The sequence below is a fragment of the Streptomyces sp. NPDC044002 genome, assembly GCF_056434525.1.
Genome location: NZ_JBWKEZ010000003.1, coordinates 55,693 through 112,027 on the forward strand (window position 1 = coordinate 55,693; position 56,335 = coordinate 112,027).

At 71.2% G+C, this 56,335-nt stretch carries 51 protein-coding genes and 1 pseudogene (2 of these 52 running past the window's edge); 35 read left to right on the forward strand and 17 right to left on the reverse strand.

Going from position 1 to position 56,335, the window contains the following annotated elements; translation table 11 throughout:
• From AC07A6_RS03340 to AC07A6_RS03365, 6 genes and pseudogenes are all read left to right on the forward strand, one after another.
• Positions 1–57, forward strand: the 3' portion of a protein-coding gene (locus AC07A6_RS03340) for an LLM class flavin-dependent oxidoreductase (RefSeq protein ID WP_478775880.1). Its footprint begins 1,116 nt before the window's first position; the window shows 57 of its 1,173 coding nt (coding positions 1,117–1,173); the start codon falls outside the window, past its left edge; its stop codon occupies positions 55–57.
• Entirely contained in the window at positions 54–1,124 is a 1,071-nt protein-coding gene (locus AC07A6_RS03345) for a zinc-binding dehydrogenase (protein ID WP_478775881.1), read from the forward strand. The genes AC07A6_RS03340 and AC07A6_RS03345 overlap by 4 nt, the downstream gene beginning before the upstream one ends.
• Before the next feature lie 394 nt (positions 1,125–1,518).
• Positions 1,519–2,598: a hypothetical protein gene (locus AC07A6_RS03350; RefSeq protein ID WP_478775882.1), complete on the forward strand. Its 1,080-nt coding sequence runs from the start codon at positions 1,519–1,521 to the stop codon at positions 2,596–2,598.
• A gap of 167 nt (positions 2,599–2,765) precedes the next feature.
• The gene (locus AC07A6_RS03355) at positions 2,766–4,490 is read left to right on the forward strand and encodes an Ig-like domain-containing protein (protein ID WP_478775883.1); all 1,725 of its coding nucleotides are present in this window, start codon (positions 2,766–2,768) and stop codon (positions 4,488–4,490) included.
• A gap of 129 nt (positions 4,491–4,619) precedes the next feature.
• Complete coding sequence (locus AC07A6_RS03360; RefSeq protein WP_478775884.1) at positions 4,620–5,810, forward strand: acyl-CoA dehydrogenase family protein; 1,191 nt, start codon at positions 4,620–4,622, stop codon at positions 5,808–5,810.
• Between the two features lie 503 nt (positions 5,811–6,313).
• Positions 6,314–7,826, forward strand: a pseudogene (locus AC07A6_RS03365) (DUF6119 family protein).
• 88 nt (positions 7,827–7,914) lie between these two features.
• On the opposite strand, the gene AC07A6_RS03370 reads toward AC07A6_RS03365, so the two are convergent.
• The 3 genes from AC07A6_RS03370 to AC07A6_RS03380 form a co-directional block, all read right to left on the reverse strand.
• Entirely contained in the window at positions 7,915–8,568 is a 654-nt protein-coding gene (locus AC07A6_RS03370; protein WP_478775885.1) for a CBS domain-containing protein, read from the reverse strand.
• A 10-nt stretch (positions 8,569–8,578) separates the two neighbouring features.
• Entirely contained in the window at positions 8,579–9,049 is a 471-nt protein-coding gene (locus AC07A6_RS03375) for a cyclic nucleotide-binding domain-containing protein (RefSeq protein ID WP_478775886.1), read from the reverse strand.
• A gap of 95 nt (positions 9,050–9,144) precedes the next feature.
• A complete protein-coding gene (locus tag AC07A6_RS03380) occupies positions 9,145–10,566 on the reverse strand; it encodes an MBL fold metallo-hydrolase RNA specificity domain-containing protein (RefSeq protein ID WP_478775887.1) in 1,422 nt (473 codons plus the stop codon).
• A 174-nt stretch (positions 10,567–10,740) separates the two neighbouring features.
• On the opposite strand from AC07A6_RS03380, the gene AC07A6_RS03385 reads away from it, so the two are divergent.
• From AC07A6_RS03385 to AC07A6_RS03445, 13 genes are all read left to right on the forward strand, one after another.
• Entirely contained in the window at positions 10,741–11,817 is a 1,077-nt protein-coding gene (locus AC07A6_RS03385; protein WP_405982141.1) for a zinc-dependent alcohol dehydrogenase family protein, read from the forward strand.
• A 14-nt stretch (positions 11,818–11,831) separates the two neighbouring features.
• On the forward strand, positions 11,832–12,506 hold the full coding sequence (locus AC07A6_RS03390; RefSeq protein WP_478776012.1) for a helix-turn-helix domain-containing protein: 675 nt from the start codon (positions 11,832–11,834) through the stop codon (positions 12,504–12,506).
• Positions 12,506–13,264, forward strand: coding sequence for an HAD family hydrolase (locus tag AC07A6_RS03395; RefSeq protein ID WP_478775888.1), 759 nt, complete (start codon positions 12,506–12,508; stop codon positions 13,262–13,264). Before AC07A6_RS03390 ends, AC07A6_RS03395 begins: the two co-directional genes overlap by 1 nt.
• Positions 13,255–15,660, forward strand: coding sequence for a glycoside hydrolase family 65 protein (locus AC07A6_RS03400; RefSeq protein ID WP_478775889.1), 2,406 nt, complete (start codon positions 13,255–13,257; stop codon positions 15,658–15,660). Before AC07A6_RS03395 ends, AC07A6_RS03400 begins: the two co-directional genes overlap by 10 nt.
• An 85-nt stretch (positions 15,661–15,745) precedes the next feature.
• Positions 15,746–16,195: a universal stress protein gene (locus AC07A6_RS03405; RefSeq protein WP_478775890.1), complete on the forward strand. Its 450-nt coding sequence runs from the start codon at positions 15,746–15,748 to the stop codon at positions 16,193–16,195.
• Positions 16,196–16,256: 61 nt separating this feature from the next.
• Positions 16,257–16,622: an iron chaperone gene (locus tag AC07A6_RS03410; RefSeq protein WP_478775891.1), complete on the forward strand. Its 366-nt coding sequence runs from the start codon at positions 16,257–16,259 to the stop codon at positions 16,620–16,622.
• 396 nt (positions 16,623–17,018) lie between these two features.
• Complete coding sequence (ppsA, locus tag AC07A6_RS03415) at positions 17,019–19,460, forward strand: phosphoenolpyruvate synthase (RefSeq protein WP_478775892.1); 2,442 nt, start codon at positions 17,019–17,021, stop codon at positions 19,458–19,460.
• Between the two features lie 43 nt (positions 19,461–19,503).
• Positions 19,504–20,001: a flavodoxin domain-containing protein gene (locus AC07A6_RS03420; RefSeq protein ID WP_478775893.1), complete on the forward strand. Its 498-nt coding sequence runs from the start codon at positions 19,504–19,506 to the stop codon at positions 19,999–20,001.
• A gap of 63 nt (positions 20,002–20,064) precedes the next feature.
• Entirely contained in the window at positions 20,065–20,640 is a 576-nt protein-coding gene (locus tag AC07A6_RS03425) for an Rv1733c family protein (RefSeq protein ID WP_478776013.1), read from the forward strand.
• Entirely contained in the window at positions 20,633–23,311 is a 2,679-nt protein-coding gene (locus AC07A6_RS03430; protein WP_478775894.1) for a cation-translocating P-type ATPase, read from the forward strand. Before AC07A6_RS03425 ends, AC07A6_RS03430 begins: the two co-directional genes overlap by 8 nt.
• An 18-nt stretch (positions 23,312–23,329) precedes the next feature.
• On the forward strand, positions 23,330–23,614 hold the full coding sequence (locus AC07A6_RS03435) for a dsRBD fold-containing protein (protein ID WP_478775895.1): 285 nt from the start codon (positions 23,330–23,332) through the stop codon (positions 23,612–23,614).
• A gap of 37 nt (positions 23,615–23,651) precedes the next feature.
• On the forward strand, positions 23,652–24,569 hold the full coding sequence (locus AC07A6_RS03440) for an ABC transporter ATP-binding protein (protein ID WP_478775896.1): 918 nt from the start codon (positions 23,652–23,654) through the stop codon (positions 24,567–24,569).
• Entirely contained in the window at positions 24,566–25,387 is an 822-nt protein-coding gene (locus tag AC07A6_RS03445) for a hypothetical protein (RefSeq protein ID WP_478775897.1), read from the forward strand. The genes AC07A6_RS03440 and AC07A6_RS03445 overlap by 4 nt, the downstream gene beginning before the upstream one ends.
• 18 nt (positions 25,388–25,405) lie before the next feature.
• On the opposite strand, the gene AC07A6_RS03450 is transcribed toward AC07A6_RS03445, so the two are convergent.
• Entirely contained in the window at positions 25,406–27,775 is a 2,370-nt protein-coding gene (locus AC07A6_RS03450) for a phosphoketolase family protein (RefSeq protein ID WP_478775898.1), read from the reverse strand.
• A 239-nt stretch (positions 27,776–28,014) separates the two neighbouring features.
• Here AC07A6_RS03450 and AC07A6_RS03455 point away from each other — a divergent pair, with 239 nt between their 5' ends.
• Positions 28,015–28,890, forward strand: a complete 876-nt coding sequence (locus tag AC07A6_RS03455; protein ID WP_478775899.1) for a universal stress protein — start codon at positions 28,015–28,017, stop codon at positions 28,888–28,890.
• A gap of 78 nt (positions 28,891–28,968) precedes the next feature.
• On the opposite strand, the gene AC07A6_RS03460 is transcribed toward AC07A6_RS03455, so the two are convergent.
• Entirely contained in the window at positions 28,969–29,676 is a 708-nt protein-coding gene (locus AC07A6_RS03460; RefSeq protein WP_478775900.1) for a response regulator, read from the reverse strand.
• Between the two features lie 254 nt (positions 29,677–29,930).
• Between AC07A6_RS03460 and AC07A6_RS03465 the strand changes: the two genes are divergently transcribed.
• Positions 29,931–30,257: an STAS domain-containing protein gene (locus AC07A6_RS03465; protein ID WP_478775901.1), complete on the forward strand. Its 327-nt coding sequence runs from the start codon at positions 29,931–29,933 to the stop codon at positions 30,255–30,257.
• Positions 30,258–30,264: 7 nt separating this feature from the next.
• Positions 30,265–30,723: a pyridoxamine 5'-phosphate oxidase family protein gene (locus tag AC07A6_RS03470; RefSeq protein ID WP_478775902.1), complete on the forward strand. Its 459-nt coding sequence runs from the start codon at positions 30,265–30,267 to the stop codon at positions 30,721–30,723.
• Between the two features lie 6 nt (positions 30,724–30,729).
• Here AC07A6_RS03470 and AC07A6_RS03475 read toward each other — a convergent pair whose 3' ends face one another.
• Positions 30,730–32,412: a sensor histidine kinase gene (locus AC07A6_RS03475; protein ID WP_478775903.1), complete on the reverse strand. Its 1,683-nt coding sequence runs from the start codon at positions 32,410–32,412 to the stop codon at positions 30,730–30,732.
• A gap of 196 nt (positions 32,413–32,608) precedes the next feature.
• On the opposite strand from AC07A6_RS03475, the gene ppk2 reads away from it, so the two are divergent.
• Positions 32,609–33,403, forward strand: coding sequence for a polyphosphate kinase 2 (ppk2, locus tag AC07A6_RS03480; RefSeq protein WP_470845760.1), 795 nt, complete (start codon positions 32,609–32,611; stop codon positions 33,401–33,403).
• Positions 33,404–33,425: 22 nt separating this feature from the next.
• On the opposite strand, the gene AC07A6_RS03485 is transcribed toward ppk2, so the two are convergent.
• The 6 genes from AC07A6_RS03485 to AC07A6_RS03510 form a co-directional block, all read right to left on the reverse strand.
• Entirely contained in the window at positions 33,426–34,418 is a 993-nt protein-coding gene (locus AC07A6_RS03485; protein ID WP_478775904.1) for an Acg family FMN-binding oxidoreductase, read from the reverse strand.
• Positions 34,419–34,442: 24 nt separating this feature from the next.
• Positions 34,443–35,321 (reverse strand): universal stress protein, encoded by an 879-nt coding sequence (locus AC07A6_RS03490; RefSeq protein ID WP_478775905.1) that lies wholly within the window; start codon positions 35,319–35,321, stop codon positions 34,443–34,445.
• Positions 35,322–35,431: 110 nt separating this feature from the next.
• Positions 35,432–36,028: a CBS domain-containing protein gene (locus tag AC07A6_RS03495; RefSeq protein WP_478775906.1), complete on the reverse strand. Its 597-nt coding sequence runs from the start codon at positions 36,026–36,028 to the stop codon at positions 35,432–35,434.
• 13 nt (positions 36,029–36,041) lie between these two features.
• Positions 36,042–36,644 carry a CBS domain-containing protein gene (locus AC07A6_RS03500; protein ID WP_478775907.1) on the reverse strand — a complete coding sequence of 201 codons (603 nt, stop codon included), beginning with the start codon at positions 36,642–36,644 and terminating at the stop codon, positions 36,042–36,044.
• 271 nt (positions 36,645–36,915) lie between these two features.
• A complete protein-coding gene (locus tag AC07A6_RS03505) occupies positions 36,916–37,785 on the reverse strand; it encodes a universal stress protein (protein WP_478775908.1) in 870 nt (289 codons plus the stop codon).
• A gap of 34 nt (positions 37,786–37,819) precedes the next feature.
• Positions 37,820–38,488, reverse strand: coding sequence for a CBS domain-containing protein (locus AC07A6_RS03510; RefSeq protein ID WP_478775909.1), 669 nt, complete (start codon positions 38,486–38,488; stop codon positions 37,820–37,822).
• A 250-nt stretch (positions 38,489–38,738) separates the two neighbouring features.
• Here AC07A6_RS03510 and AC07A6_RS03515 point away from each other — a divergent pair, with 250 nt between their 5' ends.
• The 5 genes from AC07A6_RS03515 (at position 38,739) to AC07A6_RS03535 (ending at position 45,178) form a co-directional block, all read left to right on the forward strand.
• Entirely contained in the window at positions 38,739–39,647 is a 909-nt protein-coding gene (locus tag AC07A6_RS03515) for a universal stress protein (RefSeq protein ID WP_478775910.1), read from the forward strand.
• Positions 39,644–40,507: a universal stress protein gene (locus tag AC07A6_RS03520; protein WP_478775911.1), complete on the forward strand. Its 864-nt coding sequence runs from the start codon at positions 39,644–39,646 to the stop codon at positions 40,505–40,507. Before AC07A6_RS03515 ends, AC07A6_RS03520 begins: the two co-directional genes overlap by 4 nt.
• Before the next feature lie 7 nt (positions 40,508–40,514).
• Complete coding sequence (locus AC07A6_RS03525; protein ID WP_478775912.1) at positions 40,515–43,091, forward strand: cation-translocating P-type ATPase; 2,577 nt, start codon at positions 40,515–40,517, stop codon at positions 43,089–43,091.
• Positions 43,092–43,093: 2 nt separating this feature from the next.
• Positions 43,094–43,372, forward strand: coding sequence for a DUF1918 domain-containing protein (locus AC07A6_RS03530; protein WP_478775913.1), 279 nt, complete (start codon positions 43,094–43,096; stop codon positions 43,370–43,372).
• A gap of 75 nt (positions 43,373–43,447) precedes the next feature.
• On the forward strand, positions 43,448–45,178 hold the full coding sequence (locus tag AC07A6_RS03535; RefSeq protein ID WP_478775914.1) for a sensor histidine kinase: 1,731 nt from the start codon (positions 43,448–43,450) through the stop codon (positions 45,176–45,178).
• Between the two features lie 15 nt (positions 45,179–45,193).
• On the opposite strand, the gene AC07A6_RS03540 is transcribed toward AC07A6_RS03535, so the two are convergent.
• The 3 genes from AC07A6_RS03540 to AC07A6_RS03550 all read right to left on the reverse strand — a co-directional run bounded on the left by AC07A6_RS03540 (position 45,194) and on the right by AC07A6_RS03550 (position 47,112).
• Entirely contained in the window at positions 45,194–45,892 is a 699-nt protein-coding gene (locus tag AC07A6_RS03540) for a response regulator (protein WP_478775915.1), read from the reverse strand.
• Positions 45,893–45,982: 90 nt separating this feature from the next.
• Positions 45,983–46,621 carry a CBS domain-containing protein gene (locus tag AC07A6_RS03545; protein ID WP_478775916.1) on the reverse strand — a complete coding sequence of 213 codons (639 nt, stop codon included), beginning with the start codon at positions 46,619–46,621 and terminating at the stop codon, positions 45,983–45,985.
• A 26-nt stretch (positions 46,622–46,647) separates the two neighbouring features.
• Entirely contained in the window at positions 46,648–47,112 is a 465-nt protein-coding gene (locus AC07A6_RS03550; RefSeq protein WP_478775917.1) for a Crp/Fnr family transcriptional regulator, read from the reverse strand.
• Positions 47,113–47,334: 222 nt separating this feature from the next.
• Here AC07A6_RS03550 and AC07A6_RS03555 point away from each other — a divergent pair, with 222 nt between their 5' ends.
• The 3 genes from AC07A6_RS03555 (at position 47,335) to AC07A6_RS03565 (ending at position 49,897) form a co-directional block, all read left to right on the forward strand.
• On the forward strand, positions 47,335–47,574 hold the full coding sequence (locus tag AC07A6_RS03555) for an SHOCT domain-containing protein (protein ID WP_362464569.1): 240 nt from the start codon (positions 47,335–47,337) through the stop codon (positions 47,572–47,574).
• 58 nt (positions 47,575–47,632) lie between these two features.
• Positions 47,633–48,103, forward strand: a complete 471-nt coding sequence (locus tag AC07A6_RS03560) for a pyridoxamine 5'-phosphate oxidase family protein (protein ID WP_362464567.1) — start codon at positions 47,633–47,635, stop codon at positions 48,101–48,103.
• A 90-nt stretch (positions 48,104–48,193) separates the two neighbouring features.
• Entirely contained in the window at positions 48,194–49,897 is a 1,704-nt protein-coding gene (locus AC07A6_RS03565; RefSeq protein ID WP_478775918.1) for a SulP family inorganic anion transporter, read from the forward strand.
• Between the two features lie 428 nt (positions 49,898–50,325).
• Here AC07A6_RS03565 and AC07A6_RS03570 read toward each other — a convergent pair whose 3' ends face one another.
• Positions 50,326–51,522 carry a methyltransferase domain-containing protein gene (locus AC07A6_RS03570; protein WP_478775919.1) on the reverse strand — a complete coding sequence of 399 codons (1,197 nt, stop codon included), beginning with the start codon at positions 51,520–51,522 and terminating at the stop codon, positions 50,326–50,328.
• A 278-nt stretch (positions 51,523–51,800) separates the two neighbouring features.
• On the opposite strand from AC07A6_RS03570, the gene AC07A6_RS03575 reads away from it, so the two are divergent.
• Positions 51,801–52,220: a TOBE domain-containing protein gene (locus AC07A6_RS03575; protein ID WP_386270945.1), complete on the forward strand. Its 420-nt coding sequence runs from the start codon at positions 51,801–51,803 to the stop codon at positions 52,218–52,220.
• A gap of 27 nt (positions 52,221–52,247) precedes the next feature.
• On the opposite strand, the gene AC07A6_RS03580 is transcribed toward AC07A6_RS03575, so the two are convergent.
• Positions 52,248–53,609, reverse strand: a complete 1,362-nt coding sequence (locus tag AC07A6_RS03580; RefSeq protein ID WP_478775920.1) for a phosphatase PAP2 family protein — start codon at positions 53,607–53,609, stop codon at positions 52,248–52,250.
• A gap of 131 nt (positions 53,610–53,740) precedes the next feature.
• Here AC07A6_RS03580 and AC07A6_RS03585 point away from each other — a divergent pair, with 131 nt between their 5' ends.
• The 3 genes from AC07A6_RS03585 to AC07A6_RS03595 all read left to right on the forward strand — a co-directional run.
• Positions 53,741–54,598 carry a DUF2182 domain-containing protein gene (locus AC07A6_RS03585; RefSeq protein ID WP_478775921.1) on the forward strand — a complete coding sequence of 286 codons (858 nt, stop codon included), beginning with the start codon at positions 53,741–53,743 and terminating at the stop codon, positions 54,596–54,598.
• A gap of 153 nt (positions 54,599–54,751) precedes the next feature.
• The gene (locus AC07A6_RS03590; RefSeq protein ID WP_362464555.1) at positions 54,752–55,417 is read left to right on the forward strand and encodes a DUF1326 domain-containing protein; all 666 of its coding nucleotides are present in this window, start codon (positions 54,752–54,754) and stop codon (positions 55,415–55,417) included.
• Positions 55,418–55,798: 381 nt separating this feature from the next.
• Positions 55,799–56,335, forward strand: partial view of a class II aldolase/adducin family protein gene (locus AC07A6_RS03595; protein WP_478775922.1) — the 5' portion only. The gene runs 321 nt beyond the window's last position; 537 of the gene's 858 nt are visible here — the first part of the coding sequence; it begins with the start codon at positions 55,799–55,801; its stop codon lies beyond the right edge, outside the window.

Consider the following 56,335-nt stretch of genomic DNA (forward strand, 5'->3'; position numbering starts at 1 on the left):
GCGGCACTGCGGCAGGCCACCGCGCAGGCCATCGCCTGCAAGGGAGAGGTCCGTTGAGGGCGGCGGTGTGGGCGGACGGCCGTTTCGCCGTGGCCGAGCACCCCGACCCGGTGCCCGGACCGGGACAGGCCCTGGTCGAGACCGCGGCCTGCGGCATCTGCGGCTCCGACCTCAGCGCCGTCGCGCACACCGCCGACTTCCTGCGCGCCTCCCGCGACAGCGGCACCACCAGCTTCCTCTTCGACCCGGCCCGCCCGCTGGTGATGGGCCACGAGTTCGCCGGCCGGGTCCTCGGCTACGGCCCCGGCGCGAGCGGGCCCGAACCCGGCACCGGAGTGGTCGGCCTGCCCTGGGCCGTCGACCCCGCCGGCGTGGTGCGCACCGTCGGCTACAGCAACGCCTTCCCCGGCGGATTCGGCGAGCGGATCGTCGTACAGGCGCAGGCCCTGCTGCCCGTCCCGGAGTCGCTGGACCTGGCCCTGGCGGCCCTGACCGAGCCGCTGGCCGTCGGCTTCGGCAACATCGCCCGCAGCGCGGCCGGCCCGGGCACCCCCGCCGTGGTCGCCGGCTGCGGGCCCGTCGGCCTCGGCGCGGTCGCCGCCCTGCTGGAACGCGGAGCCGGCCCGGTCGTCGCCTCCGACCCCTCGGCGCTGCGCCGCGCCGCCGCCGCCCGGCTCGGAGCGCACGCGGTGGTGGACCCCGCCGGGGGAGAGGACCCCGTACGGCGCTGCGCCGAACTGGCCGGGCCCCGCCCGCGCCCCATGGTGGTGGTCAACTGCGTGGGCGTGCCCGGCATGCTGGACCGGCTGCTGCACACCGTGCCGCGCGGAACGGAGATCCTGCAGATCGGCGGGGTGATGACCGAGGACGTGATCCGGCCGGTGGTCGGCATCTACAAGGACGTCACCATCCGCATGTGCCTGACCTACCCGCCGCGGGAGTTCGGCGCCACCCTGGCCCGGCTGGCCGACGGCCGCCTCGACCCGGGCGCCCTCGTCACCGGCGAGGCCGGGTTCGGCGCCCTGGAGGCGGCCTTCGCCTCCCTGCGGCGGCCCGAGGAACACATCAAGGTCCTGATCCGGCCGGGCCTGGACGGTGCGCAGGTGCGGGGGAGCGGCCGCTGAACGGCGCCCCCGCCCCACCCTCCTGAGCTACTTGCGAGTACCGCATTTGCCAGGAGAAGGCAGCGTTCCCCGCTTACATGCTGGCTTATCTGACTGCTACATTCCGCAGGTGCCATCTGCGTACCGGACGGCCGGGCGGCCCATGACCTGGGTCGCACCGGCCGTCACGTACGCGGCGCCGCGCTCTCCCCGCAAGGCCAGTCCGTCCGCTGATCCAGCGAGCAGCCCGCTGCGGCACCGGTCCACGCCGCTCCGGCGCCGTGCCGACCACGACCCGACCAGAGCGGAACCCTTCCCGACGCGACAGCGCCGGCCCCGGAGCCCCCTCCGGTGCCCCGGCGCGCCCGCGTGCGGTTCCGCCTGCCCGCATCCACCTCCGAACAGGGAGAACTCGATGGACCGCTTCCTCCTGCGGCGCCCCTTCGCCGGAAGGGCCCTGATCCTGGGCGCCCTCCTGGCCCTCGCCGTACCGGGAACCGCCCACGCCAACACCGTCGGTGTGACGGTGAAGACCCCCGGGGCCACCTCCGGCCCCGGCTCCGCCTTCTCCGAGATCTCGACCAACGCCCAGTGCAGCAGCGGCCTCATCTCCGGCGGCGGCATCAACCAGGCCATCGGCACCGGCACCTCGTCGAACGGCAACAAGATCAACGGCACCTCGCCCAGCCCCGACGGCAGCACCGAGTACACCGGCTCCACCGGGGTCGTCGGCACCGACGTCGCGTACTGGCTCGGCATCGGCGGCAGCGGCGGCGCAGTCAATGCCTCCTTCTCCAGCACCCCGTACGCGATGTGCTTCACCAGCAACCTGATCAACCACACCCAGGTGGTGATGAACAAGGTCGCCGGACCCACCACCGCCTCGACGGTCGGCCTCGTCACCGCGACCTGTCCCTCGGGCACCCGGCTCCTCGGCGGAGGGGCGCGCATCACCCCGGCCTCCGTCGGCAGCCTCAAGCCGATCGCCAGCTTCCCCACCTTCAACGACTCCGCCCACGCCTACGGCCAGAAGGCCGCGGCCGACGGCGAGACCAACCCCGACTCCTGGAGCGCCGTGGGCTGGAACGGCGGCGGCGGCGACAGCGGCAACACCACCTACGCGTACGCCATCTGCAGCGGCAACAACATCGACATCAGCGGGACGACCGTGAAGGTCCGCTTCTCCGAGGTCAGCGGCCCCACCGCCGGCACCACCGGGGCCACCGTGACCGTGGGCTGCGGCCAGAACGACGGCAAGCTCGTCAGCGGCGGAGCCGCGATCAGCGGGGGCAGCGTCACCACCACGAACTTCACCGGTCCCGGCTCCCCGGGCGACCACCTCAACGGCAGCTACCCCAGCGACTCCGGCGGCAGCCCGGTCTCGGACGGGACCACGACCGCCGTGTACTGGTCGGCCTTCACCCACACCGGGGCCCCCAGCTCCCCGAACACCTACTCCGACGTCTGGGCGCTCTGCGCCGACGACGGAGTCTGAGCCGCCCGTAGCACGGTCGCGGGGGGGGGGGGGGGGGGGGGGGGGGGGGGGGGCTGCCCCCCCCCCCCCCCCCCCCCCCCCCCCCCCCCCCCCCCCCCCCCCCCCCCCCCCGGCCCGCACGCGCACGCCCCACCCCGCACCAACCGTCGTTTGGAACCCCCTTGAACATGCACCGATCGAAGATCCTGAAGGCGGCCGGCGCGGCCGGCCTCGTGGCCGCCGCGATGACGCCCCTTCCCGCGACGGCCGACCCGGCCACCGTCAACCCCTGCGGCACGGGCGGCGTCTTCACCGCCTCCACCCCCACCTGCACCTACACCGACGTCGGCACGGACACCTTCACCGTCCCGGCCGGGGTGACCGCGGTGACGGTCGATCTCTTCGGCGCCGAGGGCGGCAGCGCGGCCGGCTTCGTCCTCCCCAGCCCCCCGAACGACGGCGCGCCCGGCGGTCTGGGCGGCGAGACCCGCGCGGACCTGGCCGTCACGCCGGGCCAGACCCTCCAGCTCACCGTCGGCGGAGCCGGCAGCCCGGGAACCTCCCGCAAGGGCGAGTACGCCCGGCCCGGCGGCCGCGGCCACGGCTCCGGAGGTGGCGGCGCCCACGGCGGCGGCGGTTCCGGCGGCGGCGCCAGCGACCTGCGTACGGGCGCCTTCGGCGGGACCGACCGGGTCCTCGTCGCAGGCGGCGGCGGTGGCGCGGGCAACGGCGGACCGCTGCTGCGCGGCGGCCACGGCGGTGGCCCCGAAGCCGATGCCGGGGGCCAGGGCGCCGGACCGGAGGGGTCGGGCCTCGCGGGCGGCGGCGGCACCCAGTCCGCCCACGGCGCGGGCGGCCCCCGCAACAACACCGTCGGAGCCCCCGGCGGCGCGGGCAGCGACATCGACCAGTACGGCAGCCGGCCCAACCCCGGAAGCGGCGGTTCCGGTGGCAACGGCGGTGCCGGCGGCTCCGGCGGCGGTGGCGGTGGCGGCGGGTACTTCGCCGGCGGCGGCGGTTCCGGTGGCGGCCGTCCCGCGCCCGGCGCCCCCGCCAACCTTCCCGCGGCCGGCGGCGGCGGTGGCAGCAGCCACGCGGCCCCGACGGCCACCGGCGTCTCCCTCCTCAAGGGCGTCAACCGGGGCAACGGCAAGGCCGTGGTGTCGTTCCGGTACGGCACCACCGTCACCGTCACCGCCGACACCACCACCCCGCTGTTCGGGCAGGCCGTGACCCTGACCGCCGCGGTCGCCCCGGCCGGCCCCGACGCCGGCACCCCGACCGGCGAGGTCACCTTCTTCGACGGGGCCCTCCCGCTGGCCACCGTTCCGCTCCGGGACGGCCGCGCCACCACCCGCACCGGCGTCCTCCAGCCCACCACGGGCCACCCCGTCACCGCGCGCTACAGCGGTGACACCGCCTTCACCCCGGGCGCGACGGCCGAACCCGCCGGCATCACCGTCGCCTTCACCGAACCCTGCCTGACCGGGCCGCACACCGGCCCGCTGACCGTGGCCCCCGGCGAGGCCCGGTGCATCGCCGCGGGCGGCAGCCAGGCCGGCCCGGTCACCGTCCGGCCCGGCGGGGCGCTGGCCGTCACGGACGCCACCGTCACCGGCCCGTTCTCCGCGGACGGCGCGCTCGCCCTCACCGTCTGCCGCTCCTCCCTCACCGGCCCGTTCGCCGTCGAGCGGAGCACCGGCCCGGTCCTCCTCGGCTCCGGCCGCGCCGAGGCGTCCTGCTCCGGCAACACGGCCCAGGGCCCGGTGACGCTGGGCGCCAACACCGGCGGCGTCGAAGCGTCCGCCAACACGGTCAACGGCCCGCTGCGCTGCGAGGGGAACAGCCCCGACCCCCTGGTGTCCGGCACCGCCGGCACCGGCCCCCGCACCGGACAGTGCCGCAAGAGCTGACCCGAAGGGCACCGCAAGGGCCGGGAGTTCCGCACGGAACTCCCGGCCCTTCCCAATTCCTGTAACGGGTTCTACTCTGACCGCCGCCACCACAGCGACCGGCAGTGCCGCCAGACCTCCGGAGGGGCCGTGCACCTCGAATACACGCCTGAGCAGCAGCAGTTGCGCGCCGAACTGCGGGCCTACTTCGCCGAGCTCGTGCCCGAGGACGTCTACGCCCGCTACGAGGACCCCGCCGCGCAGAAGCGCTTCTACCGGGAGACCATCCGCCGCCTCGGCGCGGACGGCTGGCTCGGCGTGGGCTGGCCGAAGGAGTACGGCGGCCGCGGCATGTCGGCCATGGACCAGTTCATCTTCTTCGACGAGGCCGCGCAGGCCGTCGTCCCGCTGCCGCTGATGGCGCTGAACACGGTCGGCCCGACCATCATGCAGTTCGGCACCGACGAGCAGAAGGCGTACTTCCTCCCCAGGATCCTCTCCGGGGAGATCGACTTCGCCATCGGCTACAGCGAGCCCGACGCCGGCACCGACCTGGCCGCCCTCAAGTGCAAGGCCGTCCGCGAGGGCGACGAGGAGACCGGTACCTACGTGGTCAACGGCCAGAAGATCTGGACCACCAACGGCGACACCGCCGACTGGGTCTGGCTCGCCGTCCGCACCGACCCCGAGGCCCCCGCCCACAAGGGCATCACCATGCTCCTGGTCCCCACCTCCGACCCCGGCTACAGCTGCACCCTGATCAACACCCTCGCCTCGCACGACACCACCGCCAGCTACTACGAGGACATCCGCGTCCCCGCGAGCCGCCGCGTGGGCCAGGAGAACAAGGGCTGGCGCCTGATCACCAACCAGCTCAACCACGAGCGCGTCACCCTCGCGGCCCACGGCACCATGGCCATCCGCGCCCTGCACGACGTGCAGCGCTGGGCCGCCGCGACGAAGCTCGCCGACGGGCGCCGCGTGATCGACCTGTCCTGGGTCCGCGGCCGCCTCGCCCGCACCCACGCCCGCCTCGACGCGATGAAGCTGCTCAACTGGCGGATGGTGAACGCCGTCCAGTCGGGCACCCTCACCCCGCAGGACGCCTCCGCCGTCAAGGTGTACGGCTCGGAGGCGCGCAGGGACGCGTACGCCTGGCTGATGGAGGTGGCCGGCGCGGCCGGCCCCCTCAAGGACGGCTCGGCGGGCGCGGTCCTGCACGGCGAGCTGGAGCGCGGCTACCGCAGCGCCGTGATCTTCACCTTCGGCGGCGGCAACAACGAGATCCAGCGCGAGATCATCTCCTGGATCGGCCTGGGCATGCCGAGGGTCCGCCGCTGACGGCCTGTGACTCACAACGATAGTCGGCACATAACGACCGTTGTTGTCACCGGACGTGCGTGCGAACCTCTCGTCGAGCCGGATAGCTGGCGTGCGTTCGGTGCCGGGCGCGCGTCAGAACGGTCGCCGGCCGGGGAAGGGGTCCGTGCGGGTGGTGCCCGGCGTCGGACAGGGGGTGTTGGATCTGGGGCGGCAGCTTGGGCGGACCTGCTGCCTCCACCGGCGCCCTTGTGTATCTGGCATCCGAGCGAAACTCACGTGGTCAGTTCAGTAGCGGGGACACCTCCTGTCTGCTTTCTTGGTAGGTCCTGCGTTGCAAGTGCGTGGAGGTCACCTTGGGCAATACCCGCAGACCCCGACCCGCCACCCGTAAGTCCACGCTCCACCGGTTGAAGACCGAAGGTCATCCCGTGGAGCTGAGCGGGTTCGTGCGTGACAGGTACCTTGGCGGCGCCGACTATGAGGTCCGGAACTTCACCCGTGAAGGCATCGAGGGATTGCTGATGACGGGAGGAGTCCCTCGCGAGCGCGCGGACTGGTGCGACACCGTCGAGTCCATCACCGGACTCGACGTCAACGAACGGAATCGCGCTGCAGCCGGCCTGGTCATCATGCGTACGGCTCGTGGGGTCTATGCCTTGAGCTACGGAGTGGGGCACCACATGCTGGACCCCTACTACCGCGACGACGAGTTCGGGCTGGAATTCGCAACCCGCTGCCTCGACGACGCCGGAGTCATCAAGGTCCGCAACCAGATCATGGACGGCCGGGGCAGGGTCGACGAGTACTCGGTCTCGCGCGGCGAACGCATCGACGATTTCGGCTTGGATCGCTTTGGCGCCGTCGTCCGCCGCATATGCGGCACCGTGAGTGGGCTGGCGCTGACCTCGCTGGAATCGGGCCGGATACGTCGCGTGCGCGTCGAATGCTCCCAGGCCACCATCAAACTCCCCCTTGCCACCAGCCTAGAGGATTTCCTCAGCGACCTGCGGACGATCGAGGACGTCTGTGCAAGGCCCGATCCACTACCCCAACTGAAGTTCGTCAGCAGGGTGCATACCCTCAACAACGGCAGCCGCAAGGCTGTCGAAGCCCAGAAGATCCTCGAGGGCCTCCTCGCGGACCCGGACAGTCCCCGCCTGACCACCGGAGTTCCCGACGCTTGTCAGGAAAGCCACAGCTCGGCCCAGGCATTCCGCATCCGACGCGGAGCCCAAGTGATCGAGGCGAGCGAGCTCGAATTGAGGCACCTGCTTGCCTTCGTGAAGGACAAGCCGCAAGGCGAACGCCTCAAGGCACTCGCTGACGTCCGGGTGACCATGTTCAGCGACGACGACTGCCAAACCCCTGCAGGTGTCGCCACCAATGGCAAGGAATGGCTGATAGCCGACATACAGGCCAACCCCGACCGGCTATTTTACGGCAACGGTAAATGGTTCGAGGTGGGGGCAGGTTTCATCGAAACCCTCGAAGAGGAGCTCACCAGCCTCTTCGCGGCACCGCGAACCGTCACGTTGCCCTGCTGGACGAGGGGACCGCTCAACTCAGACGGTCAAGATTCCCACGATGAAGATTGGTTCAACCATCGGGCAGCAGAACGGGACGGATACCTCCTCTTCGACAAGAAGAATGTCCGCACCGGAAAATTCAAGGGTGGAGGGTTGGAGATCTGCGACGTCTTGGGCCCTGACAGTCAGCTGATCTGCGTCAAGAAGGCAACCTCGAGTACAGCTCCCCTCAACCACCTCTTCCCAAGGCGTGGTCGCCGTGGAGACCTTGCGGAGCGATGCGGAGGTGCGAGCCAAGTTCCTCAAACAGGTCGCCGCCCACAACCCGAACCACCGCCTCATCCAGGACTTCGGCACGCTCCGCGTGGTCTTCGGCATCCTGCTGAAGGACGGCGAGGACATTGCCGTCGACTCGCTCTTCGCCTTCGCTCAGGTCTCGCTGCTACAAGCGGTGCGGAGGCTGCGTGCCATGAATGCGGACGTCGAGGTCATCGCCATCCGGCGCTGACCTCGCAGGTTGCTGATGGCGTCGCTGCGCTCCTCGTTGGTACGGGCTCTGCGCTGCATCGCCCCGGCACGGCGCCGCGGGTCGGACTTCACGCTTCGGCCGGTGCATCCAGTCGGCAGTGGACGCCGACGACGCCTTCGACGGAGTGGGTGAGGCGCTCGGCCAGTGGGATCAGGTTGCCATCGCGGACCGCGCCGGTCAGGGTGGCAATTCCTTGGGCCACGGTGACCTTGACGGCTTCCTGGGAGAGCGGGAAAAGGCGCTCGACGACGGTGCGGCGGATCTCGGTGGCGAGTTCTTCGTCGCTGCGGAGGAAGACCTTGAGGAGGTCTGCGCGGCTGACGATGCCCTTGAGGGTGCCGTCGGCGTCGACGACCGGGAGGCGCTTGATGTGCCGGTCGGCCATGAGGCGGGCGGCCTGAGGCAGGGTGGCGTCGGGGCGGATCGTGACAGCCGGGGTGGTCATCATGCTTTCGGCGTGGGTGGATCCGGCCTTGGCGGTGTCGCCGAGGCGGCGCATCTGTTCGATCAGGCCCGGGCGGTGCTCGTGGAACTCCTCCTTGGGCAGGAGGTCTGCTTCGGAGACCACGCCGACGACGTGGCCTTCGCCCTCGATGACGGGTAGGGCGGTCACCTTCCACCGTTCCATCGCGGTGGCGATGTCCTTGAAGCCGGTCGAGGGGGTGACGGCGATGACCTTGGTGGTCATGACGTCGGCGACGGTGTACGGGGTGGAGGTCATGACGGGGTCCTCAGCGTGCGTAGGCGAGCGGGGTGCCGCTGCCGTGAGGGGCGAACCGGTCAAGGAGCCGGGTGCGGGCGGAGTCGAGCCGGTCGGCGATGACCGCGGCAACTGCGGTGGAGACGGACCGACCGACGGCTGAGTCCTCGTTGCACAGCTCCCGTACCGCGGCGGCGTCGAACTCGAGGGCGATGACCTCGCGGGTAGCAGTGGCGCCGAGGTGCCAGCTGTAGGGGCGGAACATCCAAGACCAGCCGAGGAGCTCGCCGTACCCGAGGGTGTCGACGACCACGTTCTTGTGGCCGGGCACGTGGGTGTCGAGGTCGACGGTGCCGCTCTGGATGATCCAGAACTTCTCGGCCCGCTGGTGCTCCTTGAAGATGCGGGTGCCGGCCGGGAGGGTCACCTGGTGGGAGTGGGCGAGCAAGGCTTCGCGGGCTTCCGGTGCCATCGCTTCGAGGATGCTGTGCATGGTGCTCATGGAGTGCCTCCAACCCTTCGCATCCACCCTGCTCGGTGGGACACCGTGGCAGGGAGGGCCGCGCGGTGCACACCGCCGGGGCCGTCCGGCCCCGGTCAGCGGACCAGGACGGCCTCTCCGGACTTGGGTACGACGGCCGTCCAGCCCAGCTCGTCGTCGATCCGGTCGCGCAGGGTCTCGGAGGCACTCTCCTCACCGTGGACGAGGTAGGTGGTGTGCGGGGCCGGGGCGCCTCGCAGCCAGTCGATGGTCTGGCCGGCGTCGGCGTGGGCGGAGAAGTGCGGGACGTCGGCGACCTCGGCGCGTACGGGGACGTACTCGCCGAACATCTTGAGCGTGCGTGCGCCGTCCACGAGGTCGCGCGAGCGGGTGCCGGCGGCTGCGAAGCCGACGATGACCACGGCGTTGCGGGGGTCCGGCAGGATCCGGTGGAGGTGGTGCAGGACCCGGCCGCCGGTGGCCATGCCGGCGGAGGAGACGATGACCGCCGGCCCGGTGGAATTGTTGATGTCGATCGACTCCTGGACGGTCCGCGCGGCCTGGAAGGGCTCCGGGCTGATCGCCGCCTCGCCCTGGGCGAGGATCTCGGGGCGCAGCTCGGGCGAGCGGGCCCGTACGGCGTCGCGGTAGACGTCCAGCGCGGCCAGGGCCATGGGGCTGTCGACGTAGACGGGTACGTGGCGGGGCAGGGTGCCGTCGCTGCGCAGGGTGGCGAGTTCGTGCAGGACGACCTCGGTGCGGTCGATCGCGAAGGCCGGGATGACCACGGTCCCGCCGCGGGACAGCGCGCGGGTGATCACCGAGGCGAATTCCCGGCGGGCGCTCTCGTGGTCGTGGCGGCGGTTGCCGTACGTCGACTCCATCAGCAGGACGTCGGCGCCGGAGAACGGCTCGGGCGGCAGGAGGAGTGGGTGGCCTGGGCGGCCGAGGTCACCGCTGACGGCCAGGGTGTGGCCGTCTTCCAAGGTCAGGTGCGCCCAGGCGGAGCCGAGGATGTGCCCGCCGTGGTGCAGCATCAGCTTCGTGCCGGCCATGATCTCGATCTCGCTGCCCACCGATACCGGGTCGAAGTACTTGATCGTGTGGTCGACGTCGTCATCGTCGTAGAGCGGCTTGGCGGGCCGGTGCTTGGACCAGCCGTGCTGGTTTGCGTGTTCGGCGGCCTCCATCTGCAGCTTCGCGCTGTCGCGGAGGACGATCTCGGCGAGCCGGGCGGTGGTGGCGCTGGTCAGGATCGGGCCGCGGAATCCGTGCCGGACCAGTCGCGGCAGGTACCCGCAGTGGTCCAGGTGGGCGTGGGTGACGACGACGGCGTGGATGTCCGAGGCATCGCAGGGGAGCTTGTCCCAGTTGCGGCGCCGTAGGTCCGCGACACCCTGGAAGAGTCCGCAGTCGACGAGGATCCGGGCGTGGTCGCTCTCGACCAGGAACTTGCTGCCGGTGACCGTCCGCACTCCGCCGAGGAACCTCAGCAGGGCCGGGCGGGCAGACGCGGGGGACGGAGCTGACTGGGACATGGCAGCAGCCCTCCTTTCGGAACGGATGCCGGTCTCCACCGTCGCACCGGAACGTCCTGCCCGCTGGGGACCGACCGGTCCCGGGTAGGGGCCGACCGGCCCAAGCGGGACGGAGGTATGCGGGCACAGCCTGACGGTGACTCCCTCCCGCACACACAGAGAGTAGGCCGCGCCATGAAGGCACTCGTCTTCCACGGGCCCGGACAGACCTCCTGGCAGGACGTCCCGGACCCCTCCATCAAGGACGCAGCCGATGCGATCGTCCGGGTCGACGCCGTCACCATCTGCGGCACCGACCTGCACATCATCAAGGGCGATGTCCCCGAAGTGACGCCGGGCCGCATCCTGGGCCACGAGGCCGTCGGGACCGTCGTCGAGACCGGCGGCGACGTACGCAGCGTCCGCCCCGGCGACCGCGTCCTGATCTCCTGCATCTCCGCCTGCGGCCGCTGCCGCTTCTGCCGCGAGGGCCACTACGGACAGTGCCGCGGAGGCGGCGGCTGGGTCCTGGGCCACACCATCGACGGTACCCAGGCCGAATACGTACGCGTCCCCTTCGCCGACCTCTCCGTCCACCCGCTGCCCAGCGCCCTGGCCAGCCACGACGCCGTACTGCTCGCCGACATCTTCCCCACCTCCTACGAGGTCGGCGTGCTCAACGGCAACGTGCGCCCGGGCGACACCGTCGTCGTGGTCGGCGCCGGCCCCATCGGCCTGGCCGCCATCGCCACCGCGCAGCTCTACAGCCCCGGGCGGATCATCGCCGTCGACCTCGCCGCCTCACGGCTCGCCGCCGCCCGCGACCTCGGCGCCGATGCCACCGCGAGCGCCGACGAGGAGCCCGAGCGGCTGGTGGAGGACCTGACCGACGGGCTCGGCGCGGACACGGTCATCGAGGCCGTCGGCGTGCCCGAGGCGTTCGAGATGTGCACCCGCATGGTCCGCCCCGGCGGCCGAGTCGCCAACATCGGCGTCCACGGGAAGCCCGCCGTCCTCCACCTCGAAGACCTGTGGATCAAGGACGTCACCATCACCACCGGCCTCGTCGACACCCACTCCACCCCCATGCTGCTGCGCATGATGGCCGCCGGCCGCCTCCCCGGAGCCGCGATGGTCACCCACCGCTTCGAGCTGGACCAGATGGAAGAGGCGTACGACGTCTTCTCCCGCGCCGGCGAAACCGGCGCCCTCAAGGTGGTGCTCGGCGGACCCCAGCACGACACGGTCGCCGTACCGCCCCAGGAGCAGTGAGCGCCGTGAAGAGCATGCCGAGCACCCATCCCCAGCAGTCCGGCGAGATGACCGGACGCACCGACCTGGGCCGCCGCCTGGCGGCCCGCCGTGAGGCCCTCGGCCTGAGCCGCGACGAACTGGGCCGACGGTGCGGCACCGACGGAACGTACGTCGCCTACCTGGAGGAACACGCCGCCAGTCCTGCCATCGGCACCCTCGTACGAGTGGCCGACGCCCTCGGCCTCACCGTCGACGACCTGACAGGCGCCAGCGCCCACCGCGTCGCCGGCCGAGCCACCGCCAGGCGCGACAGCACGCTCGTCGCGCTGGACGAGACCGAATGCCGGCGGCTGCTGAACACGCACGGCGTGGGCCGCATCGCCATCTTCACCCCCGAAGGCCCGGCCGTCCTCCCCGTCAACTACCTCGTCGCCGGATCCGACATCGCCTTCCGTACCTCCGCGGAAGCCGTCACCGCCAGGGCGGCCGGCACAGAGGCCGCCTTCGAGATCGACAACATCGACGACGTGACCGCCAGTGGTTGGAGCGTGCTGGCCGTGGGCGAACTGGCCGCCGTCACGGACCCGCACGAAATCCACCACCTCAATACCACGGCCCGGTCCCATCCCTGGGCCGGTGGCCCGCGCGACCACTGGATGAAGCTCACCCCCGTCCGGATCACCGGCCGTCGTGTGGTGCACGACTGATGAACGACCTACACGCGGTCGTCTTCGACACCGACGGAGTGCTCCTCGCCACGGCGGACCGCCACGCGGCCGCCTGGAAGGAGACCTTCGACGGCTGCCTCCTCGAGTGGCAGCCCTCGCACGCCGGTGCGCGACCGCGCCCGTTCGGCGCCATCCGTGAGTACCGGGACCTGGTCGACGGCAAGGCTCGCCTCGACGGCGTACGCGCCTTCCTCGCTGCCCGCCACATCGACCTCCCGCCGGGAACGCCCGAGGACACGCCCGGGTGCGCCAGCGTCCACGCGGTCGCCGCCCGCAAGGAGGAGGTCTTCTCCGCCATGCTGCGGACTGACGGCGTCCGTACCTTCGAGGACGTCCGGCCCGCGCTCGAGGAACTGCGAAGGAAGGCGATCCGGTGCGCAGCGGTCTCGGCCTCCCGGCACGCCCGCTCCCTCCTGGAATCCGCAGACCTCGTCGGCTACTTCGAGGCCCTGGTGGACGGCCAGGATGCGGCCGCACTCGCCCTTCCGGGCAAACCTGACCCTGCCCTCTTTCTCGAAGCTGCCAGCTGTCTCGGCGTGCCTCCCGCACACACCGCTGTGGTGGAGGACGCGCTCGCCGGCGTCGAGGCGGGACGCCGGGGCGGATTCCGTTTTGTGGTGGGGCTCAACCGCGAGGACGACCCACACATGAGGGACGCCCTGGCTGCGCATGGCGCCGATCTCGTCCTCCCCGACCTCGGCCGGCTGCCCGACGCACTCGAAGGCGAATGCCCGTGACCACAGCCTGGCGCTGGGAGTACCACCGCTACGACCCCAAAACCGAGCGGCTGGTCGAATCCCTGTGCACCCTGGGCAACGGCCGCTTCGCCACCCGCGGTTCAGCCCCCGAGAGCGTCGCCGACGACATCCACTACCCGGGCACCTACCTCGCCGGCTGCTACAACCGGCTCACCTCCACCATCGGCGGACGAGCCGTCTCCAACGAGGACATGGTCCGGCTGCCGGACTGGACCGCTCTGCGGTACCGCTGCCTGCCTGAGGGGGCACCGCCCGGCGACTGGCTCACGCCCGACCATCCGGCCCTGCGCCACAGCCACGTATCGCTGGACTTGCGCGCCGGTACGCTCACCCGCCACATGCTCTTCCACGACGCAGACGGCCGCCGCCTGGGCGTCACCCACACGCGTCTCGTCCACATGGGCGACCCGAACCTGGCGGCACAGAACACGGTCTTCAGGGCGTACGGCTGGAGCGGCAGCATCGAGATCGAGTCCGTACTCGACGGCGACGTCACGAACGCGGGCGTCGACCGCTACCGCGCCCTGGACGGGCGGCACCTCGTCGAGCACCGGGCCGGAGTGGAGGCCGAGGGCACCGCCTGGCTGTCCTGCACCACCACCACATCCCGGGTGCGGATCGGGCTCGCGGTCCGGACTTCGGCACGCCCTCTGGCGCCGGTAGGCGGGGCATGTACAGCCAGCACCGCCACACAGACTTTCGTCCTGCCGATCAGGCGGGCCGCTCCGGTCGTCGTCGTGAAGACCGCCGCCCTGTGCACCTCACTTGACCGACCCTCCGCGGATCCCCTGCGGCGGAGCATCGACTGCGCCACACACGCCCCGGACTTCCACTCCCTGCTGGCCTCCCACCGCGCATCCTGGCAACGCCTGTGGACCGAAGGAGAGCTGAAGGTACCCGGCGAGACCGGTAAGGTACTGCGGCTGCACGCCTTTCACGTGCTGCAGACCCTCTCGCCGCACACCGCCGAGCTCGACGCCGGCGTCCCTGCCCGCGGCCTTCACGGCGAGGCGTATCGGGGACACGTCTTCTGGGACGAGCTGTTCGTCCTGCCCTACCTCGCCCTCCACCTCCCCGAGACCGCTCGCGGCCTGCTGATGTACCGGCACCGACGGCTCCCTGCAGCCCTGGAGGCGGCCCGGCGGGTCGGGGCGAAGGGTGCCATGTTTCCCTGGCAGAGCGGTAGTTCCGGTGCCGAGGAGACGCAGCGGCTGCACCTCAATCCACGCTCGGGTCGCTGGCTGCCGGACCACTCCCACCTCCAGCGGCACGTGGGGTCGGCGATCGCGTGGAACGTGTGGCGGTACGGGCAGGCCACCGGCGATGCCGGATTCATGCAAGGCCCCGGAGCCGAACTCCTCCTGCACGTAGCCCACTTCTGGGCCGACGCGGCGACCTGGGACAAGAGCCTCGGCCGCTACAGGATTCGCGGCGTCGCCGGCCCGGACGAGTACCACGACGCCTACCCGGACGCCGCGGCTCCCGGCATCGACGACAACGCCTACACCAACGTCACCGCCGCGTGGGTACTGGCCCGCGCCATTGACCTGTACGGGGAACTCCCTGTCGCCCGACGCGCCGAGCTCCTCACACACGTCGGCATCGGCCCCGACGGCCTCAGCGCCTGGGAGGACATCTCGCGCCGCCTGTACGTGCCGTTCCATCGCGACGTGATCAGCCAGTTCCACGGATACGGGGACCTCGCCGAGCTCGACTGGGACGGCTACCGCGCCCGCTACCACGACATCCGCCGCCTGGACCGCATTCTGGAAGCCGAAGGCGACACCCCCAACCGCTACCAGGCGTCCAAGCAGGCCGACACCCTCATGCTCGGCTACCTCTTCCGTCCCACAGAACTCGAAGAGCTGTTCCTTCGGCTCGGATACCGCCTCGACGGCGACCTCTGGCGCAGGACGGTGGACTACTACCTGCACCGCACCTGCCACGGTTCCACGCTCAGCAGCCTCGTCCACGGCTGGGTCCTCGCCCGGGAACAAGGCCCGGACGCCTGGCGGTACTGCCAGGAAGCCCTGCTCAGTGACATCACCGACGTCCAGGGCGGCACCACCGGCGAAGGAATCCACCTCGGCGCCATGGGTGGGACCCTCGACCTCGTCGAGCGGGGCATCGTCGGACTCGAACCCCACCGCGACGGCCTGCACATCGACCCCGTGCCCCTCTCGGAAGTGCCCGGGTCCTCGTTCTCGATCTCCTACCTGGGGCACCGCGGCATCCGCATCCGATTCCGCCCCGGCCGGCTCGGTATCAAGGTCTCCGCGTCGCTCCTGGGGCCGGTGCCCTTGGTTCTGCCCGGTGACCGGCGCGAACGCATCGCCGCAGGTCAGGAGCGTTGGTTCAGGCTCCCCAAGGGGTAGATCGGCACCCACCACGTGCCCGCGTGGCGGTGCGTTCGCGATGCGCACACTGTGGATGTATCAGCCGTTTGGAAGGGTGAACGGAATGGACAGGCAGCATGAGGCTCCGCGGATCGTGGTGGGCGTCGACGGATCGCCCTCGTCCCAGGCCGCGCTGCGCTGGGCGGTCCGGTACGCAGACCTGGTGAGCGGGCGAGTGGAGGCGGTCGCAGCGTGGGACCTGCCCGGTGCCGCATCATGGTCGGCGCCAGCGGTGGACACCACGTTCGACGAGGAGGAAGCCGAGCGCCGGCTGGTCGAGGAGGTCCGCACGGTTCTCGGCGAGGACGGCGCCTCCTCCGTGCACCAGCGCCTCGTACGCGGCAATCCGGTCGACGTCCTGGTCGATGCGGCACAGGGTGCGGACATGCTCGTCGTGGGCAGCCGCGGACGCGGCGGCTTCAGCCGAGCTCTGCTCGGTTCGGTGAGTCATCAGACGGCGCTGCACGCGCCATGTCCGATCACCATCGTCCGGGCGGACGTGCCTGTTGAGTAGGCCCACCCAGGACGTGCTTGAGATGTTGATAGGTGCTTTGAATCCGGCATAACCTCACGGAATGGTGCAGAGCAAGGCAAGTGACGTTGACGGCTACCTGGCCGAGGTTCCTGAGGAACGCAGGGTGGCGCTGACCGAGGTGCGGCAGCTGTGCCGTGACGAGCTGGTCGGCTTCGACGAGGTCATGGCCTACGGGATGCCCGCATACGAGCGCGACGGCGTCTGTGAGATCGCGTTTGCCAGCCAGAAGCAGTACATCTCCTTCTACCTCATGCGCAGTGACGTCCGCGAAGCGTTCGAGGAACGGCTGGCCGAGCAGGACATGGGCAAGGGCTGCCTGCGGTTCCGCAGGTCGGAGAGCATCGATTTTGCCCTGTTGCGTGACCTCCTCAAGGCCACCGCTGGCCGACCTGGCAAGATCTGCTGACCCTTCCACGTCCTCGCAGTGGCCGTCGACGTCGTGGCACAGATGGACGACGTGTTCGTGTTGATGGTCCTGAGCAGGGCGAATGCACTCGTGCCGCGATCCGGGGCGGCCACCTCGGTACCGGGTCCTGGGCCGATCGGCCCCGTACCGCAGCGGCCCACTCGGCCCCGCGTGAATGGCCCCCTCGGCACTGCGGCCCCTCTGGCCTGCTGCGTGATCGTGGAACTCGGACGCCATCCCGGCGTCGCCTTCCGAAGAGGGTGACCACGATGCAGCGCATTCGGATCCAGACCCGGCCCAAGCAGCCTCACAAGCCCGCCCCGCTGGATCTGCGCACGCCGTCCGGCCGCCCCCTGCCGTACTGATCCCCGCTGATACGCAGCCCCGGAGGACGTCATGGGACACACGCGACGCGTCGTACCGTTCACCGAACTCGGCCGGGGCGACGTCGGCAGAGTCGGCGGCAAGAACGCCTCCCTGGGCGAACTGACCAGACGACTGACCGACGCGGGCCTGCAGGTGCCGCCCGGCTTCGCCACGACCGCCGACGCCTACGAGGAGCTGCTCAGCGGTCACGGCCTGCGCACCCGCATCCAGGACCAACTGGACCGGCTCCACGACGGTGTCGCGCTCGAAGACGTCGGAGCGGGCATCCGCTCACTGATCATGGGCGAGCCCCTGCCCGAAGCCCTGACGGCCGAGATCGTCACCGCTTACGAGGACCTCGGCCGAGAGCTCGGCCGCTCCGACCCGGAGGTCGCCGTACGCAGCAGCGCCACCGCCGAGGACCTGCCGGAGGCCAGTTTCGCCGGCCAGCAGGACACCTACCTGAACGTGAGCGGCGCCGTGCAGCTGGTGGACGCGGTGCACCGCTGCTTCGCGTCCCTCTACACCGACCGTGCGATCGACTACCGGGAGCGGATGGGCTTCGACCACCTCCAGGTAGCCCTCTCCGTCGGCGTCCAGGTCATGGTCCGTTCAGATCTCGCCGGAGCCGGGGTGATCTTCACCCTCGATCCCGAGAGCGGCTTCCCGAACGTCGTCGTGGTCAGTGCGGCCTGGGGGCTGGGTGAGACTGTGGTCAGCGGACATACCGACCCCGACGAGTACACCGTCTTCAAGCCCAGCCTCAAGGACCCGGCCCTGAACCCCGTCATCGACGTGCGGATCGGAGCCAAGCGCCGCAAGGCCGTCTATGCGGAACGCGGTCTGACCGACACCGTCGACACCACCCCCGACGAGCAGGCCCGGCGTGTCCTGACCGACGCCGAGGTGCGGCAGCTCGCCGAGTGGGCGGTTGCCGTCGAGGAGCACTACGGCTGCCCGATGGACCTGGAGTGGGCGAAGGACGGCATCACCGGCGACCTGGCGATCGTCCAGGCCCGGCCGGAGACCGTGCAGTCCCGTCGGCGCACCACGACCCTGCGGCGCTGCCGCCTGACCTCCGCCCCGGGCGACGCCCTGGCCGAGGGCATCGCGGTGGGCGAAGCCATCGGAGCGGGCGCCGTATGCCGCATGGACACGCCGGTGGACCTGGAACGCTTCCCGGCCGGAGCCGTACTCGTCACCTCGATCACCGACCCGGACTGGGAACCGGTCATGAAGCGCGCCGCGGCCATCGTCACCGACCACGGCGGCCGCACCTCACACGCCGCCATCGTCAGCCGGGAACTCGGCGTGCCGGCGGTCGTCGGCACCGGGAACGCCACCGCGACCCTGCGCGACGGCGCCGCCGTCACCGTCTCGTGCACCGAAGGCAGCCGGGGCCAGGTCTACGCGGGCCGTCTCCCGTACGAGGAGACCGAGACGGACCTGTCCGCGCTGCCCGTCACCCGCACCCGGGTGATGCTCAACCTCGCCGACCCGTCCGCCGCCTTCCGCTGGTGGCGGCTGCCCGCGGACGGTGTGGGCTTGGCGCGCCTGGAGTTCATCGTGGCGCACCAGGTCAAGGTCCACCCCATGGCCCTGCTGCACCCGGAACGCCTGGATGCCTCCGACCGCTGCGCCATCGACCAGCTCACCGAGGGCTACCTCGACCGCGGCCGGTACTTCACCGACCGCCTCGCGTACGGGATCGCCCGGATCGCCGCCTCCCGTTGGCCCGATCCCGTCGTCGTCCGCACCAGCGACTTCAAGACCAACGAGTACGCCAAGCTCCTCGGCGGCCGACCCTTCGAACCGGTTGAAGCCAACCCGATGATCGGATGGCGTGGCGCCAGCCGCTACTACAGCGACGGCTACCGGGAAGGATTCGCCCTCGAATGCCAGGCCCTGCACCGGGTGCGCGAGGAGATGGGCCTGACCAACGTGATCGTCATGATCCCGTTCTGCCGCACTCTCGAAGAGGCCGACAAGGTCCTCGAGGTAATGGCGGCCGAAGGGCTGCGGCGCGGCGAGAACGGCCTCAAGGTCTACGTGATGGCCGAGATCCCCGCCAACATCCTCCTCGCCCAGGACTTCGCCGAGCGGTTCGACGGCTTCTCCATCGGCAGCAACGACCTCACCCAGCTCACCCTCGGAGTCGACCGCGACTCCGAAGCCCTGGCCCACGTCTTCGACGAGAACGACCCGGCCGTCACCACCCTCATCCGGATCCTCCTCCCACGGGTCCAAACGCTGGGACGCCCGGTGGGCCTGTGCGGACAGCGGCCCAGCGACGACCCGGCCTACGCCGCCTTCCTCGTCCGCGCCGGGATCGACTCGATCTCCGTCGCCCCCGACAGCTTCGCTGCCGTCAAGCAGCACGTCGCCGCCGCCGAGGAGAGCCGCTACGGGGAGGACCGAACGGCCCCCATCGGGATCCGTCCGGCCCAAGCGGACCAGCCGTCGGCCGCGTGACAGTGGCATCAGACCCGCACAACGGAATCAAGGAGCACCCGCCATGAGCACCAAGCGAGTCCTGGTCGCCTACGGCACCAAGCACGGCGCCACCGCAGGCATCGCGGAACAGATCGGCAAGACCCTCCGCGAGGACGGTCTCGACGCCGTTGTGCTGCCCGCCGACGACGTCCACGACGTCCGCGCCTACGACGCCGTCGTCCTCGGCGGCTCCCTCTACGCCGGCCACTGGAGCAGCAAGGCCAAGCACTGCGCGGAACGCAATGCCGAGTCGCTGCGGCACCGCCCGGTGTGGATGTTCAGCAGCGGTCCCCTCGACCGCTCCGCCGAGGAACACGACATCCCCCCGGTCTCCGCGGTCGCCCGGGAGATGCAGCTGATCGGGGCGCGTGAGCACATGACCTTCGGTGGCAGCATCACGGCCCACACCCCGGGCTTCCTCGCCAAGGCACTGACCCGCCAGGGCAAGGGCGGAGACTTCCGCAACCCCGAGCGGATCCAGAACTGGGCCCACCACATCAGCGCCGAGCTCGCCGCCTGAAGGGACGGCCCGGCTCGGCACGCACCAGCACGGAGGCGTGCCATGCACCACCGGACGAAAGGGATGGGGGCCAACCCGCTCAGGCGGGCTGCCGACCGCACCCGGACCCGAATGCATGCCGCCTTCGCGCTGACCTGCCTACTGGCTCTCGCAGTCGGCTTCGCCCTCGGGCGGGCCGCCTGGACGGACGGCCACCGCACCGCCGAGAACATCGCGCGACACCGGCACACCGTCACGGCCACCACGGTCAGCGAGACCACCTACCGGGCGGGGGACCAGCCGAGCAGTCGGCCGGTCACCGTGGCGACCGCCACGTGGCACTACCCGTCGCAGCGCCCGCACACGGAAACCATCCCCGCTCCGGCAGGCACCCGGAACGGTGGCACGGTCCGTGTGTGGGTCGACGAAGACGGCCGTGCCGCCAACGCGCCGCCCCGCCCGGCCGACATTGTTGTGAACGCGGTGGGCATCGGCGTCGGAGCGCTGGCCGGGATCATGCTCGTGGGCGGGGGCCTGGTCTTCACTCGCATCCTCATCGTTGACGCGCGCAGTACACGGGCCTGGGAAACCGAGTGGGCGAACATCGAGCCCCTCTGGTCCGGCCGCCTGCGCCCCGGGCAGGGAGCCGGCGATGACTGAGACCGCCGCCGCCCCGGACCTCACGCCGGACACCGCACCGGATCCCCTGGAACCCCTTCCTCTGCTCCGTCGCGAACTGCACACCGGCCCCCTGGGCCTGTCGAGCCGGGAGGCAGCACGCCGCCTGGCCGTCTACGGCCCGAACGAGGTCCGCCGCACCGCCCGGACGAGCATCCTGCGCGAACTGCTGCGGCAACTGCTCCACCCGCTGGCCCTGCTGCTGTGGGCCGCGGCAGCCCTCGCCTTCACCGCCTCCATCCCGGTGCTCGGCTGGGCGATCGTCGCGGTCGTCCTCGTCAACGCCGGATTCGCCCTTGTCCAGGAACGACAGGCCGAGAAGGCCGTCGAAACCCTGGCCCGCTACCTCCCCGACCAGGCCCAGGTGATCCGCGACGGACAGGCACAGCAAGTCCCGGCACGGGACCTGGTCCCCGGAGACCTCATCGCCCTCGACGAAGGCGACCGGATACCCGCCGACGCCCGCCTGACCGAGGGAGGAATAGAGGCCGACCTCTCCATGCTGACGGGCGAGTCCACCCCGGTCGAGCGCCTCGCCGGCCCCGGCCTCGAAGGCCTCTCCCTGCTGCAGGAGCCCAACCTCGTCTTCAGCGGCACCACCGCCACCGAGGGCCAGGCGCAGGCGATCGTCTTCGCTACCGGAGACCACACCGAACTCGGCCGGATCGCGGCCCTCAGCCAGCGCACCCGACGTGAGCCGAGCCCACTGGAGCAGCAGGTCAAGAAGGTCGCCTGGCTGATCGCGGCGGTCGCGGTCGGCATGGGGGCCGTCTTCCTCGTGATCGGGGTGGCGGTCGGCCTGCCGCTGACCGACTCGCTGATGTTCGCCATCGGCCTGCTCGTCGCCAACGTGCCCGAGGGACTGCTGCCCACCATCACCCTCGCCCTCGCCGTGGGCGTACGGGTCCTCGCCCGGCAGGGCGCGGTGGTCAAACGGCTGAGCGCCGTGGAAACCCTCGGCTCCACCAACGTCATCTGCACCGACAAGACCGGCACCCTCACCCGCAACCAGATGCGCCTCCACTCCACCTGGACCCCGCCGCACGATCCGGCGAGCGGTTCGGAGACCGCCGAACTGGTCTGTGCCGCCGCCCAGTGCACCACCGTCACCCGCGAAAGCGATGGCGCGCTGCACGGTGACCCGACGGAGATCGCACTGGTCGAGGGAGCCACACAACATGCCGCGCTCCTCGACCTGGCCGACCGGGACGTCCACCGACGGTCCTGCTTCCGCTTCGACCCGCGCCTGCGCCGCATGGCGGTGATCCTCGACGGAGAACACGGCGCACTCCGTGTGATCGTCAAGGGCGCCCCCGAAGCCGTCCTGGCGCTGCTGGCCGAAGGAGAGCCGACCGGCGAGGCCCAGGACGCCGCTGACGCTCTGGCGGCGGACGGCATGCGCGTGCTGGCCGTCGCGGTACGCGAACTGCCGCCCGGCACCGACGCAGCGCTCTCGCGGCGGCAGGACGTCGAGCGGGACCTGCACCTGCTCGGCCTCGTCGGCCTGTACGACCCGCCGCGACCCGAAGTCGCCGCCGCGGTACGGCGCTGCCACGAGGCAGGGCTCACCGTCCACATCGTCACCGGCGACAACGGAGCGACCGCCGCGGCCGTGGCGCGCTCCGTCGGTATCGGTACCCCACGCCTCCAGGTGGTCGCCCAGTCCGAGGCGGTCGACGACCACGAGCTCGACCACCTCCTCCGCCAGGACGGCACGGAGATCGTCTTCGCCCGCTCCTCGCCCGAGACCAAGCTGAAAGTGGCGGATGCCCTGCGGGCGCACGGCCAGATCGTGGCCATGACCGGCGACGGAGTCAACGACGCACCGGCCCTGCACCGTGCCCACATCGGCGTGGCCATGGGGCTGTCCGGCACCGATGTTGCCCGCGAGGCGTCGACGATGGTCCTGACCGACGACAACTTCGCCACCATCGTCACCGCGATCGAATCCGGGCGCCGCGTCTACGACAACGTCCGGAAGTTCATCGTCTACATCTTCGCCCACCTGACCCCCGAGGTCGTTCCCTTCCTCGTGTTCGCCCTCTCCGCAGGGGCCGTACCGCTGCCGCTGACCGTCCTGCAGATCCTCGCCATCGACCTGGGGACCGAGACCCTGCCGGCCCTCGCCCTCGGCCGTGAGCGCGCCGAGCCGGGGATCATGTCCCGACCGCCCCGGACCAGCTCTCAGAGTGTGATCAACAAGGACATGCTCGTGCGCAGCTGGGGCTGGCTCGGCACCGTCTCGGCCGCCCTCGTCATGACCGGCTTCTTCTACGTGCTGTGGCGTGCGGGCTGGCACCCCGGCGACCCCACCGGACCCGGAAGCGCCCTGCACCACGCCTACCTCACCGCGACCACCGCCACCTTCGCGGGAATCGTGACCTGCCAGGTCGGCACGGCCATCGCCGCTCGAACCGACCACGCGGCCCTGCGCGACATCGGCCTCTTCACCAACCCGTTGCTGCTCGCCGGCATCGCCTTCGAGCTCGTCTTCACCGCGGCGCTCGTGTACGCGCCGCCGCTCCAGAACCTCTTCGGCACCGCAGCCCTCCCGCTGGACGTCGTCCTCCTCATCGCGGTCTTCCCGCCGCTGGTCTGGGGAAGCGACGAGCTCCGACGCTGGGCCCGACGCCGCCACCACCGTCACTCCTGATCCGTCCGGAGGCACACCATGTCGCACACGAGCGAATGGAAGACCCACGTCTACCTCTTCGAGGAAGAGCACATGACCAAGGTCCGCGTCGAACTCGACACCGGTACCACCCGTCTCACGGGCCACGGCACCGCACGCTGCAACCCGACGGACAAGGACGTGCCCGAGATCGGCAACGAACTCGCGGCCGCCCGGGCACTGGAGAACCTGGCGGAACAGCTCAAGCGCACTGCCTACGGTGACATGGCCGCAGCGGGGGCCGCACCGCAGCGCGCTCCCCTCACGGCCTACGACATTGGGTGAGCGGGCGAGCCTCCGGCAGCAGGCTCAGACTGGACCCATGGGTGACGGGCATGCGATCGAGCTGACCGGACTGACCAAGAGGTACGGGCCGGTGGTGGGCGTCGACCGCCTGAGCCTCACGGTGAGACCGGGTGAGGTGTTCGGCTTCCTCGGGCCGAACGGCGCGGGAAAGACAACCACGCTGCGATGTCTCACCGGCCTGCTCCGGCCCAGCGAGGGACATGTGCGGGTACTCGGGATGGACCCGATCGTCGATCACCGCAGGGTGGCCCCGCACCTGGGCTACCTGCCGGGCGAACTGCGCCTGTACCCGGAACTCTCCGGAGCGGAAACGCTCGATCTGCTGTCCGCGCTCCAGGGAGCACCCGTGCCCCGCCGTGGCGAGCTGTGCGACCGGCTGGGGCTGACGCCCGCGGTCCTCGCCCGCCCCGTCGGGGGTTACTCGCGGGGAATGAAGCAGAAGCTCGGGCTGGTGCAGGCGATGCAGCACGATCCGCAGCTGGTGGTGCTCGACGAACCGACCGAGGGGCTCGATCCGTTGGTCCAGGAGACGTTCTTCGCGCTGCTGGGCGAGGCGGCCGCCGCCGGACGTACCGCCCTGCTCTCCAGCCACATCCTGCCGGAGGTGCAGCGTACCTGCGAGCGGGTGGCGATCATCCGGGACGGACGACTGGTCACGGTCCAGAGCGTGGCCGGCCTCCGCGAGGCCCGTGCCCGGCGGATCAGGCTGTCCTTCGCGGACGGACAGGGGGGACGCCCCCTTGGTGACGCAGAACGTTGGGCCCCTCGCTGGCAGGGGGACCGGGTGGAGCTGCTCGTACCGCCGAGCGAACTGGTGGGCGCCCTTCGCACCCTGCTCGGCCTACCGGTGGCCGACGTCACGGTGGAAGAAGCCGGACTGGACGAAGCCTTTATGGACCTGTACCGCAACGGCGCCGTGGGGGAGGAGCCGTGAGAAGCCAGTGGCCGCTGTTGTGGCTCGCCCTGTACCGGCGGCGCCGGATGCTGACTGCGCTGCTCGTCGGGATGGTCGTCTTCGAAGCCCTCATCGTGGTGGTCGCCAACGCGATTCCTCCGGGTCAGCTCTTCTCCGCGGGCGGGAAGGGGCCGCCCTCGGCCTACCGGGCGTTCAGCGGGTCCAGCGGCGACGTGTCGATCGCCAGCTACGCCGGCCTGCTGGGCGCCGGCCTCACCCATCCCTTCTGGATCGCCATGCAGCTCACCGCGATCGGTTCGCTCGCCGCGGCCGCCGTAGCGGCGGACGTGGAGTGCGGGACCGTGGAGCTCGTCATGGTGCGTCCCGTCAGCCGTACCCGATTGCTGGTCGAGCGGACCGCCGCGCTGGTGCTCGCGGCGCTTGCCCTGAACCTGGCGGCGACCCTCACGGTGGCTGTCGGGGTCGTGCTGTCACCGGACATCCACCGTGCGGTGCCGCTCGGCGGGGTGTTCGCCGCCGGGGTCATGGGCCTCGGCTTCGCCCTGTGCCTGATCGGGCCGGCGATGGCCGTATCGGCAGCGGGCCGACGGCGGGCCCAGGTGGTCGGCGCGACCATCGCGATCGGAGCCGTGGGATTCGCCGTCAACTTCATCGCCCTGGCCTGGTCGCCGGCAGCGCCACTGAGGTACCTCAGCCCGTTCCACTACTACGCCCCGGGTGATGCCCTGGCCGAAGGCGGCGTGCTCTGGCCCGGGCTCGGGATCCTCATCGGAACGGGAGTGCTGGGCATCCTGCTGGCCCAGCTGCTGCTCCAACACCGAGACCTCGCGCCGTGAGCACAGCTGCCTCCGCGATCAATAGGGCCAGGACCAGTCCGTGACCTCCGGCAGGTCGGTGCCGTGCTCGCGGATCCAGCTGTGGTGGCGGATGCGCTGGTCGGCCATCGCCTGGCGCAGCCCCTCAGCGCGGTCGGCCAGGCCCGGGACGCGGTCGATGACGTCCATGACGAGCCGGTACCGGTCGAGGTCGTTGCGCACGACCATGTCGAAGGGAGTGGTCGTCGTGCCGGACTCCTTGTACCCGCGGACATGCAGGTTCGGGTGGCCGGTGCGGCGGTAGGCGAGGCGGTGGATCAGCCACGGATAGCCGTGGTAAGCGAAGATCACCGGCTTGTCGGCGGTGAAGAGGGCGTCGTACTCGGTGTCGGTCATGCCGTGCGGGTGTTCCTCGTGGGGCATCAGGCGGGCGATGTCCACGACGTTGACGACTCGGACGGCCAACGAGGGGAGGTGCTCGCGCAGGAGGGCGGTGGCGGCGAGGACCTCCATGGTGGGTACGTCGCCGGCGCAGGCGAGGACGACGTCGGGTTCGCGGGAGCCGTGGTCGGTGCCCGCCCACTCCCAGGTGCCGGCGCCCCGCGCGACGTGGACGAGGGCTTCGTCGAGGGGCAGCCAGTCGAAGGAGGGCTGCTTCCCGGCGACGATCACATTGACCCGGTCGCGGCTGCGCAGGGCGTGATCGGCCACGGCGAGGAGGGTGTTGGCGTCCGGTGGCAGGTAGACCCGTACGACTTCGGGGCTCTTGTTGAGGACGTGGTCGACGAAGCCGGGGTCCTGGTGGGAGAAGCCGTTGTTGTCCTGGCGCCAGACGTGCGAGGTGAGCAGGTAGTTCAGGGAGGCGATCGGTGCGCGCCACGACAGGTCGCGCGAGGTCTTCAGCCACTTGATGTGCTGGCCGGCCATGGAGTCGACGATGTGGGCGAAGGCCTCGTAGGTGGAGAAGAGTCCGTGGCGGCCGGTGAGGAGGTAGCCCTCCAGCCAGCCCTGGCAGACGTGTTCGGACAGGATTTCCATGACGCGGCCGTCCCGGGACAGGTTCCTGTCCGTGGCCTCCGTCAGCCCCTGCCAGGCTTTGCCGGTGGCGTCGTACAGGCCGTCCAGCCGGTTCGAGGCGGTCTCGTCCGGACCGACGACCCTGAAGTCCCGCCGCTCGGCGGTGTTGCGCATGATCCCGGTGAGGAACTGCCCGAGGACCCGGGTCGGTTCGTGGAGGCTGGAGCCCGGCTTGTCGACGGGGACGGCGTACGTGGCGAGGGCGGGCAGGGGGAGGGGCCGCAGGAGCCGGCCGCCGTTCGCGTACGGGACGGCGCCGAGGCGGTGCTCGCCCTGAGGGACGCAGGCGAGTACCTGCCCGGAGGGCTGCCCGTCGGCGTCGAAGAGTTCCTGCGGCCTGTATGAGCGCAGCCAGGCTTCCAGCTGCTTCAGGTGCGCGGGGTTCTCCCGTACTTCTGCGAGTGGGACCTGGTGGGCACGCCAGGTGCCCTCGACCGGGTCGCCGTCGACGGTGGCGGGGCCGGTCCAGCCCTTGGGGGTGCGCAGCACGATCACCGGCCAGCGCGAGTACTCCCTGCCCGGATCGGTGCCCGCCGTCCGTGCCTCGCGCTGAATGGCCGCGATGCGGTCCAGGGCCTCGTCCATCGCGCGGGCCATGGCACGGTGTACCAGGGCGGGGTCGCCGCCGGTCACGTACAGCGGGTCGTGTCCGTAGCCGCGCAGCAGCGAGTCGAGCTCGGCCTCGGGGATCCGGGACAGCACCGTCGGATTGGCGATCTTGTAGCCGTTGAGGTGGAGGATCGGCAGGACGGCGCCGTCGTGGACCGGGTCGAGGAACTTGTTGGAGTGCCAGGACGCGGCCAGCGGCCCCGTTTCGGCCTCACCGTCCCCGATGACGCAGGCGACCAGCAGGTCGGGGTGGTCGAAGGCGGCTCCGTAGGCGTGGGCGAGGGAGTACCCGAGCTCGCCGCCTTCATGGACGGAGCCGGGCGTTTCGGGGGCCACGTGGCTCGGCACGCCGCCGGGGAAGGAGAACTGCCGGAACAACGCGCCCATGCCGACCGCGTCCCGCGTGACGTCCGGGTAGGTCTCGGTGTACGTGCCCTCCAGCCAGGAGTTGGCCAGGACGGCCGGACCACCGTGGCCGGGACCCCAGACGCACAGGGCGTCCAGCGAGCGGTCCTTGATCACGCGGTTGAGGTGGGTGTGGACGAGGTTCAGGCCGGGGGAGGTGCCCCAGTGGCCGAGCAGCCGCGGCTTGATGTGCTCCGGCCGCAGCGGTTCGGTGAGCAGGGGGTTGTCCATGAGGTAGATCTGGCCGGCTGCCAGATAGTTGGCGGCGCGCCAGTGCGCGTCGAGCTCCGCGATCTCCGCGATGGGGTACGAGGTCATGCCCGCTCCTGAGTGCGACGGTCGGGGACGTTCGTCGACTGAGCCGATCCCTCCACGGTGCCCCTCCCGAGTGGGCGCAGGGAGGGGAGGACCGGCCCTGGGGGAGGGACTGTCGGCCCCTGTGTGCGACGGCGCCGGGACGGGAGAGTGAGGTCGGCGGTGGCGGTCTCCCCCGGCCGGCACCGCCCCCTGCCGACCGACCCCGATGCTCCGGCAGCATCAGTACGGAGGACAGTCTCGTGAAGCACACCCTGGTTGTCGGAGTGGACGGATCCCCTCAGAGCCGGGCGGCGGCGGACTGGGCCGCGCAGGAGGCCGTACGGCGTGGCCTGCCCTTGCACGTGGTCCATGCCTGGCTGTGGGCGCCGCTCTCCGCCCCCGTCGTCCAGGACCGCGATGCCGAAGCCCGGCGGGCCGACGACGTCCTGAAGGAGGTCGAGGGCGAGCTCACCCACCGGTACCCGGAACTGCACCTCACCGCGGAAGTTCTCTGCGATGCGCCCGTGTCGGCTTTGCTGCACGCGGCCAAGGAGGCGGAGATGCTGGTCATCGGCACGCGCGGGCACGGAGCGCTGGTCGGTTTTCTGCTGGGCTCCTACGGTCAGCAGGTGATCGCCGCCGCGGAGTGCCCGGTCGTGTCCGTACGCTCCGCGCACGGCAGGCCGGCCGCCGTGCCTGAGGAGGGTGAGGTCGTCGTCGGGCAGCAGGGCGGCGTGCAGGAGTCCTCCGAGGTGCTGCGCTTCGCCTTCGAGGCGGCCGCGGCACGCGGGGTACCGCTCCGCGCGGTCCGCGCGTGGACCCTGCCTCCCGTCTACGGCTACAGCCCCGGGTCGATGTGGATCGCAGACCAGTTCGGTGGCCTGGAGCCGTACGAGAAGGCCGCGCTGGAGCAGGCCCTGGAGCCGTTGCGGGTGAAGTACCCGCAGGTCGAAGTCGTCGCGCACGTGGAGCAGGGCAGTGCCGGCCACGTGCTGCTGGCCGCCGCGACCGACGCGCAACTGCTCGTCGTCGGCCGCCGGGTCCGCGAGTCGGCGGTGGGGCCGCACATCGGGTCCGTGGCCCATGGCGTCCTGCACCACTCGGCCTGTCCCGTGGCCGTGGTCCCGCACCCCTGACCCGGCCCGGGTCAGGCAGGAGAGCCGGGCACGCGACTGTACGGCGCGCCCGGCTCTTCGGTCATCCTGACTCTGCGGCTATTCCGCTGTCGGCACGGGGCGCCGGCTCGGCGGGACCAGCGTGTGGCTGGCGATCACGGCGGCTTGGACACGGCCCTCCACACCCAGCTTGGCGAACAGGCGCGAGATGATGTTCTTGACGGTCTTCTCGGCGAGGAACAGCCGTTTGCCGATCTCCCGGTTGGTGAGCCCCTCGCTGACCAGGACCAGGACCTCCTTCTCCCGCTCGGTGACCCCGGGAAGGCCTGGGACCTGCTCCTGCTCGGGCGCATCACCCCGCATACGGGCCATCAGCCGGGTGGTGGCCCCGGGATCGAGCATGGACTGACCGGCCGCGACCGTGCGCACGGCGGTGACCAGGTCGGTACCGGTGATCTGCTTCAACACGTAACCGGAGGCGCCCGCCATCACCGCGTCCAGCAGGGCCTCCTCGTCGTCGAACGAGGTGAGCATCAGACAGGCCAGCTCGGGCATCCGCGAGCGCAGTTCCCGGCACACGCTCACCCCGTTGCCGTCCTGCAGCCGTACGTCCAGGATCGCCACCTGGGGGCGCAGCGCGGGGACGCGGACCAGCGCCTGTTCCGCTGTGCCCGCCTCACCGACCACGGTCAGGTCGGGCTCCGCGTCCAGCAGGTCGTGCACCCCGCGGCGCACGACCTCGTGGTCGTCGAGGAGGAAGACCGTGATCGGTGTCTTGGCAGGGGTTGGAGCACCGCTGTCGGTCATGACGCATCTCCTTCGGCCGGGTCCGTCCTGGGCGCGCGAACTCCAGCATCCTGCCTGCCGAAGGGGCCGAACGGACAGGGCCGATAGGCCCTCGTGTACCCGTTCCACCACAGGGGAGGCCTGATGGGAATGGGACCTTCGGCCCTCCGCAGGGGGCATGCGGACCTTCCCGGTACCGGTCCTGTTCCGGTGAGCTGGTGCCGCACGGGGAAAAGCGCGGCCACTGCGGAGCCGCACGCAGCGTGGAGGGTTCCATGACGACCGCCTTGATCGACCTGAGGGCCGCGGTGAGGAATGACGTTGACCTGCTCGTCACCTTGGCAGGAGAACTCGACTTCCACACCGCGGGGCAGGTGGAGCCCCGCCTCACCGAGCTCGCCGCATCCGGCCGGCACGCCCTTCTCCTGGACCTGTCGGGGATCTCCTTCTGCGACAGCTCGGGCATCGACCTCTTCGTGCGCGTGCACCACCGCTGCCGCAGAGCCGGAACCAGGCTCCGGCTCTGCGGCGTGCCGCCTCTGGTGATCAAGTCGATGCGGGTGCTCGGCGTTGACCGCGAACTGGGGCGCACGGCGCCCTGATGACGGCATGACGGCCACCCGGCGCATGCGGGAGCTCGACAGGGCAGAGGCGCTGAGACTGATGGCGGCGGTGTCCCTGGGACGCATCGTCTTCACACAGCAGGCGCTGCCGGCAGTCCGCCCGGTCAGCCATCTCGTCGACGGCGAGGACATCGTCGTTCGGATCCACGACGGTGGGGCGCTCGCCTCCCTGGTGGCCCCGGCCGATGTCACCGGTGTGGTCGTCGCCTACGAAGCGGACGACATCGACCCCGTCACGCACCTCGGCTGGAGCGTCGTCGTCACCGGCTTCGCGCGGCCGGTGACCGACGCCGAGGAGGAGGCCCGATTCGCTTCCCTGCTGCGCCCGTGGGCGGGACGGCCGATGACCGGCACCCTGCGGATCCGCCCCGACCTCGTCACCGGATTCCGGCTGGAAGCGGAGCGGACGCTGCCGGGGGCAGCCCGGCCAACGGTGATCGCGTAGGGGCCGTCAGCCGCCGGTGGGGAGCGGAGCCCGCCAGACCAGCCGGCTTCCGCCTTCGTCGGGGATGTCCACGGTGAAGGTTCCGCCCAGGCCCTGCGCCCGGTCGTCGAGGTTGCGCAGACCGCTTCTGCGGCCCTGGGCGGGGATGCCCCTGCCGTTGTCGGAAACCGTCAGCACGATCTCGCCCGGCTCCGCCTTGAGGGCCACGGCGACCCGGGTCGCCCCCGCGTGGCGCGTGGCGTTGCTCAGGAGCTCGCCGAGTGCCGCCATGACGTGGTCTGCGACTTCGGAGGGCACGTCCGTGTCGAGCAGACCCTCCATGCTCAGGCGCGGTGGATAGCCGAGGGCGGTGGCCGCGTCGCCTACGGCCCGGGCGGCGCGGGCCCGCAGACCCGGCCCGCTCTCGCGGTCCTTGGTGCGGAGACCGAAGATCGTAGACCGGATGATCTTGATGGTCTCGTCCAGGTCGTCGACCGCACGGCTGACGCGCTCGGCGGCCCCCTCGTGATCGACGAGGCGGGCAGCGCTCTGGAGGGTCATGCCGGTGGCGAAGAGCCGCTGGATGGCCAGGTCGTGCAGGTCACGTGCGATGCGGTCGCGCTCCTCCAGCAGTGCAATCTGCTCCGCGTCCCGGCGCCGCTCCGCCAGCTCCAAGGCGATCGCCGCCTGCCCGGCGAAGGCCACGAGAGGCTCGAGCTCGTTCTCGCCGAAGACGGGCTCGCCGGCCGGCCGGGCGAGCAGCAGTACGCCCCTGCTGTCGCCGCCGGCGGTGCCCAGAGGGACCGCGACGACGGGGCCCAGCCAGCCCTGGGTCTGGGCGTCGTCCGGGTGGCTGTCGTCGTCCGAGGCGAGTACGGCCGTGACGGGTTGCCCGGTCCGGTGCGCCGTCCCCGAGAGGGTTCCCGCGACGGGGACGACGAGTCCCTGCCTGGCCCTGCTGTCCGGACCGGCCGCGAACTCCACGAACAGCCCTTCGGCCGCGGGAACCGGCATGGAGATGTGAGCGATCCGGGCCCCTGTGATCTCCTGGGCCCGCCGGGCGATGAGCTCCAGCACCGCCGGACGCGAACTGCCCGACAGCAGGCTCTCGGTGATCTCCGCATTGGCCTTCAGCCACCGCTGCTGACGCTGCGCCCCCTCGTAGAGCCGGGCGTTGTCGATCGCCACGCCCGCCGCCACCGAGAGGGTGGAGATCACCGTCTCGTCCTCGGGGTCGAAATCGACCCCGCCCCGCTTGTCGGTCAGATAGAGGTTCCCGAACACCTCCTCCCGCACCCGGATCGGTACGCCGAGGAACGTGCGCATGGGCGGGTGGTGCGGCGGAAACCCGTACGACGACGAGTGCGCGCCGAGATCGGTGAGGCGCAAGGGCTCCGGGTGGTGGATGACCTCGCCGAGCAGACCGTGACCAGCGGGCAGGGGACCGATTTCGGCGATGGCCTCCTCGGTCAGCCCCACGGTCAGGAACTGCGACAGTGTGCGGCCGTCGGGGCCGATGACCCCCAGCGCCCCGTACTCCGCGTCGACGAGCAGGGCCGCGGCTTCCACGATCCGCCGGAGCACCTGGGCCAGATCCAGCTCGCGCCCCACCGAGACGACGGCCTCCAGCAGGCTGTGCACCCGGTCACGGGTGCCGCGCACGGCGTCGATGCGCACTTGGAGTTCGTCGAGCAACTCGTCCAGCCGCATCCTCGGCACCTGCGTCAACGGATCCCCCACACCCACGTGATTCCCCTTCACCGCACGCCCCGTCCGGAGCCAGCGTATCGGCGAGTCGTGCCGGCCTCTCGGCACACCCGATCGCGCGCGGGTCACCCTTGCACGCGGGGGCATGCCGTGACCGACTTGGTCGCAGCACCGGACGGCGAAGTGGAAGGCGGCGGCGATGAGTCTCAAGAAGGCGGCCTACGAGAGGGAGCTGCTGCGGCTCCAGACGGAGCTGGTCAAGCTCCAGGAGTGGACGCGGGCTGAAGGCGCCCGGCTGGTCGTCGTCTTCGAGGGCCGTGACGCCGCGGGCAAGGGAGGCACGATCAAGCGCGTCGCCGAACACCTGAACCCCCGTGTCGCGCGCATCGCAGCCCTGCCCACGCCGACCGAGCGGGAGCGTACCCAGTGGTACTTCCAGCGATATGTCGAGCATCTGCCCGCCGCCGGAGAGATCGTCCTCTTCGACCGCAGCTGGTACAACCGCGCCGGAGTGGAGCACGTCATGGGGTTCTGCACCCCCGCCGAGCACCAGCGCTTCCTGCGCCAGTGCCCGCTGTTCGAGCGGATGCTGGTCGAGGACGGGATCCTGCTGCGCAAGTACTGGTTCTCCGTCAGTGACGCCGTACAGGAGGAGCGGTTCCGGCGTCGCGCGGAGGACCCGCTGCGCAGGTGGAAGCTCTCCCCGATGGACCTGGAGTCCCTCACCCGTTGGGAGGCGTACTCGCGGGCCAAGGACGAGATGCTCGTCCACACGGACACCGCCGACGCCCCGTGGTACGTGGTCGAGAGCGACGACAAGCGCAGCGCGCGGATCAACATGATGGCCCACCTGCTGTCCTCGGTTCCCTACGAGGACGTGGCCGTACCGTCGCTGACCTTGCCGCCGAGGCCGCCGTCCACGGGCTACCAGCGGCCGTCCAAGGAGCTGCAGACCGCCGTACCCGACCACGCGGCCACCCTCGGGAAGGATTGAACCGCGGTGGGCGCTGTTGGTGTCACTCCCGGATTTCCAGCACCTCGGTCAGCGGACGGCGGGGTGTGTCCGGGCCCGCGGGGCCGTAGCCGAGGCGGAAGACCATCTGCACGTGTCCCATGGCCGCGACCGGGTCGCGGGCCGTCCAGCGCAACTCCGGCCATTCCAGCGGATGGGACGTCATCGACGTGGCGAGGCCGTCGGCCGTTGCCTGGAGCAGCACGCGCTCCATCGCCTGGCCGGCGCGCAGCCAGTCGGCTCTCGTGTCCCCCTCGGTGCTGAGGAGAGCCAGCTGCGGCCGCTTCTCGAACACGGCCCAGCCACGATCCGGTATCGGGTTTGCCCAACCGAAGTCGCGTACGGGGGTGGGGCCGCCGGAAGCCCTGGGGCCGAATGCCGCGGCGGGAATGCCGTCGCGACGTGCGCCTGCAGCGCTCTCTGTGGGTGAGGTCCAGGCCGTGGTTTCCGCCCGGGCGAGCGGGTCGATCTCCTCGCGGTGTTCGGCGTCCCGTACGAGCCCGAGCACGGTGTCGATGTGCCAGGTGTCCGGGACGGTGAGCCGGCAGCCCTCCAGGCGGGCCGCGGTCCACAGACCGTCCAACAGCGCGGTCGGTACCAGCTCCTCGCTGAAGGGGTACCGGCTGGTGTGCCGACGCCGGATGGCGTCGTGCAGGGAGGCAAGCCCGCTGTCTGCGCTCGCGGTTTCGTCGATGGTCACCGTCGCGAGCAGCCACGGTTCGGCGTTGTCCGGCAGGAGCTGCACACGGATCGGAAGACCGATCGAGGCTGCGGAGACCCGCAGGTTGAACAGCGCCGCAGCGCAACCGAGGTGGAGGCTGCGGTGATCCGGGTCGGTTCGGGGCATGGCGCGGTCCGGATCGCCGTACAGGGCGAGGGCGCCGCTGCCGGTGTGGAACACGAACTTCCACGGCTGGGCGTTGTGCATGGACGGGGCGGTGACGGCGTCGCCGACGAGCCGGATGACGGTGTCGGGGTCGAAGTGGGTTGCGGTCACGGGACTGTTCCTGTCTGTGCGGCCTCAGTCGTGCGCCACGACGGCGACCGGTGAGGTGGCGTGGTGCATCACCGCGTGAGTGATCGGGCCTATGCGTGTGCCGAGTGTTGAACGGCGGATGCGCCGGCCGACCACGACGAGTGCCGCGCCGGACGCCGCGTCCAGGATCTGGATGGCGGGCTGGCCGATGACGGTGCGTGCGTCGACGGCGAGCTGCGGATACTTCTGCTCCCAGGGGCTGAGCAGTTCCTGAAGGGTGGCCTTGAGCCCGTTGGCGATCTCCGCCTCGATGCCGGGGTCGAGGGCGGGAGCGTAGGAGAGGATCGGGGGCGGGGACCAGCCGTGGATGACGACGAGCGGGCAGGCCCGCCGGTCCGCTTCCTCGCAGGCGAAGGCAAGCAGCCGATCGCAGTTGCTGCGCAGGTCCACTCCGAGAACGACTGCTCCGCCGTTGCCAGCGTGTCCGGCCGACAGCGCGGCGCCGTCCGTCGGGCGCACGAGCACGACAGGTGTGTCGGTCTCGGGGATGGTGTCCGAACCGGTGGAGCCGATCAAGAATCCGGCGACGGAGCCGAGGCCGCGTGAACCGAGGACGAGCAGGTCCGCGCCCGCTGCGGCGGAAGCGAGGCCGTTGGCCGCCGCGCGCCCCTCGATCCGGCGGACGCTGATGTCGAGCGCGGGGTGCTCACGCGACAGCTGGTCCCGGGCTTGCCCCAGGAGGTCTTCGGCCCATTGTCGACGTGGTTCGGGCAGCGGAACGGCGAAGGGCGCGTCCTTGGGCCAGTTCTCGACGTGGACGAGTTCCAGTGCGGCGCCGCGGAGTTCGGCCTCGTGGGCGGCCCAGCCGGCTGCGGCGAGGCCGCCACTCGATCCGTCCAGGCCTACCGTGATGCGGTTCGACATGACGTTCCTCCTGGGGTCGGATGGGCGGTTGCTTTCAGGCTCTTCCGTTTGCAGGGTCTGTGGGAGGGCCGAGCGGCCCAACCGGGGGCCAACCGGCCCTCCTCGCCCAGTCAGCTCCGTTCGACCTCGGCGCAGGTGAGTCTGTTGTCTACGTCGACGACCCCGTCGACGCTCTGACAGAGGCGCATCACCACGGGCAGCAGCCCGGGCTGCGGCACGGTGCCGCTGAGCGTCACGAGCCCGTCGTCGACTTCGACGGTGATGGCCGAGGGGGCGAGGTGGAGTGTCCGGGTGAGGACGTCCTCGAGGATCTCTTCCTGTATCGCGTGGTCGCGGCGGAGGAAGAGCTGGATCAGATCGCTGCGACTGAGGATGCCGACCACACGGCCTTCTCCGTTGACGACCGGCAGCCGCTTGACCCGGTGCCGCTGCATGACCCGGGCGGCGCGGACCACGCTCCACTCGGGGCGGGCTGTGACGGCCGGGCTCGTCATCAGTTCCTCGGCTGTTGCCGCACCACCGGCGGGCCGGCGGCGGAGAAGGTCGGCTTCGGAGACGACGCCGACCGGGTGCCCGGCTTCGTCGGTCACGGGCATGGCGGTGATGTCGAACTCCTTCAGGAGCCGGGCGATCTCCTTGAACGCGGTCGTGCGCCGGACGGTGACGGCGGTGTGCGTCATCAGGTCCGCGACACTGCGGTGCCTCATGGCGGTCGTGCCCTCATGCGGAGACGGGGACGGTGAAATCCGCCTTGACGTCGACGACGCCCGGTACGGTGCCTGCGGCGCGTACGACGATGTCTTCCATCGCGTGGTCCGGCAGCGACCCGTTGAGGTAGGCGATGCCGTTGGCGACGTGGACGTGCACCTCGCCGGGGCCGTGCGGGATCAGCTGGTACATGAGCAGTTCGCGGATCTCGGCGCCGATGTCCTCGTCGGGGCGCAGGAAGACCTTGAGCAGGTCGCCGCGGCTGACGACGCCGACGAGGCGGCCGTCGCCGTCGACCACGGGAAGGCGCTTCAGGTGTCCGCGGGCCATCAGACGCGCCGCCGTGGGGATGGTGGCGTCCTTCGTGACCGTCACGGCCGGGCGGGTCATCAGCTGCTCGGCGGTGGTGTCGTGGGCCGTGTCGGTGCCCTGGGGCTTGAGCAGGAGGTCGGCTTCGGAGACGACGCCGACCACCTGTCCGCCCTGGTCCAGGACGGGGAGCGCGCTGACGTTCCACATCCGCAGCGCTTCCACGATGTCCTTGAACGCGGTTCCGTGGTCGACGGAGATCACGGCGTGTGTCATGACGTCATCGACGTTGCGCAGGTGCTTCATGATCTTCCTCCTCATGGGACGGCCGGTACTCGTGATGGTGTGGAGGGTGAGCCGTCCGTGGGTAGGGCCGTCCGGGGCCCGAGGCGGTCCGGCCGGCCCTGGTGGGCTTCGCCACGGGGTGGTTCCATGGAAGTGCGGAAAGGGTCCTTGCGAGGATGCGGAGAAGCGGCCGAGCGCCGTGCACCGCACAATCGGGATCCGCGAGAAGCGGGCGGACTCTTTCCGCCCTTTGCTTGGTGCCTCGCCCGGCCGTTCGCCGGTTTCCGCTCCTTCAGTCGTGGGCGATGACGGCCACGGGGGCTGCCGCGTGGTGCAGGACCGCGTGGGTGACCGAGCCCAGATGCGCGCCGAGGGGGGTTCGGCGCACATGGCGCCCCACGACGACGAGTCCCGCGCCCTGCGAGGCCCGTACAAGATGCTCGCCTGCGGATCCCATGAACACGTTGTGGCTGACGTTGACGTCGGGGAACTTGTGCTTCCAGGGCAGCAGCATGTCGTCCACCATGTGTGTGACGCTCCTGCCGATGTCCCGTTCGTTGTCCGGGTCGAAGAAGGGGACGTAGCTGTAGGCGGCCGGCATCTGCCAGCCGTGCACGGCCCGCAGCGGGCAGTCGCGCCGTTCCGCCTCCTCGAAGGCGAAGCTGAGTACCCGGTCGCACGCTTCGTGGATGTCGACACCCACGACGACCTCGGCGCCGGAGCCGGTGCCCGGGCCGTCCGGATCGTCGGCGACCCGAACGAGGACGACCGGGGTGTCGGTCGCGACCACGGTGGACATCGCCACCGAGCCGACGATGAAGCCGACCAGGCCGCCCAGACCGCGCGATCCCAGGACCAGTAGCCCAGCGTCGGCGGCCTCCGCCGCGAGGGCGGCGGCCGGCCGGGCCGTCAGGCAGCGGGTCGTGATCTCCAGATGCGGGTGGCGCCCGCGCAGTTCCTGCGCGGCTTCGGTCAGGGCCTGGTCCGCCCAGCGGTCCACGTCCTGGCGGCCCAGGCCGGGGAACACCGGGTCCAAGGGCCAGTCGACGGCGTGCACGAGCCGCAGCGGCACCTGCCGCAGGACGGCCTCCCGCGCGGCCCAGCGCGCTGCTGCCCGGCTCTCAGGGGAACCGTCGACTCCGACGGTCACGTGGTTCTTCATGGCTGCGCCTTCCTTCGTGCGGTCCGGCGCCTCATCACCACGGCATCGCGTGGCGGGCGTGGTCGGTTTGAGCGGTTTCCGTATCGTCGGTGCGGGCACTGACGTGCGATGCCACGGCGACGACCCCGTCGAGTTGCTCGACGAGGCTGAGAAGGGCAGGGAGCTGACTCCGACGCTCGACATGGCCGTCGAGGGCGACGATGCCGTCCACGACATGAACGTCGATGTCGCCGGCCGAGAAGCCGAGGGCCTCCGCGAGGATCTCGTCGGTGATACGTCGTCGTATCTCGGAATCCGGGCGCAGGAACATGCGGAGCAGGTCCCGACGGGTGACGATGCCGACGAGCCGGTCCTCCACGTCCACGACGGGGAGGCGTTCGATACCGCGGCGGGTCATCAGCCGGGCGGCGTCAGGCACTGTCTCTTCGGCATGGACGGTGACCGCGGGCGCGGACATGACGTCACCCGCGGTAGGCGGCCCAGCCGCTGTGCCGCTCTGCCTGGCGGGATCGTGGGGCGGCGCCGTGTGGGCCAGCAGGTCCGTCTGCGACACGACGCCCACCACGCGGTCCTCGTCGTCCAGGACAGGGACGCCTGAGATGTCGTACTGGGCCAGCAGCTTCGCGACGTCCTTGAAGGCGGTGCCCGGGGCCACGGAGACGACCTCGTCGGTCATCAGGTCCGCAACCTTGATGTGCTTCATGAGGCCCTCCTGCTCCGCCGTGCCACGCGAGGCTGATGTCCGGTGTGGGTGTGCCCCCACCATCCGCCGACGAGCGCCGGCGGATCGAGGGCCGAACGGTCCCATCCGGGGCCCGTAAGGGCCCGGGGCGCCAGGTCGCGACGATGGGGACCTTTGGTCCCGTCGGCGGTCCCGGGCGGCCCTCTTCCCGAAGTGCCGGCGGTGTCAGCGTGAGGGGTGTCCCTCATCGGCTTCTCGGTTGGGAGGAATCGTGGAAAGCACATTCCGTACACCGGACACCAGCTCGGTCACCGTCGGCGTGGACGGCTCGCAGTCGGCGCGCATCGCCGCCCTGTGGGCGGCCAAGGAGGCCGTACGCCGTGACCGTCCCCTGCACATCGTCTACGGCGCCGACACCGACGGCAGGGCCCTGTACCTGTCTGCGGAGACCATCGAAAGGGTCCGCGCCAACGGTCGGGAGCTCCTGGACGAAACCGCGAAGGCCGTGTCGGCCGAGTACCCCGGGCTGAACGTGACCACCGAATTCAGCCGCGCGGGCGCTGTCGACAGCCTGCACCGGTCCGGCGGGCTCCACGGCACCGTCGTGGTCGGCAACCGCGGCCTGGGCGGCTTCAACTCCCTCATGCTCGGCTCGGTCGGCATCGGTGTCGCAGCCGCCGCCATGACCCCCGTCATCGTCATCCGGGGCATCGACGGGGCCGAGGAGACCGGAACGGTTCTCGCGGCGATCCGCGATGAGCACGACCTCCTGATCGCCCGGTACGCCGCCAGGGAAGCCGAGCTGCACAAGGCCTCCCTGCGCCTGCTGCACGTGTGGAACGTGCTCCAGTCCGTCGGCGAGGTGGTCACGATGCTCGACGGCGTCGACGAGATCGCGGGCGGGCACGCAGAGGCACTGCGGGCCGTCACGGACGTGGTCCGCGGCGAGTTCCCCGACCTTGAGGTGCAGGCCGACGCCGAGAAGAGCATCTCCGTGGCCGGTGTCCTCGTCGAGGCCTCCCGCCACGCAGACCTGCTCGTCATGGGCGGACGCCGTGTCCCCAGCGCCCTTGGAGTGGCCCGCAACCTGGGCAGGGCCACGCACAGCCTGCTGCACCACGCCCACTGCCCCGTCCTCCTCATCCCGCGGACCGGCAGCGACTTCGGGAGCCGGTCATGACTCGCCAACCGGCAGGAAGCCGTGACATCGTCGTGGGCATCGACCCGGACAGGGACTGGCACCTTGCCCTGGCCTGGGCCGCCGACGAGGCACAACGGCGCAGGCTCCCTTTGCGCCTGGTGCTCGCCGTACCGCCCCAGCACGACACCCATCACGTCGATGACACCCCCGGCCAGACCGTCCTGCGGCAGGCCGGATCCGACAGGCTCGAACAAGCGTGCAGCTGGGTGCGTGACCGTCACCCCGAGGTGGCCGTCACCGGTGATCTGCTCGGCGGCCTTCCCGCCCCCGTCCTGGGCGGCGCGGCGCGAGAAGCCCGCATGATCGTCCTCGGCTCCCGTCACCTGAGCCGAACCGCGGAGATCTTCAGTGCCGGCTCGCTCGTGGTGCCCGTCACCGCCCAGGCCCGCTGCCCGGTCGTCGTCGTGGGCGACGCCGAGCACATAAGCCAGCAGCCGCCCTACGTCGTCGCGGGCGTCGACGGCAGCGCGTCAGCCACGGCCGCGCTGGACTTCGCCTTCGACGAGGCCGACCTTCGGGGTGCGGCACTGCGGGTCGTCTGCGTGTGGCAGCCGCCCCTGATCATGCTGGACGACGAGGAGGTGGCGCTGCGGGCCCAGCGCACTCTGCTCTCCGAGGCCACCGCCGGCCTGTCCGAGAAGTACCCCGACGTGCACGTCACGCACGAGGTCCTCACCGGCCACCCGGTCGAAGAGCTGGCCCGGGCCGCCGAGCATGCCCTGGCCGTCGTCGTGGGCCGCCGAGGCCGCGGCGGATACACCGGCATGCGGATCGGATCCGTCGTCCACGGCCTCCTGCACCGCGCCCACTGCCCCGTGATCACCGTCCCCACCGGATGAGTCCGCCATGACCAGCCGCACGATCGAAATGCCGGCCTTCGGCTCCCCGACCCCGGCGGGGCTGACACAGGCCGAGGCCGAACGCCGACTGGCCCAGTACGGCCGCAACGAGGTGGCACCGCCGCGGCCCACGCCGCTCCACCGTCGAGTGCTGGCGCAGCTGCGCGATCCGCTGATCATGGTGCTGCTCGGCGCCGCACTCCTGACCATCGCGATCGGCGACCACCCGGACGCCGTTGTCATCGGCCTGGTGGTCGTCTTCAACACGACCGTCGGCGTCACCCAGGAGGTCCGCGCGGACCGCGCGGTCGCCGCACTTTCCGCTCTCTCGGCCCCGCATGCCCGGGTGCGCCGCGACGGCGAAGCGTACGAGGTGTCGGCAGCGCTCGTGGTGCCCGGTGACAGTCTGCTGCTCGGCGAGGGAGACATCGTCGCCGCGGATGCCGACCTCACCGAGGCGTCCGCGCTCCTGATGGACGAGTCGATGCTCACCGGCGAATCGGAACCCGTAGCCAAGACTGCGGGTGACACGGTCAGCGCCGGCACAGTCGTGGTGCGCGGACGAGGTGCCGCGACCGCCACGGCCACAGGGGCCGCCAGCGCCCTCGGCCGGATCGCAGCACTCCTCGATGGGGACCACGAGCCGACCCCGCTCCAGCGCCGCCTCGCCTCGCTCGGCCGCATTCTGGCTGCCGTCACCCTCGCTCTGTGCGTGCTGTTCTTCGCCCTGGGCCTCGTACGCGGCCTTGGCGTGAGCACGATGGCCGTCACCGCCATCAGCCTGGCCGTCGCCGCGGTACCTGAGTCCCTGCCCGCTGTCGTCACGCTTGCCCTCGCCCTCGGAGCCCGCCGCATGGCCGCCCGCGGCGCCCTGATCCGGCGCCTTCCGGCGGTCGAGACGCTCGGCTCGGTGAGCGTGCTGGCCACGGACAAGACCGGCACCCTCACCGAGGGCCGCATGGTCGTGCAGCACGTGTGGACGCCGACGGGAGCAGCGGACGTGTCCGGCAGCGGATACGAACCCCACGGCGACCTGACCCGTGCCGGCCACTCCCTCACTCCCGAGCAGCTCCGCCCCCTGCAGGAGCTGCTCACCACGGCGGCCCTGTGTAACGACGCGAGCCTCAAGCCGCCCGGGAGCGGTTCCGAGGTCTGGACGGCCGTGGGCGATCCTATGGAGGCCGCACTGCTGGCAGCCGCTGCCAAGGCAGGTTGCCCCGCCCCGGCCGAGCTGCAACAAGCATGTCCCCGGATCGGAGAAGCTCCGTTCGACAGCCTGCGCAAGCGGATGACCACCCTTCACCACCTGCCCGACGGCAACGTCCTGGTCTGCCTCAAGGGGGCGCCCGAGACCGTCTTGGCTCCCACGGTGCTCGCCGAGCCGCCGGAGGTCCTGGACCAGGCTCGCCAGCAGGCTGCCGAGCTGGCCGCAGACGGATACCGGGTCCTGGCGGTGGCAGGCGCCGAACGGCTCCAGTGGAGTCTGTCCGCTGCCGAGGCGGAACACGGACTGAGCCTTCTCGGCCTGATCGCCATCAGCGATCCGCCGAAAGCGGCGGCCGCAGCCACCCTGGCAGCGTGCCGAGCGGCCGGTATCGCGCCGGTCATGATCACCGGCGACCACCCCGCGACGGCCCACGCCATTGCGGTACGCATCGGACTCGTCGAGGACGGCCCAGCCGATGCGGTCGTCACTGGACCTGAGCTGGCCGCAGCACCGGACACCGACCTGACCGGGGTCCGTGTTTTCGCCCGCACCGATCCCCAGCAGAAGCTCGACATCGTCCACGCCTGGCGCGCCCGCGGCGCCGTGACCGCCATGACCGGGGACGGCGTCAACGACGGCCCCGCCCTCCACCAAGCCGACATCGGCGTCGCCATGGGCGCCCGCGGCACCGAGGTGGCCCGCCAGGCCGCCGACCTCGTCCTCACGGACGACGAGCTCTCCACCGTGGTCACGGCCGTCGAGGAGGGCCGCCGCGTCTACGACAACATCCGGCGCTTCCTCGTCTATGCCATGGCCGGCGGGGCCGCCGAGATCCTCGTGATGCTGGCAGGCCCTTTGCTCGGCCTGGCCCTGCCGCTGCGGGCGGGCCAGATCCTGTGGATCAACCTCCTCACCCATGGCCTCACCGGCGTGGCCATGGGCGCCGAACCGGCCGCCCCGCAGGCCATGCGGCGCCCGCCCCGGCCGCCCGGACAGCACATCCTGGCCGCAGGCGTGTGGCAACGCCTCCTCGTCCTCGCCGCAGCCGTGACAGCGTTCAGCCTGATCGCCGGCATGAGCGCGCGCGCCATGGGCCTGCCCTGGCAGAGCGTGCTCTTCCTCGCCCTCCTCGGAGCTCAGCTCGGAGTGGCCCTGGGCCTGCGGGCCCGTTTGCTCACCAGCCAGAACCCCTTCCTCCCCGCCTCCGTGGCAGCCTCCGCCCTCCTGGCGATGGCGGCCCTGCACGTTCCCGCTCTCCAGTCGCTGCTGGACACCCAGCCGGTGGGCTGGGCCGGCACCGGGCTCGCCGCCGCCGCAGCGCTCGCGGCATTCGTCGCCGCCCGGCTCCTGCGGGGCGCATTCCACAGAAAGGCATGATCATGAACGCCTACTCGCCTGCCTACGGGCACGGGATCCACGCCGAGGTGGGTGACCAGATCATCGTGGGCGGCCCCACCCTCGGAGCACCGGGCCGCGACGGCGAAGTCATCGCCCTGCACCACGACGACGGCACCCCGCCCTACGACGTGCGCTGGTCCGACACCGGCCGCACCTCCGTGTTCTTCCCCGGCCCGGACGCCCACGTCCGGCACCTGCACGACGGACCCGGTACGTCGCGGCACGAGAAGAGGCCGTACGGCGCAATGGCCTCTCGCTGAGTGGGAAGGCCCTCCGGCCGGAGATACCGTGGAAACGATGGCCATCCCGCCGTCGCTGCCGGCCGGAGGTGGGGCATGAGCGCAGGTGGTCCGCCCGCCCGGAGCGGTGTTCCCCGGCTGCGGCTCGACGAGCTGCTGGACGAGCTCCAGGTACGCATCGACGAGGTCAGGGGCACCCGGGACCGGCTGAACGGTCTGCTCGAGGCCGTCATGTCGGTGGGCCGGGAACTCGACCTGCCGCAGGTCCTGCGCGGCATCGTCGAGGCGGCCGTGGTGCTCGTGGACGCGGAATACGGGGCACTCGGCGTCATCGGGGACGACAAGAAGCTGGCGGAGTTCCTCCCCGTCGGCATCAGCGACGGCCTCCGCGCACAGATCGGGGACCTGCCGTCCGGCCACGGCATCCTCGGCGAGCTGATCCGTCACCCCGAACCCCTGCGGCTGTCGGAGCTGTCCGAGCACCCGGCCTCGTACGGCTTCCCGGACCACCACCCGCCGATGCACTCCTTCCTCGGTGTCCCGATCCGGGTCCGCGAGGAGGTCTTCGGCAACCTCTACCTGACCGAGAAGCGCGGCGGAGCCGAATTCGACGCCGAGGACGAGGCGGTCCTGTCCACCCTCGCCGTCGCGGCCGGCATCGCCATCGAGAACGCACGGCTCTTCGAGGAGGTCCGGCTGCGCGAGCGCTGGCTGGAGGCCAGCTCCGACATCACGAGCGCCCTGCTCTCCGGAGCTCCCGAGGACGAGGTGCTCGAGGGCATGCTGGAGCGGGCCAAGGACATCACCGGCGCGGACATGGGCGCCTTCTACCTGCTCGGCTCCGGGGGCGAACTGAGAGGCTCCCTCGCTCTCGGGGACGGAGCCGAGGCACACCGCGGGATCGTCCTGCCCAGCGCCCAGGGCACCCTCGCCGAGGCCGCGCTGGCCCGCGACGGCCTCATCACGGTCCCCGACGTGGCGACCGACGCGCGCGTCACCGTGCAGCCGGAGAGATGGACTGGCTTCGGACCGGCGGTCGCCGTCACCGTGGGCACCAAGGAGAGACTGAGCGGCGTGCTGATCCTGGCCCGCAGGCACGGTCGCCCCGTGTTCGCCATCGCCGAAGTCGCCGCACTTCCGGGGTTCGCGGGCCAGGCCGCCCTCGCACTGGAGCTTGCCGACCGGCGACACGACGCCGAGCAGATGAGCCTGCTGGAGGACCACGACCGCATCGCCCGGGACCTGCACGACCTGGCCATCCAACGACTCTTCGCCACCGGCATGACCCTCCAGAGCGCCCAGCGCTTCGTCGACCACCCCCAGGCATCCGAACGCCTCGCGCGCGCCGTGGACGACCTGGACGCCACCATCAAGATCATCCGATCGACCATCTTCGGACTCCGCGAACACGATGCCCCGGGTGAGGCGTCCAAGATGCGCTCCCGCCTGGTCCAGGCCCTGGACGAGGCCTCGGCGGCCCTCGGCTTCGCCCCGGGCCTGCGGATGGAGGGGCTGATCGACACGGACGTACCGTCGGCTGTCGCGGACGAGGCCCTCGCCGTGGTGGGGGAAGCACTCACCAACGTCGCCCGCCATGCCGAAGCCACTCGGGCGGAGGTTTCCATCGCCGCGGCCGACGGAAGCCTGGTCATCACCGTGACCGACAACGGCGTCGGCCTGCCCGTGGGCGGCCGGCGCAGCGGCCTGCGGAACCTGGCGGAGCGTGCCGAAAGGCTCAGCGGCCAGATGGAGATTGCGGCGCGGGGCGACGGGGAGCGGGGCACTCGCCTGCAGTGGCAGGTACCTCTCGTCCCGCCACCGCGTTGACCGGCGCCGACGTTCTCACTGCTTGGCAGTCCCGGCGTCGTGCTCGTGGACCTGGGCGGCGATCACGGCTGCCTGGACCCGCCGCTCCACGCCGAGCTTGCCCAGCAGTCGGGAGATGTGGTTCTTGACCGTCTTCTCGGAAAGGTAGAGCTGCTTGGCGATCTGCCGGTTGGTGAGGCCCTCGCCGATGAGCTCCAGGACCGCCCGCTCCCGCTCGGACAGGGCCGCCAGGCGGGCGTCTTCCGGCGCCTTCGCCGTTTCCGGGTCGCGCAGGGAGTGCATCAGGCGGGCGGTGGTCGCGGGGTCCAGCATGGACTGGCCCGTGGCGACCGTACGTACGGCCGAGACCAGATCGGAGCCCTTGATCTGTTTCAGGACGTAGCCGGCCGCACCTGCCATGATCGCGTCCAGCAGGGCGTCCTCGTCGTCGAACGAGGTCAGCATCAGGCAGGCCAGGTCGGGCATGCGCGAGCGCAGCTCGCGGCAGACGGTGATGCCGTCGCTGTCGGGGAGCCGCACGTCGAGTACGGCGACGTCCGGCCGGAGCGCCGGCCCGCGGGCGAGAGCCTGCTCGGCCGTGCCGGCTTCGCCCACGACGGTGATGCCCGGCTCCGCGTCCAGTAGGTCGTGCAGCCCGCGCCGGACCACCTCGTGGTCGTCGAGGAGGAACACCTTGATCGGCGCCTCTGCGGAGGCGTTCGGATCGTCGGACATGGTCGCCCCTGGCTCGGTCCGTTCTATGCGTTTCCCTCAGAATTGTCTCAGGAAGGCGCACAACGCACCCTGTGGCTGACGAGAGGCACGCTAGGCAGCGATGGTGCTCTCCAGCTCCATCCGGACGTCCACGACGCCCTCGACCGCGCGGATCGCCCGCGCGAGCAGGGGGACCAGCGCCCGGTCCCGCAGCGGGCCACGCAGAGTGACGACGCCGTCCTGCACGGCGAAGTCCACGTCCACACCGGGTGCCAGCTCGGTGAGCACGCTCTGGCGGATCTCCTCCCCAAGCTCCTCGTCGGGCCGCAGGAACACCTTCAGGAGGTCGCTGCGGCTGACCACTCCCTCCAGCATGCCGAGCGCGTTCACCACGGGCAGGCGCTTGACGTGCTTGCGGGCCATGATCCGGGCGGCTTCGGCGACGGGCGCGTCGGGGTGCACGGTGATCGCCGGGCTCGACATGAGCTCCTCGGCCAGAACCGCGCCGGCCTTCGACGCTTCCTCCAGCTGATCGGGCAGCGAGGGGTCCGTCCGCCGGAACTCCTCCTTCGGCAGCAGGTCCGCCTCGGAGACCACGCCGACGACGCGGCCCTCGCCTTCCAGGACGGGAACCGCGCTGACCTTCCACTGGTGCATCAGCTCGACGATCTCCTTGTAGGACGCCTCGCGGCCGATGGCGACGGCGGTGTGCGTCATGACGTCACTGACGGTGTAGCGGGATGCGGGCATGACCGGCTCCTTCGGCGTACGGACGATCAGAGGTAGCTGCCACTGCCGTAGGGCGCGTACAGGTCGAGAAGGCGTACGCGGGCGGCCTGCAGCCGGTTGGCGAGGACCTGACCGACCCAGTGGCCCAGGGCAGAGCCGAAGGCGGCGTCGGTGTCCATCAGCGTCCGTACGCGCTCCGCGTCGAACTCGTACGCGCGGACGGGCGACATCGCCTCGGCGCCCAGACGCCAGGAGTACGGCTTGAAGAGCCACGAGCAGCCGACCAGCTGGCCGGCGCCGAGGCTCTCGATGACGGCCGCACGCCGCCCGGGCACGTGGACATCCAGGGTCACGGTGCCGGACCGGACGATCCAGAACCGGTCGGCGTGGCCGCCCTCGCGGAAGAGACGTGTCCCTTCCTCGAAGTTGACCTCTTGGGCCAGCTCCATCAGACGGGAGCGGCAGTCGGCGGGCAGTGCCTCAGAGATACGGGTGGGTGAAGGGATGCTCATGAACGGCCTCCTGTTCGAGTCCGTGTTCAGTCTTGGCGTTCCCCCTGCCTGTGGGCATGGGCCCTGTGGTCCCGTGTGTGGGCCGACCGGCCCATGCCGGGGGTCGGTGCAGTCGGAGATCCTGGCAGCAGATGGCCGACTCGCGGCCGTCGGACCCGTCCACCTGGTAGGTGCGCGATGTATTGGAATGGCCATGGCATGGGGGCCTGGGGATGGTTCGCCATGTCCCTCACCACACTGATCGTCTGGACCCTGATCGTCGCAGCGGCCGTCCTCGTGGTCCGCGCCCTCAGGCGAGACGGTGCGGACGGGCACACAGCAGCCGCGTCGTACCCAGCCTCCGGCAAAGGCGCCGAGAGACTCCTCGCGGAACGATTCGCCAGAGGCGAGATCGACGACGAGGAATACAGCCGGCGGCTCGCGGTGCTGCGGAGCCATGCACCTGGGCCCACGCCCCTTTGAGAAGCCGACAGCGGGCAAGGGGCCTGACGTCCTGCCCGCTTGACGAAGGATGCCCACGATGAAGAGCGACCCGGCCGGTACGACCATCAGTTCGCCTGCCGTCAGCATGGAGGGGCGGCAGATGGAAGAGCTCAGCCCTGACGAGGCGCTGCGGCTGCTGGGCACGGTCGAACTGGGCCGGATCGTGTTCACCCGTCACGCGCTGCCCGCCGTACGCCCGGTCAACCACCTTCTCGACGCCGGCGACATCATCGTCCGGGTCCAGGACGATTCGACGCTGGCATCCTTGCTCGCGGCCCAGGCGGGTGCGGGCGTGGTCGTCGCGTACGAAGCCGATGCCATCGACCAGGGCGAACACCTGGGGTGGAGCGTGGTCGCCACCGGCTACGCCACTGCCGTCACCGCCCCCAGCGAGGTCGAGCGCTACGCGCACCTCCTGCAACCCTGGGTCGAGGGCGCTGCATCGGGCGCCATCCGGATCAGGCCCGATCTGGTCACCGGCTTCCGTCTGTGTGAGAGCAGCACGTAGCGGTCGGTCCATTCGCGCGCTTCACCTCCTGGCAGCCCTCCGCCCGGCACGATGGTGACGCCCAGGCCCGCGTGGAGTCCCGGAGGTGCCATGCCGAAGCACGGACAGATCACGGCGATCCCGCCCGCCTTCCGTGGCTACCGGAGGAGCTGGCTACGGGGCGACGTCCTGGCCGGGATCACGGTTGCCGCCTACCTGGTGCCGCAGGTCATGGCTTACGCGGGTGTGGCAGGGCTGCCTCCGGTCGTCGGCCTGTGGGCCGTCCTGCCGGCGATGCTCCTCTACGCCCTGAGCGGCACCTCGCGCCTGCTGTCCGTCGGACCGGAGTCGACCACCGCCCTCATGACCGCCGTGGCCGTCGGACCTCTGGCCGCCGGCGACCCCACGCGCTACGCGGTGCTCGCGGCAGCCCTGGCCCTCGCAGTCGGCCTGCTCTGCTTGGTCGCATGGGCCGTCCGGCTCGGCTTCCTGGCCGACCTTCTCTCCAGGCCCGTGCTCGTCGGATACCTGGCCGGTGTCGCCCTCATCATGATGGTGGATCAGCTGCCTCGCCTCACCGGGACCAGCGGCAGCGGATCGGGATTCTTCCCCGAGCTCTTCTCGTTCCTCCGCCACATCGGCGACCTGCACCGGCCCACGACCGTCATGGCCGCGGGCTGCCTGCTCCTGCTGTTCACGCTGCCCCTGCTGGGGCGGGCTGTGCCCGGACCACTCGTCGTCCTCGTTCTTGCCACTGCGGTGGTGGCGGTCTTCGCACTGGACGAGGAGCAGGGAATCGACGTCATCGGTGCGATCCCGACCGGCCTGCCGGGCTTCGCCTTGCCCCGGCCGGCTGACCTCGCCGAACTGATCCTGCCCGCTCTCGGCGTTCTCCTGGTCGGCTACACCGACGTCGTCCTGACCGCGCGCGCCTTCGCCCGGCACGACGACCCGCACCCCCTGGACGCCAACCGCGAGCTGCTGGCCCTCGGCGCGGCGAACCTCGGCGCCGGAGTCCTACACGGATTCCCGGTCAGCAGCAGCGCCAGCCGCACCGCCCTCGCGGAATCCGCCGGTGCCCGCACACAGGCGTACTCCCTCGTCGGCGCCGCCTGCGTGGCCGCCGTCCTGCTCTTCCTGGGCCCGGCTCTGGCCCACACCCCGTCAGCCGCCCTCGGTGCGATCGTCGTCTACGCCGCAGTTCGCCTGGTCGAGGTGGGCGAGTTCCGCAGGCTGGCAGCCTTCCGCCGGCGCGAGTTCCTGCTCGCACTCGGCTGCGGTCTCGGCGTCCTCGCTCTCGGCATCCTGTACGGCGTGCTCCTCGCCGTGGCGCTGTCCGTAGCCGAACTACTCACGAGGGTCGCCCGCCCCCACGACGCGGTCGAGGGCATGGTGCCCGGTCTGGCCGGCATGCACGACATCGACGACTACCCGACCGCGCGCACCATTCCCGGTCTCCTCGTCTACCGCTATGACTCACCGCTGTTCTTCGCCAACGCCGAGGACTTCCGCCGCCGGGCGCTGGCCTCGGTCGCAGCCCAGGCGGAACCGGTGCACTGGTTCGTCCTGAACACCGAGGCCAACGTCGAGGTCGACATCACCGCCCTCGACGCAGTCGAGGCCCTGCGCTCCGAACTCACCGACCGGGGGATTGTGTTCGCGCTCGCCCGTGTCAAGCAGGACCTGCGCCACCCCCTCGAAGTCTACGGCCTGACGGCGAAGATCGGCCCGGAGCGCATCTTCCCCACGCTCCCCACAGCCGTCGCCGCCTACCGCGACTGGCAACGCGCCAGAGGGCGCGATCCCGCCCTCTGAGTAGGTCCCTGACCGAGCAGCCGGACGCTGAACCGCGGGAGGATCACAGTCGGACCTGCCTTGGTGGCGCTTCGGCCCCTGTCGGCTGGCATCGTGAAGCACGCGGAGCCGGAACTCGCCCTCGCTCATGCCGTGGACGCGGAGAGCCTCCCCGTGGAGGGGCGCGTGAATCAGGCCGCGTGCCGTGGCTCGCTCGGTCGCGCCCTGTCTGGTCCGGACGGCCATTGATGCTTCCGGGGGCAACCCCGCAGCGGCCGGGTACTCGGACCTCTGCCCTATTTGGCGGTATCCGCGCAGCCGTGACGTTGCTGCGGACCGTTCTGCTGGTGTGCGTGCTGGCGTTCGGGTTCTGGGAGGAGGAGAAGAGTGCTGAAGCAGATGTGGTCCGTGGCAATCCGACTCGGCGAATGCGGGCCGGTCCTCAGCTGTCACAGCTGCGGCAGCGTGCGGTGTGGTCGCACGGCCCGGGCCAGGAAGTGGTCGGGGGCGTCCTCGTACTCGGCGAGTTGCCAGCCGGTGGCGCGGAGGGCGGGTTCCAGGTTGGGGTGGGCCAGGAGGTCTCCGGGATCGAGGGGGCGGCCGTGCCGGGCCGCGCGTTCCGCCCGGCCCGAGGGGTGGAAGAGCAGCAGGGTGGCGCCCGGGGCGCTGACGCGGGCCCACTCGCGCAGGGCGGTCCGCGGGTCGGGCAGGTGGTCGAGGAGGCCCGCGGTGAAGATGCCGTCGAGGCGGCCGTCGGGCAGCGGGAGTCTGGTGCAGTCGGCGGCGAGCAGGCTCCCGTAGCGGGTGCGGCCGTGCCGGGCGGCGGCCCCGAGCATGGCCGGGGTGACGTCGATGCCGAGGACGCTGCCGGCCTCTCCGACGTGCGCGCGCAGCGCCGGCATGGCCCGGCCGGTGCCGCAGCCGAGGTCGACGGCGCGGCCGCCCGGCTCCAGCCGCATCCGGGCGACGGCGGACGTGTAGGCCGGGGTCTGGTAGGCGAACCGCTCCTCCCAGGCGTCCGCCCGGTGGGTGAAGAAGGCCCGGGTCGCGGTGTGCTCGGCGCGGACGGCCGCCAGCGCGGCGAACCTGCCGATCGTCCGCCGCCACCAGGGAGCGAGGCCGCCCCCGCCGTCGCCGAGCCGGAGGTCCACGCCCCAGGCGCTGCCGCCGATGCGGAAGGCGTGTGCGGTGTGCAGGTCGCAGGAGACCAGGGCCACGGCCCCGGAGGGCAGGTCGCGGAAGCCGGCGGGTCCGGGTCCGGGGCCGCAGGCCGGCGGGGCGGCCTCCGTCAGCAGCGGGTCGCCGCCGGCGGCCGGGGTGAACCCCGTCCGTCCGCATCCGGGGCTTCCACCGTGCGCCGCCCGGTCCGCGGATCCGGCCGCCGAGGCCAGCACGCGCGCCCCGGCGCCCGCCGCCAGCACGGGCACTCCGGCGGCGAGGGCGTCCCGGAGCAGGGTGACCTCCCTTCCGGTGGCCCCGGCGCCACCCAGGACGACGAGTCCCTCGATGCCCGTGAGGTCCGCGGGCGGCGCCTCGCCGGCCCAGAGCCGGACCGTGCGCGTGCTCAGCCCGGCCGTGGTGACCGCACCGTCGATGGCCGGTGCCAGATCGCCCTGGGGCACGTACTCAAGGACGGCGACGGGCACGGTGACTCCTCATAATCGAGCCACTTCGGTGGGATCAAGTGGCATCCACGCAAGGATGCCCGCTTCTTCGGCGCATATGCGAGGTGCGTCCCGAAGGGTGAGATCAACTCGGGTTTCGTCGCGTCGCGGTTCGGATCCGCAACCCGGAAGGCCCTACTCGGCTGGCGGATGCGATGTGCCTGCGCAAGGGCGTGGCCGGTGTGCCTTAGTGTCGGAGAAAGCCCAGGTCACAGCAGGTCCACGGGCTCAGAACCAAGTCATTCTGCGAGGCGTTTTCCATGAGCATGAGCATCCGCAACCAGATCCCCGGCACCGTCACGGCCGTCGCCACCGGTGAGGCGATGGCGACGGTGCGGGTCCGCCTCGCGGGCGGTCAGGACATCACCGCCGCGATCACCGCCGACGCCGTGAAGGACCTCGGCCTCGCCGAGGGATCCGCGGTGAAGGCGCTCGTGAAGGCCACCGAAGTGGCCCTCGCCACCGCCCCGGTGGAGAACATCTCGATCCGCAACCAGCTGGCGGGCACCGTCACCGAGGTCGCGACCGGCGGCGCCATGGGCTCCGTCAAGGTCACCGTCGAGGGCGGGGAGCTCACCGCGGCCATCACCAAGGACGCCGTCGACGCGCTCGGCCTGGCCGCCGGCAGCTCCGTCGTCGCGCTGATCAAGTCCACCGAGATCTCGCTCGCCGCCGCCTGAGCATCCCGACGCCGCGGGCGCGGCCCGTCAGACCAGCTCGGGCTCCGGTTCGCGGCGCTGGGCCGGCACCCGGGCCGGTCCCGGCTGCCGGTCCCACAGCCTGGTGGTGCGCACGTAGCCGTAGACCACCGAGGCCGTGGCCAGGAGGAGCAGGGGCCCGAACACCCATGGGTGGCCTGCCATCTCCACCGACAGGAAGCGGTACGACACCAGGAGCGCGGTGAAGACGGCGGTGCCGTGGACGACGAGCAGGGTGGCCCGGCGGTCCCAGCCGCGGGCGAGCGCGCGCAGCGCCGCCTCGATCGTGAGCGTGAACACCACGCCGGAGATGATGTCCGCCCCGTAGTGGTAGCCGAAGCCGAGCGTCGCGCCGAGCGTGGCGACCAGCCAGAAGGCGCCGAGGAAGCGCAGGGCGCGGGGTCCCTTGCGGGAGTGGATGAAGATCGCGGTGGCCCAGGCGGTGTGCAGGCTGGGCATGCAGTTGCGCGGGGTGACCTCGTCGAAGGGCATGGGCTGCGGGACGCCGACGGGCGGCGCCGTGTGCGGCCACAGGTTGGCCAGCGCCCACTGCCCGCCGTCGACGCCGTAGGCGAGGATCGGCCCGACCACCGGGAAGACCATGTAGATGCCCGGTCCGAGCAGGCCGACGACCAGGAACGTGCGCACCAGGTGGTGCGCCGGGAAGCGGCGCTCGGTCGCCACGCCGCGCAGCTGGTACAGGGCGACGAGGACCGCGCCCACCGCGAGCTGGATGTAGACCCAGTCGAGGACGTGGTGGCCGATCGGCCCGGTGGCCTCCACGATCCGGCCCGCCACCCACGAGGGGTTGCCCAGGGCGTGGTCGGCGGCCGCCACGTACTGGTCGAGCACCATCGGCCGGGTCTTCGACGTGATCAGCAGCCAGGTGTAGCCGGTCTTGCGGCCGGCGACCAGCAGCAGGGCCAGGCCGACGCCCTTCAGCAGCAGGGCGCGCTCCGCCCCGGTGCGGCGCACGAGGGCGAAGACGGCGCAGCCCAGGGTCACCCACAGGGCGCCGCTGCCGACCATGTTCTCGGCGCCGGCCGCCGACCGTACGAGCCAGAACACCAGGTCGATGCCGATCGCGGCGCCGAGCGCGACGAAGCGCTGGCGCCAGGTGAGCACGACCATCATCAGCGCCATGCTCGCGTACAGCACCGTGCCCGACCGGGGGGCGTACACGGCCTCCCGCGCCTGGCTGACGATCGGACCCGGCACGCCGTAATGGCGCGCGGCGATCTCCAGGGCGACGAGGAACCCGAGGCCCGTCAGGCCCACCGCGGCCCACAGGAGGGCGCGTGGCCGACGCCGGTTCCCGGACGCGGTGGCGCTGTTCTCGCGCGGAAGCGCTCGTGGTTCCTCAGATATCAATTTTCAGCCGATGTTCATATTTCAACCGATCAGTGTTGGCTCGAACATGTTAGCTGAGCGGGTCGCGCCGACCGGAAGAGTGAGCGAATCTGGAGGGGTCCTCGGGCACACGCGCCCCAGGGAGGCGCACCATGCCGCACATCCGCCCCGGCGCAGCCGCGCCGGCCCGGCCCGGCGTCCTGCTGCCCCGGCGCGAGCTGGCGGCCGGATGGACGCTGATGGTACTGATCGCCGTACTCGCCTGGGCGGTCACCGTCGGCCAGTCCCGGCGGATGCCGATGGAGCCCGGCACCATGGGCATGGCGCCGCCGCTCTTCCTCGCGCTGTGGGTGGTCATGATGGCGGCGATGATGCTGCCCTCGGTGGCGCCCGTGGCCATCACCTGGGTCCGCGCCATCGGCCGCCACTCGGCGGGTCCCGCCCGGGTGCTGCGCACCACCGCCTTCGTGAGCGGCTACCTGTTGGCCTGGACCGCCTTCGGGCTGCTGGTCTACGGGGTGCTGGCGGTGACCGGGCGGCTGGTCGGGGGCAGTCCCGCCGCGGCGCGCTGGATCGGCGCCGGGTCCTTCCTCCTCGCGGGCCTCCAGCAGTTCGGGCCGCTGAAGCGGATCTGCCTGCGGCACTGCCGCAACCCGATGTTCCAGCTCGCCCGGTACGCGCGCTACCGGCGGTGGGCGAAGGACCTGCGGGTCGGCGCGCACCACGGCCTGTACTGCGTCGGCTGCTGCTGGGGCCTGATGGCCGTGCTGATCCCGCTCGGGGTGATGAACGTGGCCGCGATGGCCGCCGTGGCCGCCGTGATCTTCCTGGAGAAGCTCTGGTGGCGGGGACCCTGGCTGGCCCGGGCCGTCGGCGTCGCCTTCCTCGTCCTCGCGGTGCTCGCCCCCTTCCAGGACTGGCTGCTCCCGGGCCTGCAAGAGGCGCCGATGGGGGACATGGACCCGATGGGGGACATGGGTCCGATGGGGGACCCGGGTCCGGCGCGGTGAGCTGCGGCGGGGTGAGCGCTTTCCCCGGCGCGGCCGGGGGAGGAGAATCGAGCTGATGGCCCGCGCCGCCGAACGCCCCCGGCGATGCCCGTCCGGGAACTGCCGGCCATGTGCGTCCCGCCGCGCGGCGCGGGGTCACGTGGAGGCGATGAGATGTCCGAGACCACAGCCACCACCGTCCCGGCCTGGCACGCGGCCGGGGACTGGTTCGACACGTGCAGGTGCGATGTCCCCTGCCCCTGCTCCTTCGCCCAGCTGCCCACCTACGGCGAGTGCGACGGAGTCCTCGCCTGGCACATCCGCGAGGGCAACTACGGCGAAGTGGCGCTGGACGGCCTGAACGTCCTGATGCTCGGTTCCTTCGTCGGGAACGTGTGGGCGGAGCACAGCGACACCTACGCGGCGGTCTTCCTCGACGAACGCGCCGACGACGCCCAGCGCCAGGCACTTCAGATGATCTTCGGGGGTCAGGCGGGCAGCTGGCCGGCCGAGATGGTGGCCATGATGAACGCGGAGATGCGGGGCATGGACTTCGCGCCGATCCACATCGAGGTCGACGAGGACCTCGGCGGCTGGCGGGCCACCATCCCCGGCCGGGTCGAGGCCGCCGCGGTGGCCCTCACCGGGCCCACGACCCCGGAGGGCGCACGGGTCCAGTCGATGAACCTGCCCGGCTCCGAGACCGGCCCGGGGCAGGTCGCCACCTGGGGCCGCGCCACGGCCAACCGGGCCGACGCCTTCGGCTTCCAGTGGGACCGGGGAGGCCAGTCCAGCAAGCACATCCCCTTCGACTGGACCGGACCTGACGGACAGGCCTGACGGACAGACGGACAGACGGACAGACGGACAGACGGACAGACGGACAGGCGGACAGGCCTGACGGACAGAACCGACCCCGGCGCAGGGCCCGGCACGCACCACCGCGGGGCGGTCTGTGCCGCTATGCCCGTAATCCGGCCCGCTGCGCAAAGGTGAAACGCACGGTTATGAAGCCGCCCGGAGCCGCTGGAGGCCGAAAAACCACCCCTCCGTGGGACAGGATTCAGGTGCAGGAGCTGACGCCCTCCCCGCCGCAACACCCCGACTGACCAGGGGTTTCGGCGAAATTCCCCCTACCCGCAGCGGGCTTCGCGCTGCCCTGGCGCGGGTGGGGGAGAAGGGGACGGGCGGGCCCGAATCCGACCTTCCAGGAGACCCGACGTGTCCACCGCCGCACCCGAAGCCGCCGCACCCGAAGCCGCCGCCACCGAAGCCGCACCCGAACCCACCGCCCCCGAAGCCTTCCTCGCCGACACCCACACCGGCCTGCCGATCCCGGCCGACCCGGTGTTCGCCTCCGCCGACGACGAGCGCCGCCACCGCAAGCAGCGACTGGCCGCCGCCATGCGGCTGTTCGGCAAGGCCGGCTACGCCGAGGGGATCTCCGGCCACATCTCGGTCCGCGACCCCGAGGACCTGGACACCTTCTGGGTCAACCCGTTCGGCGTCTCCTTCAACCGCGTCCGCGTCGCCGACCTGATCCGCGTCGACGCCGCCGGCCGCGTCGTCGACGGCACCGGCAAGGTCAACCCGAGCGCCTTCACCATCCACTCCAAGATCCACGAGCGCCCCGAGGCCAACGCCATCGCGCACGGCCACACCGTCCACGCCCGCGCCCTCGGCGCCCTGGAACGCCTCCTGGAGCCCTACGACCAGGAATCCGCCGCCTTCTACCAGGACCAGGTGCTGTACGGGGAC

What these genes read in the sequence shown, in the direction of transcription:
- ppsA (WP_478775892.1), top strand. Translation starts at nt 17,019, where the DNA reads ATGGGACACACGCGACGCGTCGTACCGTTCACCGAACTCGGCCGGGGC.
- AC07A6_RS03465 (WP_478775901.1), top strand. Translation starts at nt 29,931, where the DNA reads ATGACGACCGCCTTGATCGACCTGAGGGCCGCGGTGAGGAATGACGTT.
- AC07A6_RS03370 (WP_478775885.1), bottom strand. Translation starts at nt 8,568, where the DNA reads ATGACCTCCACCCCGTACACCGTCGCCGACGTCATGACCACCAAGGTC.
- AC07A6_RS03410 (WP_478775891.1), top strand. Translation starts at nt 16,257, where the DNA reads ATGGTGCAGAGCAAGGCAAGTGACGTTGACGGCTACCTGGCCGAGGTT.
- AC07A6_RS03495 (WP_478775906.1), bottom strand. Translation starts at nt 36,028, where the DNA reads ATGAGGCACCGCAGTGTCGCGGACCTGATGACGCACACCGCCGTCACC.
- AC07A6_RS03560 (WP_362464567.1), top strand. Translation starts at nt 47,633, where the DNA reads ATGAAGAGCGACCCGGCCGGTACGACCATCAGTTCGCCTGCCGTCAGC.
- AC07A6_RS03545 (WP_478775916.1), bottom strand. Translation starts at nt 46,621, where the DNA reads ATGCCCGCATCCCGCTACACCGTCAGTGACGTCATGACGCACACCGCC.
- ppk2 (WP_470845760.1), top strand. Translation starts at nt 32,609, where the DNA reads ATGAGTCTCAAGAAGGCGGCCTACGAGAGGGAGCTGCTGCGGCTCCAG.
- AC07A6_RS03550 (WP_478775917.1), bottom strand. Translation starts at nt 47,112, where the DNA reads ATGAGCATCCCTTCACCCACCCGTATCTCTGAGGCACTGCCCGCCGAC.
- AC07A6_RS03555 (WP_362464569.1), top strand. Translation starts at nt 47,335, where the DNA reads ATGTCCCTCACCACACTGATCGTCTGGACCCTGATCGTCGCAGCGGCC.
- AC07A6_RS03505 (WP_478775908.1), bottom strand. Translation starts at nt 37,785, where the DNA reads ATGAAGAACCACGTGACCGTCGGAGTCGACGGTTCCCCTGAGAGCCGG.
- AC07A6_RS03540 (WP_478775915.1), bottom strand. Translation starts at nt 45,892, where the DNA reads ATGTCCGACGATCCGAACGCCTCCGCAGAGGCGCCGATCAAGGTGTTC.
- AC07A6_RS03440 (WP_478775896.1), top strand. Translation starts at nt 23,652, where the DNA reads ATGGGTGACGGGCATGCGATCGAGCTGACCGGACTGACCAAGAGGTAC.
- AC07A6_RS03355 (WP_478775883.1), top strand. Translation starts at nt 2,766, where the DNA reads ATGCACCGATCGAAGATCCTGAAGGCGGCCGGCGCGGCCGGCCTCGTG.
- AC07A6_RS03425 (WP_478776013.1), top strand. Translation starts at nt 20,065, where the DNA reads ATGGGGGCCAACCCGCTCAGGCGGGCTGCCGACCGCACCCGGACCCGA.
- AC07A6_RS03525 (WP_478775912.1), top strand. Translation starts at nt 40,515, where the DNA reads ATGACCAGCCGCACGATCGAAATGCCGGCCTTCGGCTCCCCGACCCCG.
- AC07A6_RS03590 (WP_362464555.1), top strand. Translation starts at nt 54,752, where the DNA reads ATGTCCGAGACCACAGCCACCACCGTCCCGGCCTGGCACGCGGCCGGG.
- AC07A6_RS03450 (WP_478775898.1), bottom strand. Translation starts at nt 27,775, where the DNA reads ATGACCTCGTACCCCATCGCGGAGATCGCGGAGCTCGACGCGCACTGG.
- AC07A6_RS03510 (WP_478775909.1), bottom strand. Translation starts at nt 38,488, where the DNA reads ATGAAGCACATCAAGGTTGCGGACCTGATGACCGACGAGGTCGTCTCC.
- AC07A6_RS03500 (WP_478775907.1), bottom strand. Translation starts at nt 36,644, where the DNA reads ATGAAGCACCTGCGCAACGTCGATGACGTCATGACACACGCCGTGATC.
- AC07A6_RS03380 (WP_478775887.1), bottom strand. Translation starts at nt 10,566, where the DNA reads ATGTCCCAGTCAGCTCCGTCCCCCGCGTCTGCCCGCCCGGCCCTGCTG.
- AC07A6_RS03530 (WP_478775913.1), top strand. Translation starts at nt 43,094, where the DNA reads ATGAACGCCTACTCGCCTGCCTACGGGCACGGGATCCACGCCGAGGTG.
- AC07A6_RS03350 (WP_478775882.1), top strand. Translation starts at nt 1,519, where the DNA reads ATGGACCGCTTCCTCCTGCGGCGCCCCTTCGCCGGAAGGGCCCTGATC.
- AC07A6_RS03460 (WP_478775900.1), bottom strand. Translation starts at nt 29,676, where the DNA reads ATGACCGACAGCGGTGCTCCAACCCCTGCCAAGACACCGATCACGGTC.
- AC07A6_RS03375 (WP_478775886.1), bottom strand. Translation starts at nt 9,049, where the DNA reads ATGAGCACCATGCACAGCATCCTCGAAGCGATGGCACCGGAAGCCCGC.
- AC07A6_RS03435 (WP_478775895.1), top strand. Translation starts at nt 23,330, where the DNA reads ATGTCGCACACGAGCGAATGGAAGACCCACGTCTACCTCTTCGAGGAA.
- AC07A6_RS03585 (WP_478775921.1), top strand. Translation starts at nt 53,741, where the DNA reads ATGCCGCACATCCGCCCCGGCGCAGCCGCGCCGGCCCGGCCCGGCGTC.
- AC07A6_RS03420 (WP_478775893.1), top strand. Translation starts at nt 19,504, where the DNA reads ATGAGCACCAAGCGAGTCCTGGTCGCCTACGGCACCAAGCACGGCGCC.
- AC07A6_RS03535 (WP_478775914.1), top strand. Translation starts at nt 43,448, where the DNA reads ATGAGCGCAGGTGGTCCGCCCGCCCGGAGCGGTGTTCCCCGGCTGCGG.
- AC07A6_RS03475 (WP_478775903.1), bottom strand. Translation starts at nt 32,412, where the DNA reads ATGCGGCTGGACGAGTTGCTCGACGAACTCCAAGTGCGCATCGACGCC.
- AC07A6_RS03575 (WP_386270945.1), top strand. Translation starts at nt 51,801, where the DNA reads ATGAGCATGAGCATCCGCAACCAGATCCCCGGCACCGTCACGGCCGTC.
- AC07A6_RS03565 (WP_478775918.1), top strand. Translation starts at nt 48,194, where the DNA reads ATGCCGAAGCACGGACAGATCACGGCGATCCCGCCCGCCTTCCGTGGC.
- AC07A6_RS03430 (WP_478775894.1), top strand. Translation starts at nt 20,633, where the DNA reads ATGACTGAGACCGCCGCCGCCCCGGACCTCACGCCGGACACCGCACCG.
- AC07A6_RS03385 (WP_405982141.1), top strand. Translation starts at nt 10,741, where the DNA reads ATGAAGGCACTCGTCTTCCACGGGCCCGGACAGACCTCCTGGCAGGAC.
- AC07A6_RS03405 (WP_478775890.1), top strand. Translation starts at nt 15,746, where the DNA reads ATGGACAGGCAGCATGAGGCTCCGCGGATCGTGGTGGGCGTCGACGGA.
- AC07A6_RS03520 (WP_478775911.1), top strand. Translation starts at nt 39,644, where the DNA reads ATGACTCGCCAACCGGCAGGAAGCCGTGACATCGTCGTGGGCATCGAC.
- AC07A6_RS03395 (WP_478775888.1), top strand. Translation starts at nt 12,506, where the DNA reads ATGAACGACCTACACGCGGTCGTCTTCGACACCGACGGAGTGCTCCTC.
- AC07A6_RS03470 (WP_478775902.1), top strand. Translation starts at nt 30,265, where the DNA reads ATGACGGCCACCCGGCGCATGCGGGAGCTCGACAGGGCAGAGGCGCTG.
- AC07A6_RS03400 (WP_478775889.1), top strand. Translation starts at nt 13,255, where the DNA reads ATGCCCGTGACCACAGCCTGGCGCTGGGAGTACCACCGCTACGACCCC.
- AC07A6_RS03490 (WP_478775905.1), bottom strand. Translation starts at nt 35,321, where the DNA reads ATGTCGAACCGCATCACGGTAGGCCTGGACGGATCGAGTGGCGGCCTC.
- AC07A6_RS03390 (WP_478776012.1), top strand. Translation starts at nt 11,832, where the DNA reads ATGCCGAGCACCCATCCCCAGCAGTCCGGCGAGATGACCGGACGCACC.